At 31.9% G+C, this 57671-nt stretch carries 54 protein-coding genes (1 of these 54 running past the window's edge); 26 read left to right on the top strand and 28 right to left on the bottom strand.

The annotated features are described in order from the left end of the window. Positions 1–138 precede the first annotated feature (138 nt). From FOF46_RS17565 to FOF46_RS17580, 4 genes are all read right to left on the bottom strand, one after another. On the bottom strand, positions 139–765 hold the full coding sequence (locus FOF46_RS17565) for a DUF937 domain-containing protein (RefSeq protein WP_143917361.1): 627 nt from the start codon (positions 763–765) through the stop codon (positions 139–141). Positions 766–942: 177 nt separating this feature from the next. Further along, positions 943–1893, bottom strand: coding sequence for a D-2-hydroxyacid dehydrogenase (locus FOF46_RS17570; protein WP_143917362.1), 951 nt, complete (start codon positions 1891–1893; stop codon positions 943–945). A 42-nt stretch (positions 1894–1935) separates the two neighbouring features. After that, positions 1936–3000: a 3-phosphoserine/phosphohydroxythreonine transaminase gene (gene serC / locus FOF46_RS17575; RefSeq protein WP_109434899.1), complete on the bottom strand. Its 1065-nt coding sequence runs from the start codon at positions 2998–3000 to the stop codon at positions 1936–1938. A gap of 232 nt (positions 3001–3232) precedes the next feature. After that, positions 3233–4294 carry an acyl-CoA reductase gene (locus FOF46_RS17580; RefSeq protein ID WP_109434900.1) on the bottom strand — a complete coding sequence of 354 codons (1062 nt, stop codon included), beginning with the start codon at positions 4292–4294 and terminating at the stop codon, positions 3233–3235. Positions 4295–4360: 66 nt separating this feature from the next. Here FOF46_RS17580 and FOF46_RS17585 point away from each other — a divergent pair, with 66 nt between their 5' ends. From FOF46_RS17585 to FOF46_RS17600, 4 genes are all read left to right on the top strand, one after another. Beyond that, complete coding sequence (locus tag FOF46_RS17585) at positions 4361–4708, top strand: 4Fe-4S dicluster domain-containing protein (protein WP_109434901.1); 348 nt, start codon at positions 4361–4363, stop codon at positions 4706–4708. Positions 4709–4827: 119 nt separating this feature from the next. Then, positions 4828–5418, top strand: coding sequence for an outer membrane beta-barrel protein (locus FOF46_RS17590; RefSeq protein WP_143917363.1), 591 nt, complete (start codon positions 4828–4830; stop codon positions 5416–5418). A gap of 108 nt (positions 5419–5526) precedes the next feature. Then, on the top strand, positions 5527–6402 hold the full coding sequence (locus FOF46_RS17595; protein WP_109434903.1) for an alpha/beta hydrolase: 876 nt from the start codon (positions 5527–5529) through the stop codon (positions 6400–6402). Continuing rightward, the gene (locus FOF46_RS17600; RefSeq protein ID WP_143917364.1) at positions 6389–7192 is read left to right on the top strand and encodes an alpha/beta hydrolase; all 804 of its coding nucleotides are present in this window, start codon (positions 6389–6391) and stop codon (positions 7190–7192) included. The genes FOF46_RS17595 and FOF46_RS17600 overlap by 14 nt, the downstream gene beginning before the upstream one ends. Positions 7193–7255: 63 nt before the next feature. Here FOF46_RS17600 and FOF46_RS17605 read toward each other — a convergent pair whose 3' ends face one another. Further along, complete coding sequence (locus tag FOF46_RS17605) at positions 7256–7621, bottom strand: hypothetical protein (RefSeq protein WP_109434905.1); 366 nt, start codon at positions 7619–7621, stop codon at positions 7256–7258. A 447-nt stretch (positions 7622–8068) separates the two neighbouring features. Beyond that, complete coding sequence (locus tag FOF46_RS17610; RefSeq protein WP_143917365.1) at positions 8069–9772, bottom strand: alpha-amylase family glycosyl hydrolase; 1704 nt, start codon at positions 9770–9772, stop codon at positions 8069–8071. Between the two features lie 199 nt (positions 9773–9971). Here FOF46_RS17610 and menA point away from each other — a divergent pair, with 199 nt between their 5' ends. The 8 genes from menA to FOF46_RS17650 all read left to right on the top strand — a co-directional run bounded on the left by menA (position 9972) and on the right by FOF46_RS17650 (position 19946). After that, entirely contained in the window at positions 9972–10871 is a 900-nt protein-coding gene (gene menA / locus FOF46_RS17615; RefSeq protein WP_143917366.1) for a 1,4-dihydroxy-2-naphthoate octaprenyltransferase, read from the top strand. A gap of 29 nt (positions 10872–10900) precedes the next feature. Continuing rightward, the gene (locus tag FOF46_RS17620; protein WP_143917367.1) at positions 10901–11581 is read left to right on the top strand and encodes a metal-dependent hydrolase; all 681 of its coding nucleotides are present in this window, start codon (positions 10901–10903) and stop codon (positions 11579–11581) included. Further along, positions 11581–12621 carry an o-succinylbenzoate synthase gene (locus FOF46_RS17625; RefSeq protein WP_143917368.1) on the top strand — a complete coding sequence of 347 codons (1041 nt, stop codon included), beginning with the start codon at positions 11581–11583 and terminating at the stop codon, positions 12619–12621. Before FOF46_RS17620 ends, FOF46_RS17625 begins: the two co-directional genes overlap by 1 nt. Positions 12622–12638: 17 nt before the next feature. Next, on the top strand, positions 12639–13571 hold the full coding sequence (locus FOF46_RS17630) for a CPBP family intramembrane glutamic endopeptidase (RefSeq protein ID WP_143917369.1): 933 nt from the start codon (positions 12639–12641) through the stop codon (positions 13569–13571). Positions 13572–13629: 58 nt separating this feature from the next. Beyond that, complete coding sequence (locus tag FOF46_RS17635; RefSeq protein WP_109434911.1) at positions 13630–14745, top strand: AMP-binding protein; 1116 nt, start codon at positions 13630–13632, stop codon at positions 14743–14745. A gap of 129 nt (positions 14746–14874) precedes the next feature. Then, on the top strand, positions 14875–16971 hold the full coding sequence (locus FOF46_RS17640) for a VWA domain-containing protein (RefSeq protein ID WP_143917370.1): 2097 nt from the start codon (positions 14875–14877) through the stop codon (positions 16969–16971). A 118-nt stretch (positions 16972–17089) separates the two neighbouring features. Continuing rightward, positions 17090–18409 carry a M24 family metallopeptidase gene (locus FOF46_RS17645; RefSeq protein ID WP_143917371.1) on the top strand — a complete coding sequence of 440 codons (1320 nt, stop codon included), beginning with the start codon at positions 17090–17092 and terminating at the stop codon, positions 18407–18409. Between the two features lie 82 nt (positions 18410–18491). Then, positions 18492–19946, top strand: coding sequence for a hypothetical protein (locus FOF46_RS17650; RefSeq protein WP_143917372.1), 1455 nt, complete (start codon positions 18492–18494; stop codon positions 19944–19946). Positions 19947–20138: 192 nt separating this feature from the next. On the opposite strand, the gene FOF46_RS32960 is transcribed toward FOF46_RS17650, so the two are convergent. The 9 genes from FOF46_RS32960 to FOF46_RS17690 form a co-directional block, all read right to left on the bottom strand. After that, entirely contained in the window at positions 20139–20261 is a 123-nt protein-coding gene (locus FOF46_RS32960; protein WP_262713258.1) for a hypothetical protein, read from the bottom strand. 205 nt (positions 20262–20466) lie between these two features. Then, positions 20467–20778, bottom strand: a complete 312-nt coding sequence (locus tag FOF46_RS17655; RefSeq protein WP_143917373.1) for a ribonuclease H family protein — start codon at positions 20776–20778, stop codon at positions 20467–20469. 120 nt (positions 20779–20898) lie between these two features. Continuing rightward, complete coding sequence (locus FOF46_RS17660) at positions 20899–21969, bottom strand: OmpA family protein (RefSeq protein WP_143917374.1); 1071 nt, start codon at positions 21967–21969, stop codon at positions 20899–20901. 24 nt (positions 21970–21993) lie between these two features. Then, a complete protein-coding gene (locus FOF46_RS17665) occupies positions 21994–22695 on the bottom strand; it encodes a TapB family protein (RefSeq protein WP_143917375.1) in 702 nt (233 codons plus the stop codon). Positions 22696–22700: 5 nt separating this feature from the next. Beyond that, complete coding sequence (locus FOF46_RS17670; protein ID WP_143917376.1) at positions 22701–23402, bottom strand: VWA domain-containing protein; 702 nt, start codon at positions 23400–23402, stop codon at positions 22701–22703. 44 nt (positions 23403–23446) lie between these two features. Next, positions 23447–24070 carry a hypothetical protein gene (locus FOF46_RS17675; RefSeq protein WP_109434919.1) on the bottom strand — a complete coding sequence of 208 codons (624 nt, stop codon included), beginning with the start codon at positions 24068–24070 and terminating at the stop codon, positions 23447–23449. Positions 24071–24188: 118 nt separating this feature from the next. After that, positions 24189–24938, bottom strand: a complete 750-nt coding sequence (locus FOF46_RS17680) for a LytR/AlgR family response regulator transcription factor (protein WP_143917377.1) — start codon at positions 24936–24938, stop codon at positions 24189–24191. 25 nt (positions 24939–24963) lie between these two features. After that, complete coding sequence (locus tag FOF46_RS17685; protein ID WP_143917378.1) at positions 24964–26802, bottom strand: tetratricopeptide repeat protein; 1839 nt, start codon at positions 26800–26802, stop codon at positions 24964–24966. 2 nt (positions 26803–26804) lie between these two features. Beyond that, positions 26805–28433 (bottom strand): acyl-CoA carboxylase subunit beta, encoded by a 1629-nt coding sequence (locus FOF46_RS17690; RefSeq protein ID WP_143917379.1) that lies wholly within the window; start codon positions 28431–28433, stop codon positions 26805–26807. A gap of 232 nt (positions 28434–28665) precedes the next feature. Here FOF46_RS17690 and FOF46_RS17695 point away from each other — a divergent pair, with 232 nt between their 5' ends. The 8 genes from FOF46_RS17695 to FOF46_RS17730 all read left to right on the top strand — a co-directional run bounded on the left by FOF46_RS17695 (position 28666) and on the right by FOF46_RS17730 (position 38040). Then, positions 28666–30099: a DNA/RNA non-specific endonuclease gene (locus FOF46_RS17695; RefSeq protein ID WP_143917380.1), complete on the top strand. Its 1434-nt coding sequence runs from the start codon at positions 28666–28668 to the stop codon at positions 30097–30099. A gap of 232 nt (positions 30100–30331) precedes the next feature. Further along, complete coding sequence (locus tag FOF46_RS17700; protein WP_143917381.1) at positions 30332–31741, top strand: alpha/beta fold hydrolase; 1410 nt, start codon at positions 30332–30334, stop codon at positions 31739–31741. Positions 31742–31968: 227 nt separating this feature from the next. After that, on the top strand, positions 31969–32151 hold the full coding sequence (locus FOF46_RS17705) for a CAL67264 family membrane protein (RefSeq protein WP_101449145.1): 183 nt from the start codon (positions 31969–31971) through the stop codon (positions 32149–32151). Between the two features lie 50 nt (positions 32152–32201). Continuing rightward, positions 32202–33893 (top strand): energy-dependent translational throttle protein EttA, encoded by a 1692-nt coding sequence (ettA, locus tag FOF46_RS17710; protein WP_109434925.1) that lies wholly within the window; start codon positions 32202–32204, stop codon positions 33891–33893. A 6-nt stretch (positions 33894–33899) separates the two neighbouring features. After that, positions 33900–34592, top strand: coding sequence for an HAD family hydrolase (locus tag FOF46_RS17715; RefSeq protein ID WP_109434926.1), 693 nt, complete (start codon positions 33900–33902; stop codon positions 34590–34592). Between the two features lie 2 nt (positions 34593–34594). After that, on the top strand, positions 34595–35224 hold the full coding sequence (locus tag FOF46_RS17720) for a chloramphenicol acetyltransferase (RefSeq protein WP_143917382.1): 630 nt from the start codon (positions 34595–34597) through the stop codon (positions 35222–35224). A 115-nt stretch (positions 35225–35339) separates the two neighbouring features. Next, a complete protein-coding gene (locus FOF46_RS17725) occupies positions 35340–36440 on the top strand; it encodes a helix-turn-helix domain-containing protein (RefSeq protein ID WP_244299646.1) in 1101 nt (366 codons plus the stop codon). A gap of 109 nt (positions 36441–36549) precedes the next feature. After that, positions 36550–38040, top strand: coding sequence for a S41 family peptidase (locus FOF46_RS17730; protein WP_143917384.1), 1491 nt, complete (start codon positions 36550–36552; stop codon positions 38038–38040). Positions 38041–38056: 16 nt separating this feature from the next. Here FOF46_RS17730 and FOF46_RS17735 read toward each other — a convergent pair whose 3' ends face one another. After that, positions 38057–38635 (bottom strand): pseudouridine synthase, encoded by a 579-nt coding sequence (locus tag FOF46_RS17735; protein WP_109434930.1) that lies wholly within the window; start codon positions 38633–38635, stop codon positions 38057–38059. A 341-nt stretch (positions 38636–38976) separates the two neighbouring features. Between FOF46_RS17735 and FOF46_RS17740 the strand changes: the two genes are divergently transcribed. Then, on the top strand, positions 38977–39426 hold the full coding sequence (locus FOF46_RS17740; protein WP_109434931.1) for a cold-shock protein: 450 nt from the start codon (positions 38977–38979) through the stop codon (positions 39424–39426). Positions 39427–39524: 98 nt separating this feature from the next. Here FOF46_RS17740 and FOF46_RS17745 read toward each other — a convergent pair whose 3' ends face one another. From FOF46_RS17745 to FOF46_RS17760, 4 genes are all read right to left on the bottom strand, one after another. Next, a complete protein-coding gene (locus tag FOF46_RS17745; protein ID WP_109434932.1) occupies positions 39525–40922 on the bottom strand; it encodes a M16 family metallopeptidase in 1398 nt (465 codons plus the stop codon). Then, positions 40919–42340 carry a M16 family metallopeptidase gene (locus tag FOF46_RS17750; protein WP_143917385.1) on the bottom strand — a complete coding sequence of 474 codons (1422 nt, stop codon included), beginning with the start codon at positions 42338–42340 and terminating at the stop codon, positions 40919–40921. Before FOF46_RS17750 ends, FOF46_RS17745 begins: the two co-directional genes overlap by 4 nt. Before the next feature lie 54 nt (positions 42341–42394). Continuing rightward, positions 42395–43192, bottom strand: coding sequence for an MBL fold metallo-hydrolase (locus FOF46_RS17755; RefSeq protein WP_143917386.1), 798 nt, complete (start codon positions 43190–43192; stop codon positions 42395–42397). 180 nt (positions 43193–43372) lie between these two features. Next, on the bottom strand, positions 43373–44128 hold the full coding sequence (locus FOF46_RS17760; protein WP_143917387.1) for a sulfite exporter TauE/SafE family protein: 756 nt from the start codon (positions 44126–44128) through the stop codon (positions 43373–43375). Between the two features lie 144 nt (positions 44129–44272). Between FOF46_RS17760 and FOF46_RS17765 the strand changes: the two genes are divergently transcribed. Beyond that, positions 44273–45988, top strand: coding sequence for a SulP family inorganic anion transporter (locus FOF46_RS17765; protein WP_262713259.1), 1716 nt, complete (start codon positions 44273–44275; stop codon positions 45986–45988). Between the two features lie 37 nt (positions 45989–46025). On the opposite strand, the gene FOF46_RS17770 is transcribed toward FOF46_RS17765, so the two are convergent. The 3 genes from FOF46_RS17770 to FOF46_RS17780 all read right to left on the bottom strand — a co-directional run bounded on the left by FOF46_RS17770 (position 46026) and on the right by FOF46_RS17780 (position 49118). Continuing rightward, positions 46026–46991, bottom strand: coding sequence for a carboxypeptidase-like regulatory domain-containing protein (locus tag FOF46_RS17770; RefSeq protein WP_143917389.1), 966 nt, complete (start codon positions 46989–46991; stop codon positions 46026–46028). A 148-nt stretch (positions 46992–47139) separates the two neighbouring features. Then, positions 47140–48753, bottom strand: coding sequence for an FAD-binding protein (locus FOF46_RS17775; RefSeq protein WP_143917390.1), 1614 nt, complete (start codon positions 48751–48753; stop codon positions 47140–47142). A 77-nt stretch (positions 48754–48830) separates the two neighbouring features. Beyond that, complete coding sequence (locus tag FOF46_RS17780; RefSeq protein WP_143917391.1) at positions 48831–49118, bottom strand: hypothetical protein; 288 nt, start codon at positions 49116–49118, stop codon at positions 48831–48833. A 372-nt stretch (positions 49119–49490) separates the two neighbouring features. Here FOF46_RS17780 and FOF46_RS17785 point away from each other — a divergent pair, with 372 nt between their 5' ends. The 3 genes from FOF46_RS17785 to FOF46_RS17795 are packed head-to-tail and all read left to right on the top strand — an operon-like array spanning position 49491 to position 51948. After that, positions 49491–49820: a helix-turn-helix transcriptional regulator gene (locus FOF46_RS17785; protein WP_109434939.1), complete on the top strand. Its 330-nt coding sequence runs from the start codon at positions 49491–49493 to the stop codon at positions 49818–49820. Beyond that, a complete protein-coding gene (locus tag FOF46_RS17790; protein WP_143917392.1) occupies positions 49814–51100 on the top strand; it encodes a type II toxin-antitoxin system HipA family toxin in 1287 nt (428 codons plus the stop codon). Before FOF46_RS17785 ends, FOF46_RS17790 begins: the two co-directional genes overlap by 7 nt. 20 nt (positions 51101–51120) lie before the next feature. Continuing rightward, positions 51121–51948 carry a DMT family transporter gene (locus FOF46_RS17795; RefSeq protein WP_244299647.1) on the top strand — a complete coding sequence of 276 codons (828 nt, stop codon included), beginning with the start codon at positions 51121–51123 and terminating at the stop codon, positions 51946–51948. Positions 51949–51997: 49 nt separating this feature from the next. Here FOF46_RS17795 and FOF46_RS17800 read toward each other — a convergent pair whose 3' ends face one another. The 4 genes from FOF46_RS17800 to FOF46_RS17815 form a co-directional block, all read right to left on the bottom strand. Continuing rightward, on the bottom strand, positions 51998–52249 hold the full coding sequence (locus FOF46_RS17800; protein ID WP_143917393.1) for a hypothetical protein: 252 nt from the start codon (positions 52247–52249) through the stop codon (positions 51998–52000). Between the two features lie 233 nt (positions 52250–52482). Further along, a complete protein-coding gene (locus FOF46_RS17805) occupies positions 52483–53628 on the bottom strand; it encodes a PQQ-dependent sugar dehydrogenase (RefSeq protein ID WP_143917394.1) in 1146 nt (381 codons plus the stop codon). A gap of 100 nt (positions 53629–53728) precedes the next feature. Then, the gene (locus FOF46_RS17810) at positions 53729–54235 is read right to left on the bottom strand and encodes a GNAT family N-acetyltransferase (RefSeq protein WP_143917395.1); all 507 of its coding nucleotides are present in this window, start codon (positions 54233–54235) and stop codon (positions 53729–53731) included. A gap of 8 nt (positions 54236–54243) precedes the next feature. Then, on the bottom strand, positions 54244–54879 hold the full coding sequence (locus FOF46_RS17815; protein ID WP_143917396.1) for a LysE family translocator: 636 nt from the start codon (positions 54877–54879) through the stop codon (positions 54244–54246). Between the two features lie 128 nt (positions 54880–55007). Between FOF46_RS17815 and FOF46_RS17820 the strand changes: the two genes are divergently transcribed. Next, the gene (locus tag FOF46_RS17820; RefSeq protein WP_143917397.1) at positions 55008–55457 is read left to right on the top strand and encodes an Lrp/AsnC family transcriptional regulator; all 450 of its coding nucleotides are present in this window, start codon (positions 55008–55010) and stop codon (positions 55455–55457) included. Here FOF46_RS17820 and FOF46_RS17825 read toward each other — a convergent pair. Continuing rightward, on the bottom strand, positions 55454–57671 hold the 3' portion of the coding sequence (locus FOF46_RS17825) for a TonB-dependent receptor domain-containing protein (RefSeq protein ID WP_143917398.1). 161 nt of this gene lie beyond the right edge of the window; 2218 of the gene's 2379 nt are visible here — the last part of the coding sequence; its start codon lies beyond the right edge, outside the window; it ends in the stop codon at positions 55454–55456. The two genes, FOF46_RS17820 and FOF46_RS17825, sit on opposite strands and share 4 nt — an antisense overlap.

Consider the following 57671-nt stretch of genomic DNA (forward strand, 5'->3'; position numbering starts at 1 on the left):
TAAAAGACCACATTGGAGTCTTAATTTAAAAACACCTAATTTTATACATAACAAAAAATCCTGTGAAGCTAGCTTCACAGGACTAAATTAAATATCGTAAAATTGTCAACCTATTTTAGGACGACTCAAAGGATTGTATTATTTGCCAAAAAGCCCTCCAAGGCCACCTTTGTTCTTTCCTCCACTGCTTAATAGCATACCGGCAACATCATCAAGGATACTACCATCTCCATCGGCATCTAGAAAAGATTCAATCAGAGATTGCTCTTTTGAACCTTTTGCAGCACCTGACATATTTCCTAATAAGCTTGTTAAACCATTAGCATCACTAACATTATTCTGTGATGCTTGTTTTCCTAATACTCCCATAAGAATTGGAGCAGCTACTTTTAGAATCTGTCTAACAGAACCAGCGTCTATTCCAGATTTTTGACTTAGAGCGTTTTCAACAGCAGGTTGTTTCCCACCAAGGATGTGACCTAAAATTCCGGCACCATCATTGGTTACACTTTGATCAACACCACCTTCAAACAAACCTCCTAAGTTATCTAGGATACCACCAGAATGATTTCCAGAAAGCGCATTTAATAAACCAGAAGCACCTTCTGGGGTAGAAGCATTACGTTGCATTGCTCCCATTAGCACGGGCATGGCCATACTCAATAGTCCACTAGTTTTATCAGATGATTGTCCCGTTTGTGAACTTACACCATCAATAATTTGTTTGCCCATAGGGCTATTTAAGAGTTCTAAAATTCCAGACATAGTTGTTATAGTTTTTGTGAATCTAAATTTACATCTTTTATTAGTAGAATTTTATAAAGCCAATCATTTTATTTTGGTCAAAAATAGATGAAAGACCATTTCGCAAGATGAAATACAAAAAAAGGTCATTTCAGAAACTGAAATGACCTTTTAGCGTTAACACTTATATAATTATAATTAATTCAAGATTTTAATAATTTGTTCAGCTAATTCCTGTCCAATACGATCTTGTGCTTCTCCTGTAGCCGCTCCAATATGTGGTGTTAATGATATTTTATTGTTCATTAATACTTTTATTGCAGGGCTAGGTTCGTTTTCGAATACATCAAGACCAGCAAAACCTAATTTACCGTTCTCCAAAGCATCTACTAATGCTACTTCATCGATTACTCCTCCACGAGCGGCATTAATAATACCTGCACCATCTTTCATTTGCTCGATTTCTGGTTTTCCGATAATATATTCTTTTTGTGCTGGAACGTGTAAGGTAAAGAAATCAGCTTGTTTTAAAACTTCTTCTTTAGAAACAGTTTTAATTTTGAAGGTTAAAGATTGCCCGTCAAAGAAATCTACCGGAATTTCTATTTCTTCAATAAATGGATCGTATGCTATTACATTCATTCCAACTCCGATAGCTATTTTGGCAGTTGCTTGTCCAATTCGTCCTATACCTATAACTCCAAGGGTTTTTCCTCTTAGTTCGATACCACTTCCGTATGCTTTTTTAAGATTTTTGAATTTGCTGTCACCTTCTAAAGGCATATTACGGTTAGAATCGTGTAAAAAACGAACACTACCATATAAATGAGCAAATACTAATTCTGCAACAGATCCAGAAGATGCTGCTGGAGTATTAATTACATGTAATCCTTTTTCACGGGCATAGGCAACATCTATATTATCCATACCAACACCTCCACGGCCAATAATCTTAAGAGAAGGGCAGTTATCAATGATATCAGTTCTTACTTTGGTCGCACTACGAACAAGTAATACCGAAACTTGATTTTCATTAATATAATCTACTAATTGATCTTGAGCTACTGTCGTAGTCAAGACTTCAAATCCTTCTTTTTCCAAGGCTTCAATTCCGCTTTGTGATACTCCGTCGTTTGCTAATACTTTCATTATTTCTAAATCTTGTTTTTTTTATTTTAAATCTCCCGGGTGTTATGCTTTTCGTTCTAAATCTCCCATTACATCAACAAGAGCGGCAACGCTTTCCATAGTCATTGCATTATACATACTGGCTCTATATCCTCCAACACTTCTATGTCCATTCACTCCATTAATTCCTGCTTCTTTCCACATCGCATCAAATGTTTCTTTAAGATCTTCATTAACGAGTGTAAATGTAGCATTCATATTTGAACGATCTTCTTTTGCAGCAAATCCGTTAAATAATGGATTTAAGTCTATTTCAGAATAAATAAGTTTTGCTTTTTTCTCATTTAACTCTTCTATAGCGGCTATACCACCTAGTTTTTTAAGCCATCTAAGTGTAAGCATTGAAACATATACTGCAAAAACAGGAGGAGTATTAAACATACTCGCTTTGCTAATATGAACTTGATAATCTAACATAGAAGGAATTTGTCTTTCTATTTTACCAAGAATATCTTCTTTTACAACGACAAGAGTTGTTCCTGCAGGTCCCATATTCTTTTGCGCTCCCGCATAAATAAGACTAAACTGTGAAAAGTCTAATTGTCTAGAGAATATATCGCTACTCATATCACAAATAAGTGGAGCGTTTGATACAGGGAAATCTTTAATTTGAGTTCCAAAAATTGTATTGTTACTGGTACAGTGTATGTAATCTAAATTCTCAGGTATTTCAAATCCTTTTGGAATGTAATTGAAGTTTTTATCCTTAGAAGATGCAATTTCTATTACTTCTCCAAAAAGTTTGGCTTCTTTAACTGCTTTGTCACTCCAGCTACCAGTATTCATATATCCGGCATTGGATTGTAATAAGTTATACGCTACCATAAGGAATTGGGTACTTGCTCCTCCTTGAAGGAATAGTGCTTTGTATCCTTTACCTTCCAGACCTAGTAATTCTAAAGCCAGACTACGAGCTTCTTCCATTACGTCAACAAAATCTTTACTACGATGTGAAATTTCGATAATGGAAAGGCCTGAATTATTATAATCTAGAATAGCTTGAGAAGCTTCTTTAAATACTTCTTGTGGTAAAATACAGGGTCCAGCGCTAAAATTATGCTTTTTCATGTGCTAATGTTTATTGTTTTTAATGGCCACATGGAATCTTCTTTAACGATCAAAAACACCTTTTACAAAATTTGATAATAGTTGTTCTAATCGCTTCGGTTTCATCAGTAGTTTTTAATGTTGATAAATAGTATTATTTAATAGTGTTTTGACTCCTATAAAATAGGGTTGAAAAAACACCACAAAGGTGCTAATAATCTAATACAAATTCATTGTCAAAATGATAAATTATTTAATTAATTTTTGTCAAAAATTCAATAATGTCAATACTATCGGCATAATCTGAAAGCTTTGGGTGTTGAGTTTTTCCGAAATCAACAGTGTCATAAGGTAAATTAGAACCTACAATACACTGTATTTTTTCTTTATCAAGCTCTAGTTTTTGTGATAGGGATTCATTTGATTCATAAGTTTCATAGAATAATGTTGCAATAGGAGAACCATAACTTTCATCTTCTTTAATCATCAAAAAACCATTTTCTAATAATGTATAGTTACTCATCAGGTAAACTGCTTTATTATAATCATAATTATTAGCATATTTTGCCCCTTTGATAATATCTTGATATGGGTATATCGCTCTAAAAAAAACATCAAAATCATAGCCTTTAGGTACCATTAATTTAGACACGCTTCTGCATCCTAAACCAAAATATCTAAATATATCCTCTCCGAGAGCTTCAAGTTGCTGAGTCGTCTCATTTCCTGTTAGTACTGCAATAGAATTTCGATTTTTACGTATGATATTAGGGACATTACCAAAATAATGTTCAAAATACCTCGAAGTATTGTTACTACCTGTAGCAATAACGGCATCAAAATTTTTAAACTTTTCATTTGTAAAAGAAATGTAGGTCTCAAAATTTGGCTCTATGGCAATAAGATATGAAGATAAAAGAGGTAATAATTGATTATCATTAGAAGATTGTTTTACCAAGACCCGATGTCCCGAAATAAGAACAGAAAGGAAATCATGAAACCCGACCAATGGAATATTACCAGCCATAATAATTCCTATAGTTTTTGAATTAATTTCGTCTAATTCATAGTGAGAAACCCAGTCCAATAAATTCTCTTCTGTTAAGAGATTACTCCATTGCTGTATAGAAAAAAGAACATTTTCTTCTGTAAACCATCCATTATGGTGGACTGCATTGGTAATCTTGTGGGTCATTTCATCAAAAAAATCATTGGTATGAATAACAGAGTTAACTTTCTCGTAACCAGTAGATTTGAATTGACTAAGAAACTTTCCTAATTGAGAAAAAGCTTTGATACGATCATTTAATAACATTTCTTATTTGTTTATCACTAGTTTAGGAGTTATTTTTGTCTTGCAAATTTAGAATAAAAAAGAGCTATGGCAATTATAATAACGGATGAATGTATAAACTGTGGTGCTTGTGAGCCAGAATGCCCAAATACTGCAATTTATGAAGGAGCTGATGATTGGAGATATTCTGATGGTACAGATTTAGAAGGTGATGTGGTTCTTCCTGGAGGAAAAGCGGTAAATGCTGATGAGGCACAAGAACCTGTTAGTGATGAATTATATTATATAGTACCTGATAAATGTACTGAATGTAAAGGTTTTCATGAAGAACCACAATGTGCAGCTGTATGTCCTGTGGATTGCTGTGTACCAGATGAAGATATAGTAGAAACTGAAGAATTTTTATTGCAGAAACAAAGTTTCATGCATAAATAATATATTGTTTTTTGGAAAAAATTAAGAAAAACCTGTCTATTGGCAGGTTTTTTTATGGTCATTTTTCAAATTTTAGTACTTTCGCCATTAAATACAACCTCAAATCAAAACATGAAATTATGAAAAAAATAGTTTTCTTTATCTTATTTGCAACAATCTCTATTACTTCTTATGGACAATATAGATGGGAGGTTTCTGCTGGAGCAACCTTTTCTAAATTAAACCTTGATCAAGGTGAAACCTCTGGAGGCACTGGTTTTTTTGTTAATGCAGGATATGGATATGTGATGGGAGTGAGAGCTAGAACCAGTATTGTTTTTTCTTTAGACCTTTTACAACGTACTAGTGAAATAGAAGGAGTTGGTGATGCAGAGACATTACAAGTAGGATTTAATCCAAAATTTAGATATCTAACCGGAGAAGGTAAAGATAGATTTCGAGGATTCATTAATGTAGGTCCTTCATTTAGAGTAAATACAAAATTTGAAGTTGGTGGTGTTGAGCTGGAGGATGATGCTTATGAGAAATTAATTATTGGCGGAGTATACGGAGCTGGTTTTTCTCAAATGGTTGGTGAAATGTTTGATATCATAGCAGAAGTTGGTGTGATGAATGATTTTGTGGATAATATTACTGATACAGATAGTAAGTTTTTTGATATTTACGCAAGAGTGGGAGTTCGATTTAGAATCTATGATGCAAGACGTTAATATTAATATATTAGAATAAACTTTATAATCCTGCTTCGGCAGGATTTTTTATAGGTACATATCTATTTAATTTTTTGTAAATTAGTTACTTACAAAAAAGATAATTGGATGTCAAATTGGGGATATATAATAATTATAACTCTTGCAGTATACTTTGTTGCAAGTGTAGCCCTGTATTATTTACAAGAGTATTTCATTTTTAAACCAGAAAAACTAGATAAGGATTTTCAATTTCATTACAATAATCAAGTTGTAGAGGAGTATAATATAGAAACAAGAGATGGAGCAATAATAAATGGACTTCATTTTAAAGTAGACAATCCAAAAGGAATTGTTTTATATCTAAAAGGAAATTCTAAAAGTATAAAAGGGTGGGGGAAGTTTGCAGTGGATTTCACTAGACATAGATATGATGTTTTTATGCTAGACTATAGAGGTTTTGGTAAAAGCACTGGTAGACGTTCACTAAAAGCTATTAAACGAGATCTGCAATTTGTGTATAATATTATGAAAGAAAAAGTAGATGAGAAATACATTATTTTATATGGTAGATCGATGGGGTCTGGGTTTGCTGCAAAATTAGCATCTATAAATAATCCTAAAATGTTAATTCTAGATGCTCCATATTATAGTTTGAGTAAAGTAGCCGCAAAGTTTATTCCTTTTATGCCTGTCTCGCTGATTATGCGTTATCCTATACCAACCTATAAATGGCTTAAGTATGTAAATTGTCCTATTCATATTATACATGGAACCCAAGATAAATTGATTCCGTTTAAATCCAGTATTAAATTATCTAAAATCAAACCTAAACTTACCCGTTTATATACTGTAATAGGGGGAGGTCATAAAAACCTTAATAATTTTGAATCTTATCACAAGATGCTTGGAGAAATTATTAATTCTAAAATGAGACGTTTAAATCTTTCTGAGACTAGTATAGGGGTTGTGCATTCTTCAAAGAAACTAAATGCAGAAGCTTAGAAATATATTCCTATATGGTGTTTGCTTTTATGGTGTTGTTCTTTTACTGCTTTATTGTTTTCAGGAGAAAATTCTTTTTCAACCAGAAGAGCTTTCTAATAACTATACATTTCAATTCGAAGACCCTTTTAATGAGTTTTTTCTTAAAACTAATGATGGTAATCAGCTTAATGCAATTCATTTTACTACAAAAAAACCTAAAGGAGTTATTTTGTATTTTCACGGAAATAAAGGAAGTCTGAAACGTTGGGGTAACATTGCGTCTTTTTTTGTGAAAAAAAAATATGATGTAGTAGTTATGGATTACAGAGAATATGGGAAAAGTACGGGTAAGATTAGTGAGCAGGTATTGTATAAGGATGCTCAATTGTTTTATGATTATGTAAAAAACATATATCCTGAAAATCAAATTGTAGTATATGGTAGATCACTAGGTACAGGAATTGCAGCAAAAGTGGCCTCAGAAAACAATCCAAATCATTTGGTACTAGAAACCCCTTATTACAATATTAAAGATGTTGCAGAACATTGGTTTCCTTATTTTCCTGTTAGTTTTATATTAAAGTACAATTTACCATCAGATGTTTTTGTTAAGAAAGTAAGTTGTGATATAACCATATATCATGGGACAGAGGATAAGGTTGTTCCTTACCAATCAGGAGAACGCCTCTTTAAAAGTATCTCTATTTCTAATAAAAGAATGATAACGATTAAAGGAGGTGAGCATAATAATTTAATAGAATTTAATACATACCGTAGTACAATAGATGAAATTCTAAAAAATGACTAATACTAATTAATCATTTTTTTAGAAATCATATTAACTGTAAAGAAAAAAATTAGGTTTAATTCTTTAGTGTGCCATTAAAGCATCTCGGTAATCTTTTAAATCTGATATATTCATCTTGTTATTAAGACTTTTAGTCAAAGAAATAAGGTATTTAAGACTTTCTACTGGGTCTTTAACCGTATCGTTATCAGAGGATGTGGTTTCTTCATCAATTGGTTCATCATCAGGGATAGGTATAAGAAACGAATCATTCTCTTCTATATGCTCATAAGTATATCTAAGCACTTTTACTACAAGAGGCACTTGTTCTTCTAGAGCATATGTTCTTAATTCTTTAAGATCATCAATTAATGTGTCTGAATTGATACCTGTTTTTCCAAGGTCTTCAATAATTTTATCGACTAACTTGTTTGCTTTTTTATTTTCCAAAAGGGTAAAATTATAAAGATGATTAACTATTAATGATTGCAAATTTAAATTTTTCCTCACTTATGAGAAATCAATTATGAGTATTTATTTAATTTAACACTGTTTTTTTTATTTAAGATATTTTAACAATTGACTCGTTTTTGTGTAAAATACTGTTTTTCAGGTATTTAAAAGATATTACTTCAATCAATACTACTATTCCGGCTAAAGTTTGAGGTAAAACCGTAACCGTATATGCTCCAAACCTCTTTATCTTTGAAAAGTATTCCAATTACAATTTTTCCCTTACTTTTTTTGTTTTCCCCAACACTTACCTCCTTATCCTAAGGAGGTAAGTTCTTCTTATACCATTACGTAATGAGAATAAGAATCTAATTTTTTATTTGAAATTAAATCAAAAACTGCTTGAGATACAATGAAATTCTACCTTAAACAATTATTGACAGCTTACTTTTTGGGTTCTAATAAAATGATATTGTAATCAGAATTGATTCTAACAGAATCTTTAGATACATTTACTTCGATACCAGAATATTGATCAATTAAAGACATTCCTTCTGGAAAAATAGAATCAATTTTTATTGTTTTTTCTCCCTTAGGAAGATCTAAAGCTACCACAACTTTGTCAGAAATGTTGTTTTTATTGTATGTTCTAGAAAAAACATAAGGTGATTTTGAAATCATTTTGTGTTTTCCGCCTCCAATAGCAGGGTGGTTTTTTCTGAATACTCCTAATTTTTGCCAGTGAATCAACAAAGATTTGGTGTTACTATTAGAGATTGAATCCCAGTTCATATTAGATCTAAGGGTAGCATCGCCTTTGGTCCCTTCAATAATAAGAGGTCTTGCTATTTCATCTCCATAATATATCTGCGATATACCAGGCGTTAATAAAAGCTTGGTGGCAGATTCGTATGTTTTAGTGCGGTCCTTATCAAAAGGTTGTGAATCATCATGAGAACTAATATAGTTCATCACACTTTTTCCGATTAAATTTGTATTAAGGATGGTACTGTATTTGCTAAATAATTGTTCATAATCCTTCTGAGCAGCATCATATTTAAATTGAAAATTGATTAGATTATCAAATCCATTAGCAAAATAATCTACTTTTCTATCTCCAAAATCATAATATCGTTTTCCATCAACTCCGTAACCATATAGCTCGCCGATAATATAAAATTCATTCTCGTCAAGTATTTTATCAGGGTTTTTAGATTTCCATTCTGCAAACGCTAGTTTTGCTTGTTCTGCTAATACACTCCATGCACCTTCTTCTACATGCTTAACTGTGTCAACACGATATCCATCTATTCCTAGTTCTCTAACATAATCTGTTAACCATTTAATGATATAATTCTTAGGAGATCTTTTTAAGCCAGTTTTAGTGAAGAAAACATCTATTTCTGCAAGTTCTATTTCTAATGTTCCTTCTTTTTTCCATTTGTTTAATAGTATGGCGGGTAATCCTACATTTTCATCACTTTCTGTTTTAACATCCGGAAGATTTTCTACCAATGTACAAGCAACTGTACTTTTATAATCTTTAAAAGCGCATTTTGGAGAAGTACGTACCCAATTATCTGGCCATACAGGGTCTTTATCTGTAACAGGGCCAGTGTGATTCAATACGACATCCATGAGTATTCGTATTCCGTTCTTATGGGCAATTTCAACTAATTTTTTTAAATCTTTATACGTACCAAAATTTGGATCAATCTTAGTCCAGTCTTTTGTCCAATACCCATGAAATGCATATGTGTTTCCGGTTCCTTCATCCACGCTTTCATGTACTTGTTCTACCACAGGGTTAAACCAAATAGCATTAATTCCCAGTTTCTTAAAATATCCATCTTCTATCTTTTGAATAACCCCTCTGATGTCTCCTCCTTCAAAACCTCGTAGTTTTCCTGTTTCTTTTGTTCTTTCTAAAGATTCATCATTATTAGGATTTCCATTGTTAAACCTATCGGTAAGTAAAAAATAAACATTAGATCCTTCCCAAATGAATGGTAATGTTTTTGAAGTATTTGGCTTTTTAATACTATCATTTGAGGTAGTTGATGTAGTGTTTTTCTCTTTTTTTGAATCATTATTACATCCAGCGGTTACAAATAAAAATAGAAAAGCGGTAATTATTATATGTCTCATAAGTATGTGGTGGTTTAAAGTGCTAATCTATAAAAAGTCTCATAAAAATATGGGGAAGAAGAATTGCGAAATTAATAAAAATGGAATCAAAACAATTTGGTGTTATTATGATAATCGAACTATGAATGTGAAGAATTGATGTGAATTATTTTTATTTTTTTAGGAAAATACTGTTCCTTTGGGATCTAAATGATCAAGAATGACCAAAATTAAAGCCTGGATCTCGGCTGCACGTCTGCGAACATTACCCTTATCGGTATCTGGAATAATTGTAGGTTCTGCCTTGGGATATCAAAGTTTTATAGGGACAGGTATTTTTTGGCTTGCTATAGCTACTACTTTAGGGTTACAAATACTTTCTAATTTTGCTAATGATTATGGCGATGGAGTAAAAGGAACGGATAATGAGGATAGGGTTGGCCCGCAAAGAGCTTTACAAAGTGGAGCAATTTCTAAAAAAGAAATGTTTAGAGGGATCATAATTACTGCTTTAATAACTTTAGGAGTATCTATTGCTTTGATTTATGTCTCCTTTGGAGCAGCCAATTTTTTGTATTCAATATTCTTTTTTCTTTTAGGATTAGCTTCTATCGTCGCAGCTATAAAATATACCATGGGTAGTTCTGCTTATGGATATAAAGGACTAGGAGACATTTTTGTATTTATATTTTTTGGATTGGTAAGTGTGGTAGGTTGTTATTTTTTATTTACTAAGCATTTAAGTTTTCTTATTTTTCTTCCTGCCATAACTATTGGATTATTAAGTGCAACGGTATTAAATCTTAACAATATGAGAGATCATAATAGTGATAAAAAAGCAGGGAAAAATACACTTGTTGTAAAATTAGGGATCAATCGTGCAAAGAAATACCACCTTTCATTACTAATACTTGCTATGCTATCCATGTTGCTTTATCTTTTACTCACCTATGATCATTGGGTAAATTTATTATTTCTTTTATCATTTATTCCTTTATTGATACATATCAAAAAAGTGATCAATACTAAAAATACAGAACTATTGGATCCAGAACTTAAAAAAGTAGCTTTAACAACATTTTTGCTTTCTATTTTGTTCAGTCTCGGTCAGATTTTATAATTTTCGTATTACTTAAAAGTATTTCACACATGAAAATTACATTTTACGGGCAGAACACCCTACTTGTTAAGATTAATGATATCAATATATTAATTGATCCGTTTATATCTGGAAACCCACTATCAAAAGATAAAATAGCTATCGATGATATAAAAGTTGATTATATCCTACTTACACATGCACATGAAGATCATGTTCTTGATGCAGAAGCTATAGCTAAAAATAATAATGCAACAATCGTTTCTAATTATGAAATAGCTATGTATTATCAAAATCGAGGTATTCAGGTTCATCCTATGAACCATGGGGGAAATTGGAATTTTGAATTTGGAAAAGTGAAGTATGTTAATGCTATTCATACCAGTAGTTTTGCTGATGGAACCTATGGAGGACAACCTGGTGGATTTATAATTGAAGGAGAGCACAAGACCATTTATATTGCTGGAGATACTGCTTTAACAATGGATATGAAACTAATTCCAATGTATACAAAGTTAGATTTAGCAATATTACCGATTGGTGATAATTTTACCATGGGAGTTGATGATGCTATTATAGCCAGCGATTTTGTTGAATGTGATAAAATTTTAGGAGTACATTATGATACCTTTGGATATATAGAAATTGATCATGATGAAGCAAAACGAAAGTTTTTTGAAAGAAATAAAGATCTTATGTTATTAGAAATAGGTTCAAGCATTGAATTATAATGATCGCTAAATACCATAAACATATTCTGGAGTTTAAAAGACCAAGTGGTACTTCCAGAGGAGTTTTGAAAACTAAGGAAACATGGTTTATAACTCTAATAGATGGAATGAAAAATGGGGTAGGGGAATGTGGTATTCTAAGAACATTAAGTATAGATGATCGATCTGATTATGAAGAAAAACTTAAATGGACTTGTGAGCATATACATTTAGGTGTGGATAAATTATGGGAAGAGTTGATCGAATTTCCTAGTATTCAATTTGGAGTAGAAATGGCTTTTAAATCCCTGCATAGTGATTCTCCGTTTGTATTATTTCCTTCAAAATTTACTTTAAACCAAGATGATATTTCTATTAATGGACTCATTTGGATGGGAACCAAAGAATTTATGCGTGAGCAAATAGTGGATAAATTAAACCAGGGATTTAATTGCATAAAAATGAAGATCGGTGCTATCGACTTTGAAACTGAGTTAAACTTGTTATCCTATATAAGATCACAGTTTTCACCAGAACAAATAGAGTTAAGAGTTGATGCTAATGGTGCTTTTAAACCCCAGAATGCATTAAAAATATTAGACCGTCTTTCGATCTATGATTTACATAGTATAGAACAACCCATACGACAAGGTCAGTACGAAGAAATGAAGAACTTATGTGAAAAAACCCGATTGCCTATTGCTTTGGATGAGGAATTAATTGGTGTTTTTGATGTAACGGAAAAGAAAAAAATGTTACAAACTATACAACCACAATATATCATTCTTAAACCAAGTTTGATAGGTGGCTTTAAAGGGACTATGGAGTGGATTTCAATAGCAGAAGACCTCAATATTGGTTGGTGGATCACTAGCGCATTAGAAAGTAATATAGGTCTGAATGCAATTGCCCAATTTACGTACACATTACAAAACAAAATGCCTCAGGGGTTAGGTACGGGAGGTTTGTACACCAATAATATTGATTCTCCCTTGGTTGTTGATCAAGGAACTTTAATCTATGATCAAAATAAAGATTGGGCTATAGATTTTTTTAATTAAATATAGAGTATAATTATATGTATATCACACAAGGAAGACAAGGAAAATTAGGAATGTGGAAATATTTGCCGATCCCGATAGTGTTTATGGGATTAATGGGGTTTAATTATTTGGCAATAAAACTAATGGGAATTGATATTGCTTCTATAATGGAAAAAGAAATCCTTACAAAAGGAAAAAATAGATTTTTTGCAGAAAATATGGCATTTTTTGTGGTTTTATTAGGTGGTTTGTTTTTTTGGGTTAGGTATGTTCATCAACAAAGTCTTTTATCACTTACTACTAGTAGGAAAAAAGTAGATTGGGGGCGTATTTTCTTCATTTTTATTCTGATGGCCTCATTTATTATTATTTCTACACTAATTGTATATTTTGTGACTCCAGAAAACTATGAGATTAATTTTAAGCCTATTCCGTTTCTTATTCTTACGGCTATTGCTTTGATATTAGTTCCTATACAGACAAGTTTTGAAGAGTACTTTTTCAGAGGATACCTAATGCAAGGGTTGGGGTTAGCTTTTAGGAATAAATGGATGCCATTATTTTTAACATCTATACTTTTTGGTGTTATGCATATTGCTAATCCCGAGGTGGATAAAATAGGGCCTATATTGATGATTTACTATATAGGCACAGGTCTTTTCTTAGGTATTATTACTTTAATGGATGAAGGGATTGAATTAGCATTAGGTTTTCATGCGGCTAATAATTTAGTAACAGTTCTTTTAGTAACTGCAGATTGGACGGCATTACAGACAGACTCTATATTTCTAGATAAATCTGATCCAACTTCTGGATATGAAATCTTACTACCTATTTTAGTGATTTTTCCAATGTTCTTATTCATATTGTCAAAAAAATATAAATGGACAGGGTGGAAAGATAAACTTTTTGGATCCTTGAATACATTTAATAATGTTCAAGAAGAGGCTTCTGGGATAACAGAATAATAATATACTGTTTACACACTGTTAACCTGTGGATATACTAGAAAATTGAAATTTGAGTATGCAAACTGATAGCGAATTTTCTTTACCAGAAATACACCAGAGTTTTTCAATAAACAAGAACTCCTTGGATAAGGAAGGACTAAGGTATTTTGCCTATAATTTTGTAAAAGATGGAGAAGTATATGAACAGGATGCAGGAAACTTTTTATTAGATTGGTTAAATGAAAAAGATCATATAATTGTACAAACATCTGGATCTACCGGGAAACCAAAAAAGATTAAGGTGTTCAAGAAACATATGATTAATAGCGCAAGAGCTACCGGTAAATTTTTTAAAGCAGAAGAAGGTACAACAGCGTTATTATGTCTTCCCGCAAATTATATAGCCGGTAAAATGATGCTGATAAGGGCAATGGTACTAGGATGGAAGATAGATTTAGTCCCTCCAAAAACAATTCCTCTTGATACAGTTTATAAGCAATATGATTTTTGCGCTATGGTCCCTTTGCAATTAGATAATTCTTTAAACAGGCTTCATTTGATTAAAAAGTTAATCGTAGGAGGGGGACCTGTTTCAGAAAACCTAAAAGAACTTGTTCAAGGTATTAAGACTAAAATATTTGAAACTTATGGTATGACCGAAACGGTATCTCATATTGCCGCACGTAGGATAAATCCAAAGAAAAAAGATAAAAAAGATGCTAATTTTTTTAAAGCATTACCCAATATAACGCTGAACATAGATAATAGAAATTGCCTAGTTATTAAAGCTCCTCAGCTCAATGAAGAAACTATCATTACCAATGATGTTGTAGAACTTAAAACATATAAAAAATTTTTGTGGAAAGGACGACATGATAATGTAATTAATAGTGGAGGAGTAAAGTTATATCCAGAAGAGATAGAAACAAAATTACAGTTATTAATTGGACATCGTTTTTTTATTACCAGTGTACCAGATGATGCATTAGGTGATAAAGTAATTTTACTCATAGAACGTGATTATGATAAAATTGCATATCTCACACTTCGGGAAGGAATACAAAATTTAAATACCCTAAACAAATACGAAATCCCAAAAGAAATTCATTTCCTCCCTCAATTTATAGGAACAGAAAATGGAAAAGTACAAAGAAAGCAAACAGTAGAGTTAGCTTTAAATTCTAAATTCTAATCTGAATTTTAAGGAATATTAAAATTAATTATATCCTTTTTACTCATCAGAAAGCCTACTTCACTCATTTTTGATTGCTAGCCCATAGAAGAACATTTAGTTTTAGTTTGTAATTAAAAACTATCCACTATGAAACTATTAAATTATATGTTTTTATTCTTCTTTTCTATAGGAGTTTTAAATGCACAAGAAATAAAAGTTACAGGAAAAGTAACGGATAATCAAAATTTAGCTTTACCAGGGGTTAATATTTTGATCAAGGGCAGTCATAAAGGAGTACAAACCGATTTTGATGGAAACTATACTATTCTTGCACATATAGGGGATACATTGATGTATTCTTATCTTGGATATGAAACCGAAGAAAAGAAAGTAGACTCCCAATCTACTACTATGCATGTAACTATGCAAGTGTCTGCTGCTCAATTAGAAGAAGTAGTAGTTGTAGGCTACGCACCAGTATATAAAAGACAAATCACCGCTTCTGCTACTGTAGTGTCTAGTGAAAGTATTTCTCGTAAACCTAGAAAACGTAGACGGAAACTATCGCGAAAACAAACTATTAATAAGGGGTATACAAATCAGAATAATAGTACGATTAGAATTCGTGGAATGAATTCAATTTCAAATGCTAATCAACCATTATATGTAGTTGATGGAGTACCTGTAAATAGTAGGGATATTGCTTTAGTAAAAGCTATAAAACCAGAGAATATTATAAAAACTGAAGTACTTAAAAATAAAAAAGCGTCTGCGATTTATGGCAGTCGAGCATCAGGTGGAGTAGTCTTGATTACTACAAAATCGGGCAATTATAAAGTGCAGAATGATGAATCATACAAAGAGATTATAGAAAATGATTTTAAAAGAGTCAATTTATCTCCTCTGTCTACTTTTTCTATAGATGTAGATAAAGCATCTTATAGTAATATTCGAAGAATGATCAATAATGGAACTAATATTCCTGCAGATGCAGTTAAAATTGAAGAAATGATTAATTATTTTGATTATGAGTATGAACAACCTACAGGAAAACATCCTTTTGCAATTCATACAGAATATACATCGACTCCATGGAATGCAAAAACTCAATTGGTTAAGATCGGATTAAAAGGAAAAGAGATTCCGCAAAATGAGATCCCTCCTTCCAATCTTGTGTTTTTAATTGATGTGTCTGGATCTATGAGTAATAGTAACAAATTACCATTACTTAAGAAGGCATTTAAACTCTTGGTAAAGCAATTAAGAGAGAAAGATAAGGTTTCAATTGTGGTATATGCAGGAGCAGCAGGAATGGTATTAAAACCTACATCGGGTGCAAATAAGCAAGAAATCAATCAAGCTTTACAAAATCTTCAGGCAGGAGGTTCTACAGCAGGAGGAGAGGGAATTCAATTAGCATATAAAATAGCTAAAGAAAACTTTATAAAAAACGGAAATAATAGAGTAATTCTTGCTACAGATGGGGATTTTAATGTTGGAATAAGTAGTGATAAGGAAATGAAAGATTTAATCGAAGAAAAACGAAAATCAAATGTATTTCTTACATGCCTAGGATTTGGTATGGGAAACTATAAGGATAGTAAATTAGAAACATTGGCAGATAAAGGGAATGGAAATCATGCATACATTGATACAATGCAAGAAGCACAACGAGTATTGGGTAAAGAATTTGGAGGCACGTTATATACTATTGCTAAGGATGTGAAAATACAAGTTGAGTTTAACCCGGGAAAAGTACAAGCATATCGTTTAATCGGATATGAAAATAGACTTCTGGAAGATGAAGATTTTGTAGATGATACAAAAGATGCTGGAGAATTAGGAAGTGGTCATACAGTTACAGCACTTTATGAAGTAGTTCCCGTAGGAGTAAAAAGTGAATATGTTAAGGATGTTGCAAATCTAAAATATACAGATTCAAAAATGAATACAGATTATGGAGATGAGCTATTAACAGTAAAATTTAGATATAAAAAGCCGAAGGAAAGAAAAAGTATCGAAATGATTCATGTTTTAAAAACCGATAATAAATCTTCTGTTTCACAAGACTTTAATTTTGCAGCCTCTGTAGCTTGGTTTGGAATGAAATTAAGAAATTCAAAATATATTGAAAATGAGGATCTTAATACTATAATTTCTTTAGCCAGAACAAACAAAGAAAAAGATGATCAGGGATATAAAGCAGAATTTGTAAGATTGATGAATAGTTATAATGGATTATAAAGGGTTAGAATAAATGATTGAATATGAATAGACACTTGCAAAACATTGCAGGTGTCTCTTTTTTGTAATACATTTAATTTTTAATACACCTTATTAATTACCTCACACTAATCTTACAATGAAAAACCTCATTTTAGTCACGATATTTCTTTTTAGCATAACTATTCAATCACAAATCCTTAAGCAAAGAGAAAGAGCGGCAGCTATTGATATGGTTCTAAAAGAAAGGTTTGATAATCTCTTACCTCAATTGATGGATAGAACAGAGTTTGATATGTGGATTTTGATTTCACGAGAGTATAATGAAGACCCTGTGCTTAAAACAATGCTACCCGCAACATGGTTGAATGCCAGAAGAAGGACAATATTAGTTTTTTATAGAGATAAAGTCAAGAATACTATAGAAAAAATGGCCGTAGCTAGATATAGTGTAGGTAAAAATATTGATTCTGCATGGGATAAAGAGAAGCAACCTGATCAATGGAAAGCACTGATCGATATCATCTCAAAAAGAAATCCTCAAAAAATAGGAATTAATTACTCTAAAGACTTTGGGATATTAGATGGTATTGTAAAAACGGACTATGAAGAGTTTATGGAGGCATTACCACAAGAATATAAATCTCGAGTGGTTTCTGCTGAGAAGTTAGCCATTGCCTGGATAGAAACTCGTACTCAACAAGAGATGGAAATATATAAAGAGTTGGTAAAGATTACTCATGATATTATTGAAGAAGCATTTAGCACTTCGGTAATACAACCAGGAACTACAACTACAGATGATGTAGTGTGGTGGTTAAGACAAAAAGTAACCGATATGGGATTAAAAACATGGTTTCATCCTACAGTAGATATTCAACGATCTGGCGAAGTACTTAAAAGTCATATCGTTTCCTTTTCTGACCGACCAAAAGATAAAGTAATTAGACCTGGTGATTTGATTCATTGTGATTTTGGAATTACGTATTTGAGGTTAAATACAGATTGTCAACAACATGCTTATATTTTAAGAAACGAAGAAACTTCCCCTCCAGAGTCTTTGGTTAAAGCTTTTACAGATGGAAATAGAGTGCAGGATATTTTTACATCAAATTTTGAAACAGGGAAGACAGGAAATGAGATATTACTGAAATCCCTGGAGCAAGGAAAAACAGAAGGGCTAAAACCATCAATATATACTCATCCACTAGGGTTATATGGACATTCTGCTGGACCTACTATTGGTATGTGGGACTCTCAAGGAGGAGTTCAAGGAACGGGAGATTACCAATTGTATGAAAATACGGTATATGCTATCGAACTGAATACCACAGTCAATCTACCAGAATGGAAGAAAGATATTCGTATTATGCTTGAAGAAGCAGGCTTTTGGGGAGAATCAGGTTTTAGGTATGTAAATGAAAGACAGACAGAGTTGATCACAATTCCCAAACGTTAATTTATTTCAATCTTTTCATAGTAGAGTATATAAAAAAGGTTTTTTAGCTATTTTCGCGCTTTCAAATTAATCAACTCTGTTTATGAAGCACTTATTTACATTTTTATTTTTAAGTATAATCTTTTTCGGATGCAGTTCTGATGATGATCCAATAGTTGATGAACCAGATGGTAATGAAGTTGTTGGGGAAGAAGATACAATTTTATTAACTGTATCTAGAGGAGCAAATTCTAGTCTTAGATTTAATGAAGAAATTAAAGACCTTAGTCTAGAAGCTATTATAACTGGAGAAGATGGTACTATTTTGGCAAGAAATAGTATAGAAACAAATACAGAGGTTAAATTAGAAGCAGAATACGATAAGAATAAACCATACCATTTACATTTTGTACTTAGATATATTGAATCTGATACAGAACCAGAATTTAGATATGAAAATGTTGTAAGATATTTTGTTCAGACTTTTCTTGATGTCGCTAACCGTGAATACTTTTATGATCTTGATATAGATCGAGGAACAGCTATAGGAACTGCAGAACTAAAATTTGAAAATGTACCGTTTAGTTTCTTAAATGCATCCCATAGCACTAGTTTTGGAAGTTCTACATCAAGCAGTTTACCTATTGTGGATAATAGACTCAATTTTGAGATAAAAGTTAAACAGAATGGTGTTAACACGGTTTATGCTTATGCTCAAAGTGAAGATCCTGGTAACGAGGATTTTAGGTACACAAGACAAGAGCTAAGTAATGGACAGTTGGTTAGTTTGGATTATAACACTTTACCAAAAGCGAAACAAGTTAAAATTAATTTCCCTGATTTAAGTTCTTCAAATTCAACATTTAGAAGGTTTACTAGTAGTATATCTGGTGTTGATTTATCAAAAAACACAGATTTTTTTAGATTTGATAGTAGTTTATTATTTGCAACGGATGAGCTATCAAAAGAATTTTTTTTACCAGAGAATATTTTTGAAAGATATTCATTTTTTGGAACAGCATCATATGATAATTTTATTACTCATACTAGGGATTTTTATACCACTATTAATGATATTCCTAAAATGTATGTTCCATCCAGTTTAAATGCTTCTATAACTAATAACTCTTTCCTATCATATCAAGCTACAGTGACGGGTGAGTATGATTATTTCAATTTTGCTGCAGGATATAGTGATGGGGATAATATATTATCGACTACTAAAAGATTTAATTGGGTAATCTATAATGGTGCTACGCCATCAATATCAATTACATTAAAAGATTTGATTTCAGAATTTATTAAAAAAGAAGATGGTTTTAATATTACAGCTGAGAACCTCGGAACTCCACAATTATCTATTTATAAAAGCTCAGAAATTAATAGTAAAGACGATTTTATAGATATGGTAATTAATAGAAATCGCTCAAAAAATCTAAGAAATATACCCTATGAAAGATGGATATCTGTTGATAGGGTAGACTCTAGAACATTAAATAAACACTTCTCAATTGATAATAAATATTCAAAAGAATATGAAGACGATTATTTAAATTAAAAAGTGTTTTTATTTTTTTGAATAAACTACAGATGCAAAAACTCCAATTATTAGATTTCTAACAATTGGAGTTTTTAATTAAATCATAGGATAATGATTTATCCTAATTTTTTATCCCTTTAGAAAGCACATAAATCAGGTATGTAAAAACCATTTACCGTTGCACCACATCTTCCGCAATGGCAGTCACTATCATTCATTCCAACATGGTCGGAATTCTGGACATACGACTCCCAAAAAACCAGCATTAATTGATTTTTGGTCTTCTTTTTTAAGAATTGTGACTTTTTCTAAATTTAAAATGTTCTTAATCATTGCGTAAAATTTTAGATGTTAATTTAAATTAGTTTTATCCCTTACTAATTTTGAAATTCCTTAAAATCTTGCAAATAAAAAAAATATAAATTAATATTCTATATTTTATCCAGTTACAATGATGAGCATTATTATATATTGAAAATAGTAATAAACAAAATAGGTTGTTATAGTTTATACATGATATTGATAAATTCGGACTTATTTATGTAAATTGTTTGATCAGTATTAGTATGCCAATACCTCCAAAAATAATTCCCCAATATTGCATCTTAATCCAAAAGAGGCTGTGATTTGGTTTTATAATAATTTCTTGCCCTGTTTGCTTGTCTATTACAATTCTCCCATCAGATTCATTCCATTTTTTACCCATGAACCAACTAAAAACTCCAGCTACGAAGAGTCCAATAATATAGGCATAATCACTTTGTTCTTTTGGCAAAATAGATGTAAATACGACAAGGATCACGGCCAATACTAATACCGAAAGGAATCCTCTTCCTGACCATACTATCATTTCTTAAATATTTTTAATGATACCTACTCCTTTTTTTAAGTCCTTTTTCGGTAAGTTCAGACTTTGGTATATTTAATTATGAAAGTAAAATAATCATAATCAATATCCAGTAGTTTATCGTTATTGCTTTCTTAATTCTACTCTTCTGTTTTGTGCTTTTCCATCCTCCGTAGTATTATCTGAGACAGGTTTAGTTTCACCAAACCCCTCGCTACTTAACCTGGATTCTTCAATTCCTTCATCTGTTAATGCCATTAAAACTGCTCGAGCTCGATTTTTTGATAGTTTTAGATTTGAACTATCATCACCCACATCATCAGTATGTCCTTCGATACTAATTTTTAGATCAGGTGAGTTTTTGAGCATTTTAACAATTTCGTCTATGATAGAGTAGGAGTCTGTTTTTATTCTTGATTTTCCAGTATCAAAATTAATATGAAGAGCTACAAATCCGTTTTTTTCAATCTCTTCTTTAATTTCACTAGCAGTAATTTTTTCAATGGTTTGTTCAAAATCTTTAACTTCAACAATACCTATTTCGCCTGTAGCAGTGTTTGAATATACCTGGAAACCTATTTTTTGAGATTGCGTTCTCAAAACATACATTCTGACTTTATCGTTTACCACATCGCCAATGTAAAAATCATGCATATGAGCATATCTTTCGTTTGGGGTATCCCCAAAATTGACCATGAGTTCTTCAGGAATTTTTTGATCAGAAATTAACTTCGCTCCAATTGATGCAAGATATTCTGAAACACTTTTATCAAATAAATACTGATTCCAGTCTTGATCAGAATTATCCTTGAGACTCATCTTAATACTCATTTTTTCAACACGTCCTTCAAAAGCAAAGAAAGAAGTGCCATCAAACATCTCTAATTTGTGGAAATCATAAGATTTTGTAGCACTACTACTTTCACTCACCTCCATTCCCTTTGGAGGAGTTATATATGGATAGTCACCAATATCTTGATTAGTAATAGAGATGTCATTCCAGTTAAATTCTTTGATAGGTTGTTTTTCTGTTTCTGTATTTTTAATTACTTCTACAGTTTCAGTTGTTTCACTATTAGGAATAGAAGTTTCTTCTTCTGTCTGTATTCGTTCTTTTTCTTCTGTTTCTCCAGTGTTATTTTTACAATTCGTTAATAGTAATGATAAGCAGATTACCCAAATTACTTTTGTCATTTCGTTATATTTTTATGATTTAGATTACTGGACTTTTGTTAATTGGTGATATCCAGTCAATTTTCCTTTTTTATTGTAAGATTCAGATTTTATGACCACAACATTATCATGATACCATTCTACACCACTACCTTTTACTTTTATGATTCCGAATTTACTTTCAAAATCAAACGTTACTTTTTGACAATCAAAAGTTCCTGCAGGAGTAGTAATACTCTCCTCTCCAACGATTTTTCTATTTTTGATATCAAAAGTCATAGTAATAAGTGTAAATCCTTCACTATTTAGTTTTATTGTGATGTGGCCATCATCCATTTGATCTCCTACTTTACTGTTTACAGGAAATTCTAGAACATCTCCATCTATTTTCAGTTTAAGTCCTTTTTGTTGTTGTTCTGATAACTTATCATAGTTAAAGAAACGCATCATGTCTACACTAAACAGTCCTCCTTCACATCTGGTTTTAAAGCTGGTAGTAAAAGTTTCTTTGTTTTTTTGATCTTTTCTGGTAGCTTGAATTATGGCCGTGTAGAGATTATTTTCTTGCGTAACTGATGTCGTTTCATGTACCGTTGAGTTAAGCTCTTTCCCTTTTTTGTTATAATCAGTATAAGTAAGGATAGCACCTTTTTTCATAAATAATACTTCATCACAGTTCTGAGCATATGAACGTATGCAAAAAAGAGTAACAAGTATGGTTATAAGTATTCCAATTTTAATTTTCATTTATATTACATTTTAGAAGTGATGAATGTACCTTGGTTCTCCTGTGCTAACGTTCTCATAAAGTTATGATCAGCATCTTCGCCAAAAGCAATAGTATGTATGATAACTCCCTTGGTATTTACTTTTCGTATTTCCTCTAGTACTGCTTGAGGACCTCCATTAGGAAGACCATCACTCATTAATACAATTTCCTCAACTCCTTCTGTAGATAAGGCTTCTAAAAGACCATTTAATGTATTTGTACCTCCTCCAGCTTTTAGATTTTCAACAAAAATATTTGAAGAGGTTCTAGATGTATTAGTAGCGATTCTAAGTTCTATAGATTGTTTGGTTACATTATTGTTATAAGCAAAAACAACAAATTTTTTACCATCAGGTAATCCTTTTATTGCAGGTATTAGTTTTCGTTTTACAGCACCTAATTTGGTTGCTTGTTTGGTTACCTGCCTACCAAGAATGTTACCTATCTTCCCCCCAATAGTTTTACTTACTACATTTCCAGCTTTATTGCCAGCTTCACGCATTACTTGATCTTTTACAGATCCTTCATCAATACCTTCCATACTTCCGGATATATCAATGAGATATAGTGTATTTCGATTTGATGTTTCAATGCCGAAAAACTGATCAGATTTTTTCATGACATAACATGACTGAAACATGGCAAGTAGTAATAAAAGTGATAAAATTGATTTTATCTTTTTCATTTTTTATTCCAATTAAATATTTGTGTGATGTGCTATTCTTTTTTTTATTGCCCTAGTTGATTTAATTTAAGTTCTTTAATGGCGTTCTTTAATTGAACCATAGAGACTCTTTCTCCGTCTAGAGTAACAATGAATCTATTGGAGATTAGAAGTTCTATTTTAGAATCCTCACTACCATCGTAGCTATCTTTTTCTACTTCTTCTATAGCTTTATATCCGTTTATAGTTATGGATTTTCTATATCCAGAATCACTCTGTTCTTCGAAATCCCTAGAAAAACCTAATCGGGCAAGTGTTACCATTGCACTACCTGTTTCTCCCGCGCCATCAATTATAGAATAAGAAATAAGATCTCCATTTTCGTTTTCATATTCGGCTTCTGCCATATTCATATCTGGCATAAACTGATTTCCGATAGAGAATTTTTTTCTTGGATACCCCAATAAACTTTCTGGTAATAAAGCTTTTAGTTTTTCTTTGGAGATAGGTGTGGCATTTTTTAGTTGTTCGCTTTCTTCTTCAATTTTTTCTGCTTCATTGGCCATTTGATTAAGATCCGAAACACTTTCAATTACGTCAAATAGCCCGGGTTCTTTTTCTCCGCTTTTATCTTTTCCGCAGGAAAATAATAACGCAATACATACTATTGTGATTGCAGTTTTTTTCATTGTTTTTTCTGTTTTAAAATAGTTTTATGAACTAATTTAAATCTATTAAAAACAAGATTTTTTATAAATGTGAATTTGAAGAGGAGTATTTAGAAATCAAGGGAGTTTAAAGAGAATCTTAAAACAATTGGTTAATATATTCTATTAGATTCTTTTTTCTGCTTTGTGCTACTGGTATGCAATGTTCTTGTTTAAGGATTACTTCTTCATTGCGTTTATCAAACTTAGATATATAGCTAAGATTAATTAGAAAGCTCTGATGTACACGAAAAAAATTATAACTACCTAGCTTTTCATCAAAAGATTTAAGAGGTTTTGAAACCAAAATTTCTTTGTTATTTACAAGAAGGAATGTAGTGTAGTTATTATCTGATTTTGCATATAAAATGTCTTTAATATCAACAATGTGAATAGCATCGGCATTTTTTAGTACAAGTTTTTTTGACTGATCTTTATGAGAAAGATTATGAAGAAGTGTGTTTAATTGTGATTGATAGTTTGTTTTGTGGATATCCTGAATTACTTTATCCAAAGCCAAAGCTAATTCTTTCTCTTCATAAGGTTTTAAAAGATAATCTAATGCGCTGAACCTAAAAGCATCGATGGCATATTTGGCAAATGAAGTAGTGAAAATAATTTTGAATTCGATAGTGTTAAAAAGAGCAAGAAATTCGAATGCATTTCCATCGGTTAAAAAAACATCCAGAATGATAAAGTCAGGTTTTAACTCTTTTATTTGGTTTGAAGCTTTTATTATAGAGTCACAACTCCCAATAATGTTAATGGTACCATATTTTTCTACAATAGCAGATGCATAGGTAAGTGCTTGTGGATCATCTTCAACAATAAAGCAAGATATATTACTCATAGGATAAAGGTAGTATACTTTTTGATTATGCCGCAGTAAAACTTAGAATAACCTTTGTTCCCTCGTTAGAAGAATCAATAGAAATATGTCCGTCAAAATGTTTTGAAGTTTTATTGAGGTTTTTTAACTGTTCTCTAATAATCCCCATGCTCATGGATTTGTGTAATCGTTTGGCATTTTCTTTTTTAGTTTCAAAACCTTTACCATTATCTACAATAGATACATATAAAGTATTATTGTTTTTATAGTATTTTACTACGATGTTTCCTGTGTCGCTATCTTTTAGCCCATGTAATATTGCGTTTTCTACAAAAGGTTGGGTAATGAGAGTAGGTAACATGTCAAAATCTTCTTCTACAGTACTATCAACATCAATAGTATAATCAAATTTACTATTATAATTAAGCTGTTGTAGATTAAGATAAGATTCTAAAGCGGTTTTATCATCTTCAACGCTAGTAAAGTTATCATCTGATTTTTCTAAAATTAGTCGAATTAATTTTGAATAGCTAGCTAAATACGAACCAGATTTTTCTTTATCATTTTGATAGATAAAATTTTGAATACTTTGCAAAGCATTAAATAAGAAATGTGGATTCAACTGTGTTTTTCTTAATTTTTGTTGCAATAACACAGTATCCAGTTGTTGTCTGGTTTTGTAACTTTTAAACCCAAAATACCCTAAAATTAATACCAGTACACCAAAAATAATCAATACGATAAGTATATAATTTTGTTGTTTTATAGTAAGTGCTTGTAATTCATTTTTTGTATCTAAAATATCAATTTGTTGTTGTTTCTTTTCAGATTCAAATCTTTCTGTTAGTTCAGCTACTTTTTCCTTTTGCTCGGCATTAGTAATAGAATCTTTGATTTGATCTTTAAGATCGGCGTATAGAATTGCAGTTTTGTAATCTTTTAAACCAGAATAGGATTCTTTTAGATTATTGTAGATATATGACTTTAATACACCTTGAGTACCGGGCACTGCGCTATCCAGATATTGTATTGCTTTTCTATATTCTCCTTTTTTGAGATAAGAATGTCCTACATTATTATAGGAAACATTTAAAGTACTCGTCTGATTAAGTTCTTTTTTTAATATAATTGCTTTTTTTCCGTAATCAAGAGCTTTGTTATAATCAGCTCCTTCTTCTGTATAATAAGGAGCAAGGTTATTATATATTACAGATAAGATATTTTTTGCTTTATACTTTTTTGCTAAAGCTTCGGCTTCAAAGATATTATCTGTAAATTTTTTAAAGAGTTTTTGTTCCTTATAAATGTTACAAAGATTCACGAGGATCTGTAATCTCAAAATTTCATTAAATTCACTTAATGGTAGAGCTCTCTCCAAATACGTTTGCGCATTTTTGAAGTTTTTAAGTGCAGCATTAATAGAGCCTATATTCGTATACGTATTTACAAGTTGTTTAGAATTATTAGTTTGTTCTAAGATCTTTGCTGCTTTTAGGTAAATATCTAACGCTCTTTTAAAGTCTTGTTTGTAATATTGAATAGTCCCTAGATTATGTAATGTTTGCCCCTCAATATGTTTTGGTAATTCATTCTTAAGATTGTTTTGAAGTAATGAATCTGCTTCAGAAAACCCTTTTTTAAAAATAAGAACACTACTTTTTTGTAATCGAGATTTGGCTAATAACGTATCATTAGCAATTAGTTTGGATAATTCTAGAGCTTTTTCAACATAAAAAAGAGAGCTATCTAAATCTTTTTGTAATAAAGCTTTAGATTTTAATAAGTGTTGTTCTATTTTTTGAGTTTTTTCTACTTCAGATTGTGCATGTATCCCGTGTAAACTGAGTACTAGTGCATAAATAATAACAATAAAAGATACTTTCATTTTTATACCTGGATAATCCCTAAATTAAACTTCTTTTCGATAGGGGCATGGTCTGCAGCTTCGATACCCATAGAAATCCATTTTCTAGTATCCAAGGGATCAATTACACCATCTGTCCATATTCTTGCTGCGGCATAATATGGAGAGGTTTGAGCATCATATCTGCCTTTAATCTTATTAAAAAGAGCTTTTTCATCCTCTTCAGATAATTCTTCACCTTTCTTTTTTAAAGAAGCCGTTTCAATTTGTAATAATACTTTTGCAGCTTGGGCACCTCCCATTACAGCGAGTTCTGCACTTGGCCATGCGGCAATTAACCTGGGATCGTATGCTTTACCACACATGGCATAATTCCCTGCTCCGTAGGAATTACCAACTACAATAGTAAATTTTGGAACAACACTATTACTTACAGCATTTACCATTTTTGCACCATCCTTGATAATACCTCCATGTTCACTTTTACTCCCAACCATAAATCCAGTCACATCTTGCAGAAATACTAATGGTATTTTCTTTTGATTACAATTAGCAATAAATCGAGTGGCTTTATCTGCAGAATCTGAATAAATAACCCCTCCAAATTGCATTTCTCCCTTTTTGGTTTTTACAATTTTACGTTGATTGGCAACAATACCAACAGCCCAACCGTCAATACGTGCATATCCAGTTATAATAGTTTGTCCATATCCAGCTTTGTATTCTTCAAATTCAGAATCATCAACCAATCGACTAATGATTTGCATCATGTCGTATTGCTCATTTCTGGCTTTTGGTAATATGCCATAAATTTCTTCTGGGTTATCTTTAGGTTTAGCAGGTTTAACACGATTAAACCCAGCTTTTTCAAAGTCTCCGATTTTTGAGATTATATTTTTAATTGTATCCAAAGCATCTTTGTCATCTTTGGCTTTATAATCTGTGACTCCAGAGATTTCACAATGTGTAGTCGCTCCGCCTAGAGTTTCATTGTCAATAGTTTCACCTATTGCAGCTTTTACCAAATAGCTTCCTGCTAAAAAAATACTTCCCGTTTTATCAACTATCAATGCTTCATCGCTCATGATAGGAAGGTAGGCACCACCAGCAACGCAACTTCCCATAACCGCAGATATCTGGACAATACCCATACTACTCATTACGGCATTGTTACGAAAGATTCTACCAAAATGTTCTTTATCAGGGAATATTTCATCCTGCATAGGAAGATATACTCCGGCACTATCAACAAGATAAATAATGGGTAGTTTGTTTTCTATAGATAATTCCTGAGCTCTTAAATTCTTCTTTCCAGTAATAGGAAACCATGCACCGGCCTTAACCGTTGCGTCATTTGCTACGACAATACATTGTTTACCACTAATATATCCAATTTTGACAACAACACCGCCACTGGGGCATCCACCGTGTTCTTGATACATTTCTTCACCAGCAAAAGCAGCAATTTCAATACATTCAGAATCTTTGTCTAATAAATAATCAATTCTTTCTCTGGCGGTCATTTTACCTTGAGAATGAAGTTTTTCAATTCGTTTTTCACCCCCTCCTAATTTTACTTTGGCTAGTCGCTGCCTTAGGTCTGATGCTAAAAGTTTATTATGATCTTCGTTCTTATTGAAGTTTATATCCATTTGTGTGTATTGTTTGCACGAAAATACAAAAAAGGTACAGTTTATAAAGAATACATATTGAATTTAAGAATAGTTATAGTAATGTTTCTAAAGTGTTATTTTTTCATTAATTAAAGTGTTGATTATTAATTGTTTGATAACATTTTTTTGGTAAGTGATTAACAGTGTTATGATGCATTTACGATTATTTTGAAATTAAAATAACACAAATCAATAACCTAAAAATTCAACTATGAGACTTTTGAATGTCAATTTTTTCCCTTTTCTTTTTGTAATTACTTTACTAATTGCAGGTTGTGATACCAATGATGAATCTGTTTATGAACCCATTGAATCTGTCCCCTTAGCCATTAACGGTGAGTTTGATGTGACAACTAATTTTTATGATAATGAAGGTCCACATGAGCATAATTTTTCTGCAAAACGGTCATCAGGCTTTACAGAAGGATATGAGTCTGGTTCAAAACCAAGATATGCGAGTGGAAGTGTTAACTTATCTTCTGGAAACTGGTCATTTAACGATGCTTTGATAGGTACACTATCAAGAGATAGAAAGTTTGGAAGAAAATCTATTAGAATGAGAAATACAGGATATGCTGTGATGTCCTTTAATATGGATAATGGGGCAAGAACTGTTCGTGTTCGCCATGCCAAATACGGTAATGATGGAAATTCTTCCTGGAGATTAATAGCTTCTTATGATAATGGATCCTCGTGGTCTTTTGTAGGAGAAACTGTAAATACAACCTCTACAACATTAAACACCGTTTCTTTTGAAGTGAATGAAACCCGTAGTGTACGATATGGTATTTCCAAAGCTTCAGGAGGACGTAACAGAATTAATATCGATAATCTAGAAATTGTTACTGGTACTACCGGAGGAGGTGGTGATGGCGGCGGAGGCAACCAAGGTGGCGGAAGAAATAGTAATATTGCTTTTGGAAACCCTTCTAATGCAAATTCTAATGCAAATAATTATTTCTTGTCTAAACCAGAATTTGCTTTATCCTACAATAATAATAATGGTACACCAAATTGGGTGAGTTGGCATCTAAATGCTGATTGGTTAGGAAGCAGAGGACGTTGTAACTGCTTTCAGCAAGATACATCTTTGCCAAGTACCTTTAATAGAATAACAGAAAATGAATATAGAGGTTCTGGATTTCATAGAGGACATATCTGCCCATCTGCAGACAGAACCGTTACGGCTCAGGAAAATGAGAATACTTTTTTTATGACCAATATGGCACCACAAGCACCTAGAAATAACACAAGACCATGGGTAGGACTTGAGAGATATTTAAGAACATTGGTAGATGCAGGTAACGAAGTTCATATCGTATCAGGTGTCACAGGTACTGGTGGTACCGGAAGTAATGGTTTTAGATCAACTTTAAGTAATGGAAGGGTTAATGTACCCGATTCTTTTTGGAAAGTTGCATTGGTATTACCAAATGGCTCTAACGATATCAATAGAGTGACTACCTCAACTAGAATGATTGCTATCAATGTTCCTAATGATCAAAATGTTAGTAGTGACTGGAGACAATATATAACAACAGTTGATGATATTGAAAACCTTACAGGGTATGACTTTTTTGAAAATATACCTAATTCTATTGAATCAGTAGTAGAATCAAGATTAGATAACAGGTCTTTTAATTAAAAACATACCTTATATATTTTAAAACGGATGTTCTTATAATAGGGCATCCGTTTTTGTGTATTCTAAAATTGAAATTTAAGATAGAGATGGATCAAATCGAAAAAGTAACGTTAAAAAAAGCGAAAATAATTTGGTAGGTTTTTAATATTTATACATTTACTCCAGTTCTATTGCCATTTTAGTTTTATTGGAAATAGATGAATCAATTAAAGTAAGAATAAGAATAACAATAATGATTAGAAAATTATTTTTTTCCTTTGTCGGGATAGTGTCTTTTGTGTCCACCTCTAATGCTCAATTTGAAATATGTAATACCTCTGAAACTATACCAGAATTAAAATTATCTCTGTGTTCAGTAGTAAAAACTCCGTTATTTCATGAACCTGGAAAAGAAGAAACCATTGATTTATTTATAAGGAAGTTCCCCGCAAAAGAAAAAAGAGAAGGTTCAATTTGGTTAATTGCTGGTGGGCCAGGTGAATCAGGAGCAAGTTTTTATCCTTTAATTACAAAATTTAAAGAAATATTTCCTCATTTAGATATAATTGTTCCTGATCATAGAGGTACAGGTGCCTCTAGTAAGATATGCCCAGAACAAGAGAGTTTGGAATCTGCAAATGGTATTGCATTGGCAAATGATGAATGGGGTCCATGCTTTGGACAAATGTTTGGTAATATACCGTATACCCAGGCATTTTCGATTACCAATGCAGCAAAGGATTTAGGAGTACTAATAAATAATTTGAGTGGAGAAGGGAAAAGGTACATATACGGTGTTTCTTATGGTACACAATTAGTCCTGAGATTAATGCAGCAAAATATGGTAAAAGTAGATGGAGTTTTATTAGATTCTCTAGTGCCTTTACAAGATGATGGTGATTTTGATTTGAGTAAACGATCTCAGGTTACAGATAAAGTAGGGCGTATGGTTTTACAGAATTTTGACACAACTAATCCTAAAGGAGTTAATTTAGCTTCAAGGTTAGAAAAATTGATCGAACGTTCACAGAGCGATAAGAAATTTGCAGAACAGATACCAGGTCAAAATTTATCTTCAATCTTGGGGATGATGCTTGATATTCCTGATGCTAGAAATAAGTTACCTTCGATAATAGAGGGTTTAGAAAAAAATGATTTTAAAGTATTAAATGATGTTGTGCAAGATATTATTAACTTTTATAAAGATTATGGCTCTAAATATGATACATCTCCAAGTTCAATTCCGTTGGTGCAAATAATAACAGCCTCAGAAAATAATCTAAGACCAGGAATGAAAAAAGTTGATGTTGTAGAAGAAGCTAAAGGGTTATTGTTTACAAGTCCTTTACCTAATCTTATTGCAGAAAATACGATGCCAACCTATCAACGTGATCAGTATTTTACCATTATACCTCAAAAAATGCCTCCAACGTTAATATTTCAAGGCACTTTAGATCCTAAAACAGATTATGATGGTGCAGTTCGACATGTTAAGAAATTATCTAAAGTAGGAGAAGTGACATTGGTGAGTGTAACAGATGCTCCTCATTTTGTAGCTCTTTTTGCACAAAATAGTTTTGCCAAAATAGCTGCAGAGTTTATTGAAGGAAAATCAATTACTCAAACTATAGTAAATGATGAATACGTAGCTTTAAAAAAATAAATAATCTTAACAAAGAAATTTAATTTGGTTTTTCTTTTGATTGTATTTAATTTTTCGATCTTATTGTAATTATCAAAACGACTTAAATGTTGCTATTGAGTGTTTTACATGCTTTACGTTATAATAAGTGGATAAAAAATCACTTTTTTTGACTATAAAATACCGATATTTGCATCTGCTTATATTTGAAAAATTACAAGTGTTAGTACTAAACTAAATAATAATTTATGGGAATGAATAAAAATACAGTATTGGCTTGGGCAACTTTTATAATGATATTAGTTGGCCTTGCACTTATTGCATTAGGAGCATTTAGATATAGAGATGTGTCAGGATATGGTTTTGCAGCTGTAGGAGTTGGCTTTTTTGCAATTGCCTGGGTTTTTAATGCTTTAAAAGGAAGAGTGTAACTCTTTTTACATACAATCAATCATCAAATAAAAATATAATTTAAGGGCATATGTCAGACGATAAAAAAGTAATCTTCTCAATGTCCGGAGTTAGTAAAACGTATAAAAGTGCGAATACTCCGGTATTAAAAAATATATATTTAAGTTTTTTCTACGGAGCCAAAATTGGTATTCTGGGGCTTAATGGTTCTGGTAAGTCTACTTTATTAAAAATTATAGCTGGGGTAGATAAAAACTTTCAGGGAGATGTTGTATTTGCATCAGGATATACGGTAGGTTTTTTAGAACAAGAGCCACAGTTAGATCCAGAAAAAACAGTATTAGAAGTTGTAAAGGAAGGAGTTGCAGAAACGGTTGCTGTTTTGGATGAATATAATAAGATTAATGATATGTTTGGCCTTCCAGAAGTATATGAAAATCCTGATAAAATGCAGGAGCTTATGGATAAGCAGGCAAATCTTCAAGATCAGATTGATGCAAGTAATGCTTGGGAGCTAGATACCAAACTAGAGATAGCAATGGATGCACTTCGTACTCCCGATTCTGATAAGAAAATCAGTGTTTTATCAGGTGGAGAAAGACGAAGAGTTGCATTATGTCGTCTTTTACTAAAAGAACCAGATGTTCTTTTATTGGATGAACCAACAAACCACCTTGATGCAGAATCTGTTCATTGGTTAGAGCATCACCTTCAAAATTATAAAGGTACAGTTATCGCAGTTACGCATGATAGGTACTTTTTGGATAATGTTGCAGGATGGATATTAGAATTAGATAGAGGAGAAGGGATCCCTTGGAAAGGAAATTATTCTTCTTGGTTAGATCAAAAGGCAAAGAAATTAGCTCAAGAACAAAAACAAGCATCCAAACGTCAAAAAACATTAGAACGAGAATTAGAATGGGTGCGAATGGCACCAAAAGGACGTCAGGCAAAACAAAAAGCTCGTCTTAGTAATTATGATAAATTATTAAGTCAGGATCAAAAACAAGTTGACGAAAAATTAGAAATTTATATCCCTAATGGTCCTAGATTAGGAACCAATGTTATTGAAGCCAGTGGAGTAAGTAAAGCTTTTGGGGATAAGTTGTTGTACGAAGATTTAAACTTTAACCTTCCTCAGGCAGGTATTGTAGGTATTATAGGTCCCAATGGGGCAGGTAAGACGACAATATTTAAGATGATTATGGGAGAAGAACAACCGGATAAAGGGAGTTTTAATGTAGGAGAAACAGCATCTATCGCCTATGTAGATCAAAGTCATAGTAATATAGATACAGAGAAAACCATTTGGCAAAATTTTAGTGATGAGCAAGAATTGGTTATGATGGGAGGAAGACAAGTAAACTCCAGAGCGTATTTAAGCCGTTTTAATTTTAGCGGTAGCGAACAGAATAAGAAAGTATCTACACTTTCTGGAGGGGAACGTAACCGATTACATTTGGCAATGACCTTAAAGGAAGAAGGTAATGTATTGCTTTTGGATGAGCCAACCAATGATCTTGATGTTAATACCTTAAGAGCATTAGAAGAAGGTCTTGAAAACTTTGCAGGGTGTGCTGTTGTTATTTCTCATGATAGATGGTTTTTAGATAGAATATGTACCCACATATTAGCTTTTGAAGGAGATTCACAAGTGTATTTCTTTGAAGGAAGTTTCTCTGATTATGAAGAGAATAAAAAGAAACGTTTGGGTGGAGATTTAATGCCAAAACGTATTAAGTACAAGAAACTAGTAAGATAGTATTAGATGTCATTTCAAAATATAAAAGTCATTGCATTTGATGCTGATGATACCCTATGGGTTAATGAAACTTTTTTCAGGAAAGCAGAAGAAGAGTTTTGTGAATTATTAGAACAATTTTTACCTAAAGAAGAGGCAAATAAATTACTTTTTGATGTGGAGATGAAAAACCTTCCATTATATGGATATGGTATCAAACCATTTACGCTTTCGTTAATTGAGGCTGCTATTACTATTTCTAATGGAGAAATGAATATTGGTTTAGTAGAAAAGCTTATTGAGAAAGGAAAGCAAATGCTTCAGGAGCCTATAGAACTAATCGATGGAATTGATAAAACTCTTAATGAGTTATCCAAGAAATACCGGTTGGTAATGGCTACAAAAGGAGATCTATTAGATCAAGAGCGTAAATTGATGAAATCAGGATTGGAAAAATATTTTCATCATATTGAAATTGTTTCCGATAAAACAGAAATGCATTATCGTAAATTGGTAAAACATCTTGATATTACAGAAAAGGAATTTCTAATGGTAGGTAACTCATTAAAATCAGATGTTTTACCCGTTTTAAATATTGGAGCACACGCCTTTCATATTCCTTTTCATACTACATGGGCTCATGAAATGGTGCATGAAGAAGTCAATCATCCTAATTTTAGAAGTTTTACTAAAGCAAGTGAGCTTTTACAAGTGTTATAATAATGAAAACAGTACTTGATTTTAATTCCTGGAGCCGAAAAGAACATTTTGAGTTCTTTGGAAGTTTTGATGAACCATTTTTTGGGATTACAACTACTGTTGATTTTACAAAAGGATATCAAAAAATAAAAGATTTTGGATATCCTTACTTTTTATATTATTTACATAAATCTCTTCAGGCGGCTAATGCAATCAAAGAGTTTAGGTATAGAGTAGAAGATGATAAAGTGTTTGTATATAATAAGATTCACGCATCTCCTACTATTGGAAGAGAAGATCATAGTTTTGGTTTTTCATTTATGGAATTTGATAGTAATTTCGAGATTTTTATGGCTAAGGCCCAAAAAGAAATTGAAGCTGTAAAAAATAGTACAGGTTTACGTCATAATGATAATGCAAAACGAATAGATACGATTCATTATTCATCTATTCCCTGGTATTCTTTTACAGGACTTACTCATGCCAGACATTTTCAATATAAAGATAGTGTACCCAAAATTTCATTTGGTAAATACTCAAAAGACAATGGAAAATTAAACTTACCCGTAGCGATTTATGTACATCATGGTTTGATGGATGGATATCATATTGGTCAATACCTGGAGGAGTTTCAAAAGTTATTGAATGAATAGTAATAAAAGCTTTTGAAATCTTTAATTCATTGATTAAGAATTGTTTATTTTGTTTTTTATATTTTTAATAAAATAATCAATCTATTGTAATGTGATTCAGTTACCTGTAAATATTTTGAATTTCACAATACTGGTCTCTGTTATTATTGGTATCACTTTTGGAATTCTATTAATTTTCACAAAAAGATTTAATTTAAAAGCAAATCGTTTTCTGGGCTTGGTTCCAATAATTATTTCGTTATGGAATTGCTGGGTACTGTTAATAGATTTTGATTTATATACTTTACATAATGTTTTAAATTTGATTCCTCTTCATTATGCTCTGGCCTTAGGCCCATGTATTTATTTTTACACCAAATACATGACCGAAAGGGAATTTAGTCTTAAAAAGAAACATTTTTTACATTTCACACCTGTTTTAGTAGAGTTCTGTATTTCTATTATTCAAGGGATTGAAAGTATACATAAAGAAATACCAAATTATGATACCATAACTTTCCTTATATCGAGTCCATTATTACAATTAATAGCTATTATTTCTGTACTCTTATATAGTTTTTATGCATTAAAATCGATAAAGAACTATCATCAATGGGTTAAGAATAATTATAGTAATGATCACAAGTATTATTTAGGTTGGTTGTATCGCTTACTCATTATCTTTGCTGTACTCTGGTTTCTTTGGGTTCCTTATACGTTTATAGATTATTTTGTTTTTGATTACTCCTTAGGGGTAATACACTATTATCCACTTTATATCTTAATGGCAGCAGTTACTATTTGGATAAGTGCTGAAGGGTTTTTAAGACCTGAAATTATTTTATTAGAGGATAGAGAAAAACCACTTGAGAAAAATAATATCCCATCTAAAGAAATCATTGAACAAGCTAAATGGTTAAAAATACAAATGGAAACTAATTTATTCTTTCTAAATGCAGAATTAACCCTTAGTGCTCTTGCCAAAGAATTAGATATTCATCCAAATGTGACTTCCAGGATTATTAATGAGGGTTTAGATAAAAGTTTTTCAGATTTTGTAAATGAATACCGGATTGATGCCGTAATTAATAGACTTAAAGATGTTGAGTATAACAGAATAACATTATTAGGTATTGCTTATGAATGTGGTTTTAATTCTAAAGCTACTTTTAATAGAGTTTTTAAAAAAACCACAGGAAAGACACCTTTTGAATTTAGGAAATTGAATAAAGATTGATTTTTTATGTATCATATTATAATTTGATACGATTGGCCTTTGTTTATTCCTTTTTTTTATGCTTCAAAATATTTATTAAGGTCATCATCAATCAAACAATAATTCACAAATGAAGCATTTTCATCTTATTTTCGTTTTTCTTATTTTTTGTCAGAGTAGTTTTTCCCAATTTGATAAAGGTATTCAGGGCTATTGGTTACAAGAGGGATATGGGGTGTATTTAGAAATATCTGAAACCACCTACAAAATGTATGATGTAACTCAAATTTCGTGTCAACCATCATCTTCTAGTGCCTTAAATGATTGGACCGGTTCCTTAGAAACTTTATTCGATCTGTATAAGATTGAAGAAACTGACGAGGTATCAATGATTCTTAAATATGGCATCACAAGATATAAGTTTAATAAACTTAAAGAACCTCTTGCATTATGTGAAAATCCTATTTTTTCTTCTAAAGATCCAAAGCTTAACTTCAATGTTTTATGGCATACTTTTAAAGAAAACTATGCATATTCTGCACTAAGAGGGGTTGATTGGGATAAGATATATAGGGATCATATACATCTTATTACAGAAAATACAACAGAGGTAGAGTTATATGGTTATATAGGAGAAATCTTAGATGCAATTCAAGATGAACATATTAGTTTACGAGTGCCCAAAGATATAAGCGAAGCATATTTAAAAATTAGAGAACTAAAAAAAGAAGAGAGTGAACCTTCTGATAATGAAAAAGAGGTTTCAGATTCGAATAAAGAATATGATTATACTTCCTTGAGAAGCAATGCACTAGAAAATATTCTAAAACTCTACAATACAAATAATTTTAAGCGATATCATAAGGACTTACTGATATGGGGAAAATTAAAAAAAGAGGTGGGATACATTCAAATTAATAGTATGAATGGTTATTCTCAAGATGTTTATGTTGCAGAAAGCTATAATTCTAATGAGTATTGGGATAAACATTGGGAAAAAGTTTTTGATGATATTAAAAAAGGAAAAACACTTGGGCAATATCTTAGAGGAGAAAGAAAAGGAGTGAAGGTTATGATGGATTCTATTATTACGCAGTTGTCTGATACTCCAAATCTAATAATAGACCTAAGATTTAATCCTGGGGGTACAGATCAGGTGGCTATGGATATACTGTCGTATTTTACAACAAACAAAACTAATATTTTTACAAAAAAGATATGGACTGGGGTAGAAAATTCATTCGAAAGTAAGGTGTATGTTGAGTCTTCAGATAAACTATACCAAGGAAAAGTTGTACTTCTAATGGGATCTCAAACTGGCAGTTCTGCAGAAGCAATGGTTTTAGGATCACTTGGTTTTAAAAATATAATTAGAATTGGTTCTAACACCATGGGGATTTTTTCTGATGTCTTACAGAAAAAATTGCCCAATGGATGGAGTTTTGGTTTATCCAATGAGATATATGAGTCTAGCAACAATAAAAACTATGAATATGTAGGGATTACTCCTGATTTTTTAATTCCATATTCTAGAGAATGGGTAACTTTTCATAAATCCATGGTTATGCTTAATGATAAGGACCCAGCAATAGAAAAAGCTTTTTCTATATTTAATAAATAAAATTTTAAAAATAAGATTATAACATTAATTTTCTAACTTCTCCTATCTGCATGCTATCGAGGTAGATTTCTCCAACTCGAACCCTTACAAGTCGTAGTGTAGGAAAACCTACCGCTGAAGTCATTTTACGAACCTGGCGAAATTTACCTTCTTTTAATGTAATTGATACCCAGCTTGTAGGGCCATGCCTATCATCTCTTATTTTTTTGCTCCTTTGTGGAAATTCAGGGGTAGTTTTTAATTTAAAAGCTTTGCATGGAGCTGTAGTGTATTTTTTTCCTTCAAAACCAATCTCGACTCCTTGTGTTAATAATTTTATAGCATCTACGGTAATATCTCCATCTACCTGTGCATAATATTCCTTTTCGACCCCACCACTACATATATAATTACTGGTTTTTCCATCAGTAGTAAGTAATAATAATCCTTCTGATTTTTCATCCAATCGTCCTATAGCCATTATTCCTTCTGGGAAATCGTATAGTGTTCCTAGTAATTTCTTTGAATTTTGTTTTTGCCCATTATTGATGAATTGACTTAGAAATCCATAAGGTTTATAAATCATAAAATGATGATGTTTTTCTTCTTTTTCCATATGGATTTGCTATTCGCAATGCTTTAGAATCACTTTTAATATAGTTTGGTAAAAGCGAAATTAAGGATTTAGTTTTTTATGGGTCTAAATTCTTATATCCCGCAATTTATGAAAGAGTCTTTTTTAAATTAAAATGTATACCCTATCTTTGTATATATTTTCAGCTCATATTCACGTTTTATATATACGCTGTAGCAAGTTATTGCGACAACTGGGTAAATTTTAGGTAAATCAATCTTAAGTATTGTTATTTTCCAATCATTCGTTTAGTATTTCAATGACAAATCATAGTGAATGATAGGGTTAAAATGTAAATTTAGTAAAACAGTATAAAAAAACGAATGGCAAAATCACAACAAACTTTTAGTAAAATAGAGAAAGAAAAAAAGAAATTAAAAAAGCGCGAAGAAAAGCAAAAAAAGAAGGCAGAACGTCTAGCCAATTCTAACAAAGGAAATGGTTTAGATAGTATGATTGCTTATGTGGATGAGTATGGCTATACTACTGATGCTCCGCCAGATCCTTCTAAAAAGAAAAAAATTAAAGCTGAGAATATAGAGATAGGAATTCCTAAAAGAGAAAAAGAAGAATTTGACCCAGTAAAAAAGGGAAGAGTAGCTTTTTTTAATGATTCTAAAGGATATGGTTTTATTAATGAGGATGAAACTCAGGAAAGATATTTTGTACATGTTAACGGTTTAACGCAAGAAGTAAAAGAAAATGACAGGGTTACTTTTGAATTAGAGAAAGGACCTAAGGGTATGAATGCGGTAAGAGTTAAAAAAGTATAATTTTTTTATTATTGATCGATTTTGAAACCTTCATAATATCTAAATCAAAAAGGTCTGCTCCAGAGCAGACCTTTTTGATTGTCTCTTTTTTTAAGGTGTTATTGTTTTAATGACTCAGGTTTTATAACCTCTTGCACTTGTTGCTGTACTTTCTTTTTATCACCAACTATTATTAATGTCATTTTATCAGGATTAATATACTTTTTTGTCATTTCCACAACTTTTTCTGGAGTAACACTTTGTATGTTTTTTACTCGATCTTTTAAGTAAGACTCATCTAAATCGTGTCTATCTAAAAATGATAATTGATTAATGATTCCTTGTGGGGTGGAGTTTCTAAGTACAAAAATCCCCGATTCATAGTTTTTAATTCCGTCAAGTTCTTCTACAGAAGGAGCTTCTTTTTGAAGTCGTATAATTTCTTTATTGATTTCTTGTATAGAAGCCCCAGTATGTGTAGTGGTTACGTCTGCCGATTCATACCAAATTCCGCTTTTGTAATTAGCTGATATTGTACTTCTGGGTGAATACGTGTATCCTTTATCTTCTCGTATGTTACTTGTTATTCTGGAACCAAAAGATCCTCCTAATAAGGAGTTTGTAACTTCTAATGATATAAAATCAGGGTCTGAAGGGCCAACAACCGGTAATCCGTAGTAAATAGTCGACTGGGGTGCGTCAGGTCTGTCAATTATCTGTACTGAAGGATCAGTTTTTGCCTGCGCTACAGGATAATTAGACTCAGGGCCTTTTCTCCAGTCTCCAAGGGCTTTTTCAACTGCTTCTTTTACTTTGTTTTTATCGAACCTACCTGCAATATAGACCGTAGTGCGTTGTGCTCCATAGTTTTCTGTATAGAAGTTTTTAACATCTTCAATAGAAAAAGAATCAATTATTGTATTTGTTGAATATGATTGTCCATAGGGGTGGTCAGGATATAGTCTTCCAAAAAACTCTTTATTAGCTTGCGCTTGTGGTCTTGATAGAGCAACAGTTAAATTACGTTTCATATCGTTTTTTAATCGTTCAATTTCTGTCTCAGGCCATTTTGGATTTTTAAGAATATCACCAATCAGGTGTATTGCATCAGGTGCAAATTCGAATAAAACAGAAGTATTTAAATTTGTGTTATGAGGTCGAACAGAGACATCTAAATTACCACCCATTTCTGCCATTTTATTAGCTATTTCCTTTGCATTCATAGAAGTAGATCCTTCTTTGAGGAGGTCAGCCATAAGATCTGATAACCATACTTGATCTTTCTTCTCGTGAATATTTCCTGACTTAATGCTTACAGCAATGGTAGCTTTTGGAATTGCACCATAAGGAATCATTACCAGTTTTAATCCGTTTTCTAAAGTTATTGTTTCTTTTTTTGGTAGCACAAAATTCTTCGGAGCACTACCAATAGGTGGTTTTTCCTTTTCCTTTTCTTGGCTAAAAGTTATAGTCACGGTTAGAAGTACTGCCGTTATTATTGAGAGAGTCTTTTTCATGATTTTGTGTTTTCAGCGTTAGTTAAAAGAGGATTTACTGTTAAAATGGTCCGATTGGTAGGTCTTAAATATTCTTTGATAGTTTTTGTTATCAGTTCTGGAGTTACCTTTTTGAATTCTTCTTCTATACTGTTTATTCTATTGGGATCGTCATCAAATAAGGCAAAGCTGCATAATAAATCCGCTCTTCCTAGTCCAAAAGTACCACCTAAGTCATCATATAGTTTCGAACGCATTTTTATAATAGCACTATCGATCATTTCTTGGGAAACCCCTTTACTTATTTCTGTCATTACTTCTTCTATTGATACTAATATATCATCTCGAGATGTTTCATTATCGTAAGTGAAATTATACATCCAAAGCATTGGACCTTTATAGTTAAACATGTTTCCAAGATAATTAATGCCTCCTGCAACACTAGAAGTGTATCCTTTTTCATTTTCTAACTTTTGGACTAATAATGCATTGTCACCTTGAACCAATATTTGATCTATTAATCCCATCGCATAATATTCAGGAGTATTACGGTCAGGCATATGATATGCTAATGCTATTGCAGGTTTGTTTGCTAAAGGATCGTCTTTTGTAAATTCTTTTTGTTCTTCTTGTCTTGGTTCTGAAATATCAGGTGTATCTGGTAATTCAGAAGCAGAAAGATTTCCAAAGTATTTTTGAATCCAATTTTTTACCTGTTCGGTGTCAAAATCTCCAACTACAGATATTGCGGCATTATTAGGAGCATAAAAAGTTTTAAAAAATTTATCTACATCTTCAAGATTAGCTGCATCTAAATCTTTTAAATCTCCATAAAAGTTATGGGCATTATACCAATTTGTATTTGCATATTGCGGCATATCTAACCAAGGAAAACCTCCATAGGGTTGGTTAAGTACATTTACTTTAACTTCATTTTTCACAACACCTTGTTGATTGGTTAGATTATCTTGTGTTATTGCTAAACCTTTCATTCGATCGGCTTCAGCCCATAACATAGTTTCTAACTTATGAGAAGGCACAATTTCAAAATAGTTAGTAAAATCAAATCGGGTAGAACCGTTTAAAATTCCACCATTTTTTTGAACCAATTGAATGAATTCCATTTTACCAAGGTTTTCTGATCCCTGAAACATCATATGTTCAAAAAGATGTGCAAATCCAGTTCTGTCCTTTGGTTCATTTCTAAACCCTATATTATAATACACAGCAACTATTGCAGTTGGAGAGGTTTTATCTTGTGAAAGTATTACCTTAAGACCGTTGTCTAATTTGTAATATTCAACAGGAACTTTAAACTCAGAAACCACTTCTGAAGTCTTTTCTGTTGTGTCGATGTTAGGTTCTTCTTTTTCCTTTTTACACCCTATGATATTTATAAATAGGCAAAAAAGAAAGACTGTTTTTAATGTAAACTTCATTTTTTGAATAGATTAAGATGAATATTGCGTGATAATTTTGATTTTATTTTAATTCTATATTTTTGGATACCAATCCAATTGTACTACTTCTATAGTTGAATCTTTGGCTATTAGTTCCTTGAATTTTTTTACATCACTTAATCCTTCTGTTCCTCTATAGTGATATGGATATACTTGTTTAGGTTTGAATTCGAGCACTGCATCAGCTGCACTTTCAACGGTCATTGTATATGGTAAATTCATGGATATAAAGGATATGTCTATATATTTTAAATTTCTCATCTCAGGAATATCCTCAGTATCTCCAGAGAAGTACAACCGTTTTTTTCCTAAGGTAATTACATATCCATTGCCTCTTCCTTTATTATGAAATTTTAAAGCTTCTTCTCGTAGGTTATACATGGGTATCGCTTCAATTGAAATTCCTTGTATTTCTTTTGTTTCTCCATTGTTAAGGATTATCAATTGATCGGTATATTGTGCAGGAAGTTTCTCTGCTACAGCTTGAGGTACTATGAGTTCTGCATTCGATAAATCCAAGCTGTCTAAAGTGTCAATATTCATATGATCTCCATGGATATCTGTAATAAGTACTAGGTTTGGAGTTTTTTTACCTTTAAAAGCTTTGGCGCCTCCTGTTGGATCGATATAAATTGTTTTTTCTTTCCATTCAAGAATAGCTGTCGCATGGATGATTGGATCAATAGTAATATCGCTTATTGGTTTTTTCGGAATCTCTTCAGGTATTTCAGTAACAGTTTCATTAGTAACTTCAATATCCTCTTTTTTTTGAGATTTACAGTTTAAAAATAGAAAACAAATAAACGTGATATAAAAGGGGGAAAGTTTCATGAGATGATGATTTTTGTGTTTTTTTAGATTTAAAAGATAAGAATAATGCTTGAGATATGGGAGATTTATAATGTTGTGTTGCTATTATAAAAATGATTCTCAAACTAGATTTAGTATAACAAGTTGTGATATTGGGAAATAAAAACTAGATATCTTTTAAATATGTGCTACGTTTTTGAGTTAACTATCTATCCATAATTTTATTGCCATTGCGATAACCATGATCACTAAGAAAACCTTTACTAAACCATCTCCTTTTTTAACTGACCACCTGCTTGCAATCCAACCTCCTGTAGCGTTACCAAAAGCAAGGATAATACCGTATAAATAATCGATCTGTTGATTGTAAATAAAAATAGCAAGCGCTCCTACTGTATAAATGAAAACAACTAATACTTTGACAGCATTGGATTTAACTAAACTTAAATAATTGATAGAGGTCAAGGCTAATAAGATAAATATTCCAACACCAGCTTGAATAAATCCTCCGTAAATTCCTATAAAGAAAAAGACAATAATAGATAGCCATAGGTATTTACCTTCTGTTCTTTCTGCCAGGTTTTTAAGATTAACTTTAGGTTTGAACACCATAAAAAAGACTACTATTACCATTACAATAGCTAGTATTTTATTGAAGCTGTCTCCTTTTATATCTACCGCTATCTGTGCTCCAATGATTGATCCAATCAAAGCAGATATACCAAGATAAACTCCAAAAACTGTAGGTTTGATTCCTTTGCTCTTAAAACCAGCCACTGAGGTAATACATTGAATAAAAATACCGATGCGGTTTGTACCATTGGCTACAGCAGGAGGGAGTCCCATAAAAATGAGCATAGGTAGCGTGAGTAATGAACCTCCTCCTGCTATGGTGTTAATAACTCCAGCTACAAATCCAATAACAGCAAGAAGGAGAAGAAGTAAAGTTTCGTTCATCTATTTTTATGAATATATAAGAAAATGTAAGATAGTTTATATTCAAAAATAGGGATAACTTCTCAAACTATTGTAGATTTACGGTATCAACTAAAATTTTAATAAAAAGTCAAAACACTACAAAAAATAATTCCGTTTCTTCTAATCTTTAAAAAAAAAGAATACAATAGTGCTATTCTTAAATCAGATATCTTAGCAGGTATTACAGTTGGAGTAATATTGATACCTCAAGCTATTGCATATGCATTATTAATGGGTGTCCCTGCTATTTATGGGCTATATGCTTGTTTGGTTCCATTACTGCTATATGCTTTCTTTGGGACGTCAAGACAATTAAGTATAGGCCCTGTAGCCGTTACTGCCATTTTGGTGATGAGCGGAGTTAGTCAGTTAGCTGACCCTTTTTCAGATAAATTTATTTCCTTAGTTCTGTTTACAGGTTTTCTCATTGGTGTGTTACAGATTATTATGAGTGTATTGAGAATGGGGTTTTTGGTGAATCTTATTTCTCAGCCGGTTATTTCTGGTTTTATCTCTGCTGCGGCCATAATTATAATTGTTTCTCAGTTAGAAGAAGGTTTAGGAATGACTATTCCAGATTATAAATATACACATCAGACTATTGGGTATGTCATAGGTCATTTTTCTAATGTAAATTGGATCACTTTAGCAATCTGTATTGGTTCGATTACCGTAATTGTAATACTGAAGAAGTGGAAGCGTTCTTTTCCAGGAGCACTTACGGTACTTGTTATTACAACCCTGTTAACCTATGTTTTCAATCTAAAAGAAAAAGGACTGGCGATTATTCAAGATGTCCCTAGTGGCTTACCATCTTTTAGTATTCCAGAGATGAATTATGATACTATGGTTACTTTAATCCCTACGGTGCTTACAGTTACTTTTATTGGATATGTTGGCAGTATTGGTATTGCTAAATCTATGGAGATGAAAAATAGGGATCATATTATACGCCCTAATCAGGAGCTATTGGCTTTAGGAATAGCAAAGGTAATTGGAGCATTCTTTCAGGCAGTTCCTTCATCGGGAAGTTATAGTAGAACGGCAATTAATGATGAAGCAGGAGCGAAGACTACGGTGTCCTCTATTATTGCCGCAATAATGGTTATACTTTCATTGTTGTTTCTTACTTCGTTTTTCTATTATATTCCAAAATCTACTCTTGCTGCAATTATTCTTGTATCTGTATTTGGGTTAATCAATTACAGTGAGGCTAAATATCTTTTTAGTTTAAGGAGACGAGACTTTATTGTAATGATTATAACTTTTTTAGGAACTTTAATTTTTGGGGTAGAGAATGGGATTTTTATTGGAGTGCTTCTGTCTTTTGTTTTCCTTCAATATTATAGTGCTCGTCCTCATATAGCAGAATTGGTAAATATTCCAGGGACTATGTATTATCGTAATATTAATAGATTTCCTGATGCTGTTCAGTCTAAGGAATATTTAATTATTAGATTTGATAATCAGTTGTATTTTGGGAACTCAGGATATTTCAAGGATACTATTTTTAAATATGTGTCACATCGTGATGTGCATCCAAAATTTTTAATCCTGGATAATACAAACATGCATGATATTGATAGTACAGGTTTACACGTTTTGGAGGATATTCATCAGTATTTGGAAGATCTTGATATACAACTATTAATGGTTGGAACGATTGGTCCAGTAAGAGATTTTCTAAAGAGGTCAGGATTTACTGATAAATTGGGGAAGGATTATTATTACCTTACAATCTCAAACGCTGTTGATTATGCCGAGAATAGAATGGAGCATGAAGATATTCATGAAGCTGCAGTACAATTTAATCAAAAACGAAGATCTTTTCTTGATTAGAAGTGTAAAGTGTTTTTTTAAGTCTAAATTTTATAAGTTAATTATCTTCGTATAAATGTAATTTTAGACCCATTCCATAATTAGTGTTGTTATTTTTGATAAGATTATTATTATTGCTATATTCTTTATCAAAACGTTGCCAGGCTCTATTTTTAAAGAATATTCTTCTTGTAAAAGTTTTGTAACCGCTAATCTTATCGGTAAAAGGGAGTAATGGCCTAAAAGTAGTAGAAACCTTTACAATGCCTTTTCTGGTTTCGATCTCGCTATATTTTTTTGTTTGTTGGAGCTTTCCTTTAGTATCAGCATAGCCAAGTACCTGTATAGATACAAAAAAGCCTTCTTTGGGTACGAAAACCCTATGTTCTGAAACGTTCAGTTCAAAATTAGATTTGTCTTTATCTGTAACCTTAAATATAATATCCTCATAGGATAATCTTTTCCCGGGAAAACCATTGTCATTTTCATAGAATTGCATCTTAAATAATGTAGAGAATGATCCAGTACTATTAGAATTTCTATTGGATGACTCTGTTTTAATCGGGAGGTATACAGAAGCAATTTTTGTAGATTTTTCTGAATTTCTAGGAAAGAAAACTGCAATTTCTGATTCTACAGTGGGGAGCCAACTTTTAAAATAGTCGTTATGTACTTCTGAAGCAATCTTCTTTGTTTTGTATTTTCTTTTCTTTTCTGCAGTAATATACACTTCTTTTAGTTCAGCTATATCTTCAACTAAGAGTATGTATTTATCTAAGGATGTGGTGGATATGGTTTTTTCTTTATGTCCTACTGCAGAAATGTATAAGGAGTCAATATCAGAATACCATTTTTTAGAAAACTGAAAGCGACCATCTGCATCTGCAAAAGTACCATTACCATTGCCAAAAGATATTGTGGCATAAGATATGGGGGTCTTTTGCACAGAATCCAGCACAGTATAGGTCTGAGAGCAGACTATTTGAGCTAAAAAAAGCAATAGTAGGGGGAATAGCTTTTTCATTGTGTGATTGGGGATTAAAAATCTAAAATAATAAAATATATTTATAATAAGCTATTATCATGCCAAAGAGTATAAATACAGGTTTAAGTTTTATTGTTTATTTTTTTAAACATAACTATCTATTTTTTAATAATTTAAATTCTTTTATTTAAACAATAGCTCCAATTTTTTTATCAAGACCACATCGCTCGATAAAACCATTAGTAAACACTTGCATTGCCTCTGGGCTTAATAATTCATTACGTGTGTCGATCCAGTGTTGTACTGTTGCAGATCCATACATATTTTGAATTCGTTGAAAGTTTAAATTAAAATTAATTTTCCCCCAGTGTAATGTGTATGGTATGTTTATAGCTTCTAATCGATTCCATACCTTTTCATAGAATTTACGAGTAACATCAGCATCTACTCCGTCTAATTCTAGTACACAGGTTTTTGTAAACTTTGTAAAGCCTAATAAGGCTTTTGTTCCTTTTACATAACGTAATGATATTCCTCCAGGAAAAGGATCTCCGTTTTCAATAATGTTAAGAATTTCTTCTACAACACGTACACTATCTTTAATGTCAATACCAAGAGCTGCACTCGCTACTTTACCTCTAAATTTTGTGTTACTAAACGTTTCTCCTATTGTGCCTTCTATTGGAGGGACTTCTTTGTATGCTAAAGGAAATAATATGTTTACCAGTTTGGGAACTAATAAAACTGATAATCCCCCAAGACTGTCCATTACTGTTTGTATAAGACCTAATAAATCATCACCATAGGTAAGTCCTTTGTCATCAGTAGTTCTTCTAATGTAATTCTCTCTATAGCTACGTTTGTATGATGCTTTTAAGAACACTCCTTTTTCTGTGTTATTAGGTTCAAAATCATAAGGATTGATAATTACTTCAAAATGATACAATTCTCGGTCTGGTGAGAATTGGGGAAAGGGGAGGGTGTTGTTTATTGATGAAAAGTCTAATGTTTTCATCGTGTTTTTTAAATTGTTATCATATGCTATTCCTTCTATTCGATGTTCTTCTAACAAGAACTTAGGTTCTGTTTCTATCATAATGCCATGTATAATTCCGAAACTACCAAAACTTACTAGTGCGGCGTTAAACATAGTGTCATCTCTAATCAGTTCTGCTCCTAACCAATTTATAAATTTATCTGATACAACAGGATTAGAATCGCGTTCTAACCACACATGTCTGTCTTTACTTACAATTAGGTGTATTCCTGTTACAAAATCCTGAATTGATCCAACATTAAAAGCGGCTCCGTGTGTTCCTGTGGATAGAGCTCCAGCTACAGTTTGTCCATTACTGGCACCGGATGCTTTTATAGATCGATTTGGTCGTTTTTCTTTTTCTAATTTTGAGTTAAGTTGAAGCATGGATACCCCGCATTGTGCAAAGAATAAATTATCCGCTGATCCTCCTTTATTTAAATATGTGTTGGAAATATTAGGTTTGCTGACAGAAAAATTGAGGCGTAATGATTTAGTGTCTAAAATGCCCCCTTCTGATACGGCAACTTTAGAAAATGACCATCCACTCCCCATTGCTCTTAATCGTGTATTGTTGTCGGTTGCATGTCCAATCAACCATTGTAAGTTTTTAGTGGTAGCGATATATCTATCAGTTCCTTTTGCAAGGGCGTTATCGTTACGAACCTTAAAAGAAGCATTTGGAGTGAGTTTTTGCGTGAAGTTTTGATGTTTATTTTCCCATTTCTGAATAGGAAGTATTTCAATGCCTTTTGGTAGTACCATGATACTGTTTTTTATATTTTTATGTGTATTTGATGCTTTTTACCTAAGTACAATTAGGTAAAGTAGGGTGTTGAGTGTTATAACTCCTCAATACCTGGATCTGGCGGAGCGCATTCCCATTCTATAGTTTGTGGTACTACAATCCCTAATGTGATGGCGGATAATAAGATGTGTCCTATGTTAGTGGAGTTAGTAGCTGAGCTCATTCGTTTAGTTTCGCAATCGGCGTCAATATCTTTGGGAGATACTAGTCCCCAGGCAAAACTCCATGTTGTTTTGGTGTTTTTTACTACAGAGTCGTTATCGTAGATACTTACAACTTTTGTTGTCATGCAACTTGAGCAGCAAAGTATTATTGCTAGCATAATGCAAGTGCTTTGTAATTGAATAGAATGTTTTATCATGCCTTTTAGTATTTAGGCAATCAGACGATATAGTGGGGTATACCGGTAAAATATTAAAATTAACGATATTTTAAACAATATAATAGGGGGATTTACCTGTTTTTTTGGTTAATAATAGTGTGTTTTGTTTTTGGATTTCAAAAGAATATTTATAACATATTTTAAAGTATATTTTTATATACTTTAAAATATGTTATAAATATCTAGGTATATAGTAGTGTACTTTATGTATATTTGTGTATATGTTGCTTTAAAAGTATATTAAGTTATACATAATAAATATAAAAAAGTATTTAAGGTATATTTTTATATACTTTAATTTAAAGTTAGGCTATGGATATAAATAATCTTTCAGACGAACAAATTTTAACTCAGTTAACCCAAAGGGTAAAACAGAGAAGACTTAATCTTAATATTACTCAAGAAGAGCTTTCAAAAAGAGCAGGAGTACATGTGCAAACGATTAAAAATTTTGAATCAGGTAAAACGACTACTTTGTTAACCTTTATACAAATATTAAGAGCGTTTGGTGATTTGGATGCATTACATACATTGTTCCCAGATCCAGGAATCAGTCCAATAGCATTATTAAAACTTAAAGGCAAAGAGCGGGAGCGAGCATCACGTAGTTCTAAAAATCAAAATGAAGATCCATCATGGTAGATGTTATTAAAATTACACTTTGGGGGGAAGAATTAGGAGCATTAAGTTGGGATAGTACTAAGAATTTTGCTTCTTTCGAATTCTTTTCTTCATTTTTAAATAAAAACCTGGATGTATCACCAATACATATGCCGATACGATCTTCTGCTAAGAAAATATATAGTTTTCCTAATTTAAATCAGGAAACGTATAAAGGATTACCAGGAATGTTATCAGATGTATTACCAGATGACTTTGGAAACCGCTTAATTGATCAATGGTTAATACTTAATAATATTCCTAAATCAGAATTTACACCGTTAGATCGACTGTGTTACATTGGTAAAAGAGGAATGGGAGCTTTAGAATTTCAGCCAGCAAAAAGTATTGGTCAGGCGCAAACAACAACACTAGAAGTTGATAAACTTACAGAATTAGCCGAAAAGGTGCTAAATACAAGAGAAAAATTAACACTTAACCTTTCTGAAACCGAACATCTTAATGAGTTAATCAAAGTTGGGACTTCTGCAGGAGGGCAAAGAGCAAAAGCCATAATTGCCTATAATCCAAAAACAAATGAAATACGTTCTGGACAAGCAAAAGCTCCTGATGGATTTGATCATTATATCTTCAAATTTGATGGAGTAAATGATGCTTCTCTTGGGGATCCTCAGGGATATGGTAGAATTGAGTATGCATATTATCTTATGGCGATCGATTGTGGAATCGATATGGAGCATTCCTTGCTCTTTGAAGAGCATGATAGAGCTCATTTTATGACGAAACGTTTTGATCGTCTTGATCATAATGAAAAAGTGCATATGCAGACATTATGCTCAATAGCACATTTTGATTATAAGTCTCCCGGAACCTATTCTTATGAAAATGCTTTTGAGGTGATGCGTCAATTGCGATTACCTCATACCGACGCCATTCAACTATATAAAAGAATGGTATTCAATATTATTTCTCGTAATCAGGATGATCATACTAAGAATATTTCTTTCTTGATGAATAAACAAGGGGAATGGAGGCTTTCTCCTGCATATGATATAACATATTCTTATAATCCTATGGGGATATGGACCAGTATGCATCAGATGTCAGCAAATGGTAAGCGAGATGATTTTACAATGAAAGATTTAACGTCAGTGGGGGATAAGATTAGTTATAAGAATCATAAAGATACCATACAAAGAGTGATTGAAGTATTATCAAATTGGGATTTTTATGCAAAAAAATCAGGGATTCCGCAATCTCAAGCAGATAAATTAAAGAAGGTATTTCGATTAAGGCTATAGTATGTATATTTGACGCCTCGATGAAAAAAGCTATATACTTCATGTTACTTAGTGCTGTATGTTTTACAGTAATGAATCTATTTATAAAGTATTTAGCACATTTTGGAGGGGGGCAATTAGTACTGTTTAGAGCTTTTGGATCATTGTTCTTTACAACAAGTTACTTGTTATGGCATAAGATCCCTATTTTGGGGAATCAAAAGAAATTATTGATATATAGAGGGTTAGCCGGAGTGACTTCTATGGGATTGTTTTTTATGTCTGTTAGTTATCTACCCATAGGTTCAGCAGTTTCGTTACGATATTTATCTCCTATTTTTGCTACTATTCTTGCTGTGTTTTTTCTAAAAGAGAAAGTAAAATCATTACAGTGGTTATTTTTTCTGATGGCGTTTATAGGAGTGTTAATGATAAAGGGGTTTGATCCTAATATCGATTCTTTAGGATTCTTATTGATCTTAGGATCTGCAGTTTTTAGTGGAGTAGTTTATGTACTGATTAATAAAATAGGTCAGGGAGATCATCCGGTAGTTATAGTGAATTACTTTATGTGGATCTCAATTATAGTAGGAGGTATCCTATCTATATTTAAATGGACAACACCAGTAGGTCTCGAATGGGTATTACTGCTTAGCCTTGGAGTGTTTGGATATTTTGGACAATTATTCATGACTAAAGCTTTCCAATCACAAGCAACCAATAGGGTAGTGTCCCTTAAATATGTAGAAGTTATTTTTACTATGATTGCGGGAGTATTCTGGTTTAGTGATGCGTATCCTCTATTTAGTATTGTTGGGACATTATTGGTGATTACCGGATTAATACTCAATATCTGTTATCGTAGGTAATTATAACAATACTATATATATTAAATTAGATAATTTCTCCTGATGATCATCAAGAGAAATCTTCTCTAAGATAAAACATTAATTTTCCTTTATCACTAAAACTTTTGATTGTAAGAATTTCTCCATTAATTTTATTATAAATTACTTCTACAAATAATAAGTCTACATAAAAAATGGAATAATAAAAATCACGATTTCTATCGTTTACACTAAAGAGGTGGATTCCTTTATCCCAAATATCTCTGTATTTGAGATCTAAGTGACGAGCATTGAATTGTTGCTCCATGGTAATTTTGCGCATAAGCTATCAATTTTATAAATTTAGGGTGATTTAAATTTACGGAAAAACCGTAATATATGCAAGTTTTTACCGGTAAAAACTTGAAAAACAGTAAAATGTAGTTAGAGTAATTGGTTAATTAGTGAGCTTTTAGTTTGTACTGTTGTCTTTGTATTATATTAATACAGGCAATATATCCTATTGGATAGTTGCAGATATTGTTTTTTTGGTATAGGAGTTATTATTTTAGAAAATTAAGGTTCGATCCTATTAATTTCTATAATGCGATGTGTCGCACTAGTATCTCCATATGAGTTCCCGTTAGTTGCAATAAAAACTCTTCCGGTTGGAGAGACCGCTATATCTCGTAAACGCCCAAACTCCCTGTTAAAAAATATCTCCTCTTGTGTAATAGAGGTTCCATCTCCATTTAATGTGAGTGCAATTATCCTTTGATCTTTTAAAACTGTCATTAAAAACTTATTGGTCCATTCAGGAATTCGATCACTTGTATAGAATATAAGATCAGAAGGTGCTATTGTTGGAGTCCAGTTAAAAATAGATTCTATTACTTCTGTCCCTGCTGCAAATGATTGTTCACTTGGAGTATCAATAACTCCTTTTACTTCTGGCCAACCATAATTTTTTCCTGATATAATTTGATTGATTTCATCATCAGAATTTGGGCCGTGCTCAGAACTGTATAAACCGCCATTAGGATGAAATGTAAGTCCTTGAGGGTTTCTATGCCCATAACTATATACATAACTCCCTGTAAAAGGATTATCTACAGGGATAGTGCCGTCCAGATTTAATCTTAAAATTTTACCTCCAAGAGAATTCATATTCTGAGAAAGATCTGTATTTCCAGCATCACCAGTAGTCATAAGAAGGTGTAAATCTGAAGTTATAAGTAAACGAGATCCGTTATGAATAGAATTTGCCGGAATTTGATCTAATAATATAGTCTCATCTGATAATGTATTATTATCAAATGTAAATCGAACCAATCGCTCTAATAATCCGCTGGAACCATTATAGGTGTATACTACATAAACATATGGATTGGTGTCAAAATTTGGATGATGAACCATACCTAGTAATCCACTTTCCTGAACTTGAGCTACATTGCTAATAATTAATACCTCTTGTTGTTCTCCTGTATCAGGATGTATTCTACTTATTTTACCATTTCGTTCTGTTACCCAAAGAAAATCATCTGGACCCCATACTAATTCCCAAGGAATACTTAACGTACTTATTAAGGTTGTAGTAGCCTCAGTAGGTTCTTCACCATCTGGATCAGGATCAGGGTTTGATGTGCTATTATCATCACTAGAACAGTAAAAAAATAGAGATGAAAATAGTGCAATACCAATAAATTTGAATATTGTTTTCATAGTATTTTTTTTAAGTAAGGAAGTACTATGTGTTAATAACCAATAGTTTTGGATTTTATTTTATACACTACGCAGTTTTAGTATAATTATTAAATTAAGTTTATACTTTCATTTCAAAAAGATTAATAGGTGCATTTTTATAATGTTCAGGTAATTCTTTTGTGTTTTTAAGTGTATTTGGTCCGAGAAAAGTAAAACCACATTTTGTATAATAAGATATCAATTTGTCATTATGACCAGCTGTATCCATTCGAATAAAAGATTTTCTGTGTTCTTTGGCATAAGCGCATGCCCAGCTAATAATGTTTTTAACAAAATGATATCCTCTAAAAGCTGGGTTTGTAGCAATACGATGAATGTATACTGATGGGTCTTCATTTCTTTCTTCCCAAATATAGGGGTCATCAAAAGTAGTCATCCAAATACAGGCAATTTGATTGTCGATTACGATTTTCCATTGTTGTTTTGCATCAATTTCTTTTTGAATCATTTCCTTTTCAAACTTTGGCCACGGGATAGCACCCATACGAATTTGATAAGAGGTGGCATAACCATATAATTTTAATATCACTGAGATATCATCTAAAGTAGAATTTTGGATATTCATTGTTGTTCTTATTTTTTGCTTAAAGCTAATCGAATTCCCAGGAAAATGAATAAGATACCAATAGATTTATCTAACCAGATCTGTATCTTGTTGTTGCTTTTTATTTTGTTAGCGAGTTTTACCGAAAATAAAGCTAATAGTAAACACCAGATTGTACCAGTAGCAACAAAAGTCAATCCCAAAATCAGAAAAGGTAAAGCATTTGTTGTATAGTTAGGATCGATGAATTGAGGTAAAAAAGCTAAAAAGAAAAGAGCAACTTTTGGATTTAGGAGATTTGTCATTACACCTGATAGGTATATTTTTAGATAGTTTTGTACTACCTTGTTTTTTTCTGTTATTGTCACCTTTTGTGAAGATTTAGATACTAATGATTTAATACCAAGATATAATAGATATGCAGCTCCCACATATTTGACAGTGTTAAAAGCAATTGCAGATTTTGCTAATACTAAAGATAATCCCAAAGCAGCAAAAATACAATGTAACAAAGCTCCAGAAGAAATCCCAAGTACAGATACAATTCCAGATTTTTTACCTTGTGATATACTACGGCCTAAAATGTACATGGTATCAGCGCCGGGAGTGAGATTAAGGAGTATTCCTGCTAAAATGAAAGTGCTAAAATTAAGAATGCCAAACATAATATTTAAATAGTTATGATTAATACATCAAAATTATAGTTTACTAAATAAATTATAAAGTTGAATCAATGGTATATATTTGTTTTTTCCACGATATATAGGGATTTAATAAGCATAAACTATTGATTATGGTAAAAGACGATTTAGATTGGAAAATTTTGGAATTATTACAAGAAAATGCACGTATGTCTTTTGCTCAAATAGGAAGAGTAGTTGGGCTTTCTCCTTCAGCTATTGCAGAACGAGTACAACGCATGGAGGAAACAGAAGTAATTACTGGTTACACCGCGCAGGTAGCTCCTGATAAATTAGGATGGTCCTTATCTGTAATTATTATGATGAGTGTAAATAGAATTAATTTTGAATCTTTTACCAATGACCTTAGTCATGAGTATCCTGAAATGGTAGAATGTACTAGAGTCACCGGTAAAGATTGTTTGATTATGAAATTTCATGTAAAGAATAGTAATCATCTGGAAGAAGTTGTTAATCGCTTGTCAAGACATGGTGATCCGACAACCCTGTTAATCCTTAATGAACTATTAAAAAATGAACCAATAAGAAGGAGTATAAATTAGTTACTCCTTCTTCTTTCTTCATCATTTCCAAAATTACGTTGCTTGTTTTTGATTTTAGAATTTCCAAAACTATAGGAGATTGATATTCTTGCAAAACGAGTGCTGTAATTTTGAGCATAAACAGTTTCTACATTATTTACTATAGAAGTTAGTTTTCCATCATTTGCTTTATCAAAAATGTCATTTAATGCTAAAGATAACTGTAACTTATCTTTAAACATGCTGTGCTTTATAGCCAAATCAAAACTATAGGATTCACTAATATCAAACAGGACAAACTTACTCGGTGACCTATACCAAAAATTAGCTTGTAACTTTGTGTTTTTACTTAGTGAAAATGTGTTATTTGTTGCAAAATATAACTGAGTACCATTTTGTGGTACACCTACTACATTGTCATCAACAACTGTTTTACTTCCTAATAGATATATTTGATTTTGACTTTTCCACCAGGAAAGTGTATCAAATGAATATATTTCTCCAATTCCCCAATTATAATTCGTATAATAATTTTCTCTAATAATCGATTGAACTTCGGTTTCTTCATCTGCACTAAATATGGTTCCGAAACCATCAGATCTAATATTAAGAAATGCGTTTGTAGTTAATTTACCTTTATAGGTATGATTAAATTCAAAATTATCAGTAAATGAAGGTTGTAAGAACGGATTCCCTTCAGAGAAGGCATTACTATTGATGTAGATTCTAAATGGATTCAGATTTCTGAAACTAGGACGATTAATTCGTTTTCCATAATTAAAAGAAAATGTATGATTATCATTTTTTTGATACGATATATAAGCAGTAGGGAATAATTTTAAATATTGATTGGTGTTTTTTTGATTTAAAGTTTTAGAAAACCCTTCTGTATCTGTATTTTCTAATCTTAAGCCAGCCTGAAACTCCCAATGATCACCTATCTTTTTTGATCCGTTTATATATGCTGCCTGTATCTTTTCTGTATATTCAAACTCATTAGATGAATTTGGATTAAACAAAGGAGCTGCAGATTGTATTGTAAGGTTTTGTAGATCATTTATTGTTTTTATAAAGCTAATTTTACCACCATAATTAATATTGATATTTGAAAAAGGATGCTCTACATCTACTTTAAAACTAACATTATCTATACGTTGATTTCCCAAATTTTGTGATTGTAGATTGATTCCGATAAAATCACCGTTTGGAGAAAAACTATTTACCAAATCATTTTGTTTTAATTTATTATCATAGTCAAAGTAGTCAAGGTCAAAAGATATTTTTCTATCCAAAGTGTCTAATTTGGTAGTCATGTGTACATTATAAAGATGACTATTTATACTTCTACCAGAAAAGCTATTATTAATGAGTGTAGAGTCTATTTGGTTAGTTGCATTGAAGATTTGAGTATTGGCTAATATGTCATAATCTGGAGTGCTATAGTTTCCAAGATATTGTGCTCCAATAGTTGTTTTTTCTGTGATGTCATAATCTATCGATAAACGGCCAGAAATATTATCTCTACGGGCTTTTACATTTGCATCTGATAACCATTGCCCATCTGGATATAATACGTCTATTTCTTCATCTTCTCTTCTGTTTCCAAGAGTTCCATTAGTACTTAATGAGAATCGCAATCGGTTTTTATTATAAAAAAAGTTGTTGCGTAGGGTGGTAAATTGATACTTATTCTGATTATAAGCTAGAGAAGTATTATTTTTCCATGAATTACGAGCTCCTCTTTTATATACAATGTTAATAAGTCCACCATTTCCGGCAGCTTCATATTGAGCGGGTGGATTGGTAATAATTTCTATTTTCTTGATATCATCTGCAGCTATAGAAGCCAAGAAATCTACTAATTCTTCTCCTGATAGTTGCAAAAGTCTACCATCAATCATTACTCGGGATTCACCTCTTCCTATCATAGTAATAGCATTGTTTTGTAATGCGATACCAGGAGCTACTCTTAGTGCATCCATAGCATCTCCGCCACTAGCGGCAATACTATTTTCAACATTAAAAATTAGACGATCTGGTTTGCGTTCAATAACCTTTTTTGTAGTTTTTATAACTACTTCGTCCAAACTGGTTGTACTATCAGTAAGGGTTATGGTTCCTAAATTAATGGTATCAAAGAGTTCTATATCCTGATTCATATCAACATATCCTATAAAACTTATGATTAGCTTGTAATTTCCTTTTTTTGCTGTTATACTAAAGTTACCGTCCTCA

The sequence above is a fragment of the Aquimarina algiphila genome (assembly GCF_007489275.1).
In the GTDB taxonomy this organism is placed as follows: domain Bacteria; phylum Bacteroidota; class Bacteroidia; order Flavobacteriales; family Flavobacteriaceae; genus Aquimarina; species Aquimarina algiphila.

What these genes read in the sequence shown, in the direction of transcription:
- FOF46_RS17565 (WP_143917361.1), bottom strand. Translation starts at nt 765, where the DNA reads ATGTCTGGAATTTTAGAACTCTTAAATAGCCCTATGGGCAAACAAATT.
- FOF46_RS17570 (WP_143917362.1), bottom strand. Translation starts at nt 1,893, where the DNA reads ATGAAAGTATTAGCAAACGACGGAGTATCACAAAGCGGAATTGAAGCC.
- serC (WP_109434899.1), bottom strand. Translation starts at nt 3,000, where the DNA reads ATGAAAAAGCATAATTTTAGCGCTGGACCCTGTATTTTACCACAAGAA.
- FOF46_RS17580 (WP_109434900.1), bottom strand. Translation starts at nt 4,294, where the DNA reads ATGTTATTAAATGATCGTATCAAAGCTTTTTCTCAATTAGGAAAGTTT.
- FOF46_RS17585 (WP_109434901.1), top strand. Translation starts at nt 4,361, where the DNA reads ATGGCAATTATAATAACGGATGAATGTATAAACTGTGGTGCTTGTGAG.
- FOF46_RS17590 (WP_143917363.1), top strand. Translation starts at nt 4,828, where the DNA reads ATGAAAAAAATAGTTTTCTTTATCTTATTTGCAACAATCTCTATTACT.
- FOF46_RS17595 (WP_109434903.1), top strand. Translation starts at nt 5,527, where the DNA reads ATGTCAAATTGGGGATATATAATAATTATAACTCTTGCAGTATACTTT.
- FOF46_RS17600 (WP_143917364.1), top strand. Translation starts at nt 6,389, where the DNA reads ATGCAGAAGCTTAGAAATATATTCCTATATGGTGTTTGCTTTTATGGT.
- FOF46_RS17610 (WP_143917365.1), bottom strand. Translation starts at nt 9,772, where the DNA reads ATGAGACATATAATAATTACCGCTTTTCTATTTTTATTTGTAACCGCT.
- menA (WP_143917366.1), top strand. Translation starts at nt 9,972, where the DNA reads ATGACCAAAATTAAAGCCTGGATCTCGGCTGCACGTCTGCGAACATTA.
- FOF46_RS17620 (WP_143917367.1), top strand. Translation starts at nt 10,901, where the DNA reads ATGAAAATTACATTTTACGGGCAGAACACCCTACTTGTTAAGATTAAT.
- FOF46_RS17625 (WP_143917368.1), top strand. Translation starts at nt 11,581, where the DNA reads ATGATCGCTAAATACCATAAACATATTCTGGAGTTTAAAAGACCAAGT.
- FOF46_RS17630 (WP_143917369.1), top strand. Translation starts at nt 12,639, where the DNA reads ATGTATATCACACAAGGAAGACAAGGAAAATTAGGAATGTGGAAATAT.
- FOF46_RS17635 (WP_109434911.1), top strand. Translation starts at nt 13,630, where the DNA reads ATGCAAACTGATAGCGAATTTTCTTTACCAGAAATACACCAGAGTTTT.
- FOF46_RS17640 (WP_143917370.1), top strand. Translation starts at nt 14,875, where the DNA reads ATGAAACTATTAAATTATATGTTTTTATTCTTCTTTTCTATAGGAGTT.
- FOF46_RS17645 (WP_143917371.1), top strand. Translation starts at nt 17,090, where the DNA reads ATGAAAAACCTCATTTTAGTCACGATATTTCTTTTTAGCATAACTATT.
- FOF46_RS17650 (WP_143917372.1), top strand. Translation starts at nt 18,492, where the DNA reads ATGAAGCACTTATTTACATTTTTATTTTTAAGTATAATCTTTTTCGGA.
- FOF46_RS32960 (WP_262713258.1), bottom strand. Translation starts at nt 20,261, where the DNA reads ATGATTAAGAACATTTTAAATTTAGAAAAAGTCACAATTCTTAAAAAA.
- FOF46_RS17655 (WP_143917373.1), bottom strand. Translation starts at nt 20,778, where the DNA reads ATGATAGTATGGTCAGGAAGAGGATTCCTTTCGGTATTAGTATTGGCC.
- FOF46_RS17660 (WP_143917374.1), bottom strand. Translation starts at nt 21,969, where the DNA reads ATGACAAAAGTAATTTGGGTAATCTGCTTATCATTACTATTAACGAAT.
- FOF46_RS17665 (WP_143917375.1), bottom strand. Translation starts at nt 22,695, where the DNA reads ATGAAAATTAAAATTGGAATACTTATAACCATACTTGTTACTCTTTTT.
- FOF46_RS17670 (WP_143917376.1), bottom strand. Translation starts at nt 23,402, where the DNA reads ATGAAAAAGATAAAATCAATTTTATCACTTTTATTACTACTTGCCATG.
- FOF46_RS17675 (WP_109434919.1), bottom strand. Translation starts at nt 24,070, where the DNA reads ATGAAAAAAACTGCAATCACAATAGTATGTATTGCGTTATTATTTTCC.
- FOF46_RS17680 (WP_143917377.1), bottom strand. Translation starts at nt 24,938, where the DNA reads ATGAGTAATATATCTTGCTTTATTGTTGAAGATGATCCACAAGCACTT.
- FOF46_RS17685 (WP_143917378.1), bottom strand. Translation starts at nt 26,802, where the DNA reads ATGAAAGTATCTTTTATTGTTATTATTTATGCACTAGTACTCAGTTTA.
- FOF46_RS17690 (WP_143917379.1), bottom strand. Translation starts at nt 28,433, where the DNA reads ATGGATATAAACTTCAATAAGAACGAAGATCATAATAAACTTTTAGCA.
- FOF46_RS17695 (WP_143917380.1), top strand. Translation starts at nt 28,666, where the DNA reads ATGAGACTTTTGAATGTCAATTTTTTCCCTTTTCTTTTTGTAATTACT.
- FOF46_RS17700 (WP_143917381.1), top strand. Translation starts at nt 30,332, where the DNA reads ATGATTAGAAAATTATTTTTTTCCTTTGTCGGGATAGTGTCTTTTGTG.
- FOF46_RS17705 (WP_101449145.1), top strand. Translation starts at nt 31,969, where the DNA reads ATGGGAATGAATAAAAATACAGTATTGGCTTGGGCAACTTTTATAATG.
- ettA (WP_109434925.1), top strand. Translation starts at nt 32,202, where the DNA reads ATGTCAGACGATAAAAAAGTAATCTTCTCAATGTCCGGAGTTAGTAAA.
- FOF46_RS17715 (WP_109434926.1), top strand. Translation starts at nt 33,900, where the DNA reads ATGTCATTTCAAAATATAAAAGTCATTGCATTTGATGCTGATGATACC.
- FOF46_RS17720 (WP_143917382.1), top strand. Translation starts at nt 34,595, where the DNA reads ATGAAAACAGTACTTGATTTTAATTCCTGGAGCCGAAAAGAACATTTT.
- FOF46_RS17730 (WP_143917384.1), top strand. Translation starts at nt 36,550, where the DNA reads ATGAAGCATTTTCATCTTATTTTCGTTTTTCTTATTTTTTGTCAGAGT.
- FOF46_RS17735 (WP_109434930.1), bottom strand. Translation starts at nt 38,635, where the DNA reads ATGGAAAAAGAAGAAAAACATCATCATTTTATGATTTATAAACCTTAT.
- FOF46_RS17740 (WP_109434931.1), top strand. Translation starts at nt 38,977, where the DNA reads ATGGCAAAATCACAACAAACTTTTAGTAAAATAGAGAAAGAAAAAAAG.
- FOF46_RS17745 (WP_109434932.1), bottom strand. Translation starts at nt 40,922, where the DNA reads ATGAAAAAGACTCTCTCAATAATAACGGCAGTACTTCTAACCGTGACT.
- FOF46_RS17750 (WP_143917385.1), bottom strand. Translation starts at nt 42,340, where the DNA reads ATGAAGTTTACATTAAAAACAGTCTTTCTTTTTTGCCTATTTATAAAT.
- FOF46_RS17755 (WP_143917386.1), bottom strand. Translation starts at nt 43,192, where the DNA reads ATGAAACTTTCCCCCTTTTATATCACGTTTATTTGTTTTCTATTTTTA.
- FOF46_RS17760 (WP_143917387.1), bottom strand. Translation starts at nt 44,128, where the DNA reads ATGAACGAAACTTTACTTCTTCTCCTTCTTGCTGTTATTGGATTTGTA.
- FOF46_RS17770 (WP_143917389.1), bottom strand. Translation starts at nt 46,991, where the DNA reads ATGAAAAAGCTATTCCCCCTACTATTGCTTTTTTTAGCTCAAATAGTC.
- FOF46_RS17775 (WP_143917390.1), bottom strand. Translation starts at nt 48,753, where the DNA reads ATGGTACTACCAAAAGGCATTGAAATACTTCCTATTCAGAAATGGGAA.
- FOF46_RS17780 (WP_143917391.1), bottom strand. Translation starts at nt 49,118, where the DNA reads ATGCTAGCAATAATACTTTGCTGCTCAAGTTGCATGACAACAAAAGTT.
- FOF46_RS17785 (WP_109434939.1), top strand. Translation starts at nt 49,491, where the DNA reads ATGGATATAAATAATCTTTCAGACGAACAAATTTTAACTCAGTTAACC.
- FOF46_RS17790 (WP_143917392.1), top strand. Translation starts at nt 49,814, where the DNA reads ATGGTAGATGTTATTAAAATTACACTTTGGGGGGAAGAATTAGGAGCA.
- FOF46_RS17795 (WP_244299647.1), top strand. Translation starts at nt 51,121, where the DNA reads ATGAAAAAAGCTATATACTTCATGTTACTTAGTGCTGTATGTTTTACA.
- FOF46_RS17800 (WP_143917393.1), bottom strand. Translation starts at nt 52,249, where the DNA reads ATGCGCAAAATTACCATGGAGCAACAATTCAATGCTCGTCACTTAGAT.
- FOF46_RS17805 (WP_143917394.1), bottom strand. Translation starts at nt 53,628, where the DNA reads ATGAAAACAATATTCAAATTTATTGGTATTGCACTATTTTCATCTCTA.
- FOF46_RS17810 (WP_143917395.1), bottom strand. Translation starts at nt 54,235, where the DNA reads ATGAATATCCAAAATTCTACTTTAGATGATATCTCAGTGATATTAAAA.
- FOF46_RS17815 (WP_143917396.1), bottom strand. Translation starts at nt 54,879, where the DNA reads ATGTTTGGCATTCTTAATTTTAGCACTTTCATTTTAGCAGGAATACTC.
- FOF46_RS17820 (WP_143917397.1), top strand. Translation starts at nt 55,008, where the DNA reads ATGGTAAAAGACGATTTAGATTGGAAAATTTTGGAATTATTACAAGAA.